Raw genomic sequence first — 56,154 nt, forward strand, 5'->3', positions numbered from 1 at the left:
TGCGCCTGTTGTGGGCATACTGCGAAGGATAACCGCCAGACGCAAAGCCAGTTTAAATGCGCTGCGTGTGGTTATGAGGCGAACGCCGATGTGAATGGCGCTCGCAATATTTTAGCGGCGGGACACGCCGTTTTAGCCTGTGGAGGCGCGGTGCAATCAGGCCGCCCGATGAAGCAGGAACCCGGTACTGCGCGAGCAGCTATCACCCAGTAATGGGGATCCCCCTCCTGTGACGCGAAGCGCTAAGGTGGGGGAGGATGTCAAGATCCGCATTGCCAAGCGTCTGCGCCTTGGGGGACGTGATCTTGGTCTGCTGCTAATCAACGTTCAGGCTGCCCGTATGCTCAAGGAGTTTGCCGACAACCGCGGCAAGGCAGCCGATCACATCATGCTGTTCAACCAGGACGGATACTGGCTGCGCAGCCCGGACCCATCCCGGGAGTGGGGCTTCATGCTCGAGCGCCCGGATCTGACTCTGAAGCAGACTTCTCCCCAGGCCTGGCAGGCGTTCTGGGACGCATCAAACGGCCAGATGGAGTCTGCCGACGGACTCTGGAGCTGGACCACCCTGTACCCGGCACAGAATCATGATCAGCTGATCTGGAAAGCCGCGTCCCTGGTGCCGCACAGCGAGCTGCAGGCCATTCGCACTCATATCTGGGGGATCATCTTGGCCGCCAGCGCCGTGCTGCTGCTGTTGTTTGGTGCCGGTGTGGCTGCACTGGTGCGCAGCAGGCACAAGGAGCAACTGGCCCAGCAGGAAGCGGCCAGGTTGGCACAGGTCAAAGGTGATTTCATCGCCAACATGAGCCACGAGATCCGCACCCCCATGAACGCCATCATGGGGCTGACCTACCTGCTCGAACAGGGAGGGCTCGAGGATGGTCAGCATGCCCTGGTGCGCAAAATCCACCAGGCCGGGCAGGCGCTGCTCGGGATCATCAACGACATCCTCGATTTCTCCAAGATTGAGTCGGGTCGGCTCAAGCTTGAGCGGGTGCCATTCAGTCTCGAAGAGGTGCTCGATCACGTGGCGGCCATCATGTCCACCTGCGTTGGCCAGAAGCACCTCAAACTGGTGGTGAGCAGTGCCCCCGAGCCGGTTTCCCATCTGATTGGGGACGCCCTGCGCCTCGAGCAGGTGCTGCTCAACCTGACCGGCAATGCCATCAAGTTTACCGAACGCGGCGAGGTGGAGGTCAAGGTTGTGCTGGAATCAGAGCAAGACGGCATGGCCACCTTGCTGTTTCGGGTGCGCGACACCGGGATCGGCATTCCCCCCGAGCAGCAGGCCAACATTTTCAATGCATTCTCCCAGGCAGACTCCTCCACCAGTCGCCGCTTCGGGGGCACCGGGCTTGGTCTGACCATCAGTCGCCGCCTGGTGAATCTGATGGGGGGGACATCGGCGTCACCAGCGAGCTTGGCAAGGGGAGCGAATTCTGGTTCCGCGTCCGGCTGGAGCAGGGGGAGCGGCCCGAGGCCTTGAACGAGCGCCTGCAGCACATCTCGCTGCTCATCGCCGACGACAATCAGGTGACCCGCGACGCCCTGTCGATGACGGTGGGTTCCCTCGGATGGCAGTCGCGGGTGGTGGAGTCCGGTGAGCAGGCGCTGCACCATCTGCTGCGCCAGGGGGAGCGTTTTGACGTGATCCTGCTCGACTGGATCATGCCGGGCATGGACGGGCTCGAGACCTGCCTGGCCATTCGCCGCGCCTTCGAGCAGCAGGAGCGTTCACCCATCATCATCATGGCGACCGCCTATTCCCAGGATGAACTGATGCACCGCCCCGGCTCGGATCAGGTGGATCTGGTGCTGCACAAACCGGTCACCGGCTCCAGTCTCTACAACGCGGTGGCACGTCTCATCCACGAGAAGCGCGAGCATGTGGAGCCCCTTGAGAGTGGCCAGCGCCGTCTGCGCCTGCCGGGCGTGCACATACTGCTGGTGGATGACAGCGACATCAACCTGGAGGTGGCGACCCGCTTGTTGCAACGGGAGGGGGCCGAGGTGATCACCGCCATCGATGGGGAGCGAGCCCTGGCCTGCCTGGCAGATCCGGCACGGCGCATCGATCTGGTACTCATGGATGTGCAGATGCCAGTGATGGATGGCTACGAGGCGACCCGTCGCCTGCGTCTGCTGCCGGGGCGGGAGGAGACTCCCGTGCTGGCACTCACCGCAGGGGTATTCAAGGATCAGCGGGAGGCGGCGCTGGCCTCTGGCATGAACGACTTCATCGCCAAGCCGCTCGATGTGGAGCAGCTTATCGCGACCTTGCTGCGTTATCTGCCGGACTGTGTCCTGCCGCTCACAGTGAGCGACGAGCCACTCCCCCATGAGCCGGTGGCCGGCATCGATATCGATACCGGACTGCGCAACTGGGGTGAAGCCTCGGTCTATCTTAAATACCTGCGGCGTTTTCGCGATGACTACATGACGGTTGGTACCGTGTTGCCGGACTATATCGCCCAGCACGAGACCGATGCGGCCGCGAGCCTGACCCACAAGCTCAAGGGGGGGGCGGGGAGCCTGTCACTCACCGATGTGGCGCGTATCAGTGCCGAGTTGAACGAGGCCATCGAGCAGGGTGGCGACACCAGCCAGCTTATCGCACCCTTCCTCGAGGCCCTGGAGCGTGCACAACACTCCATCGATACCTATGCCGGGCGCGGTCAGTTCCCCGCTGGCCCAGGGGGAAGCGCGGGAGGTCTGCCTGCACGCCCTGCATCAGGCCCTGGTGAGCGAGGATCTGGATCTGATTGAGCCGGCGCTGAGCCAGGCAAGGAGTCACCTTCCTTGTGAACTAGTGAGCGAGATAAGCGCAGCCCTGGAGCTGTTCGATATCCCGTTCGCCACCCGCAAGCTGGAGGATTATCTGGAGGATCGGGAGGAACCTGCGCCATGAGTCGACCGCGCGTGCTGATCATCGACGACGAGCCGAGCAACCTCGGGTTGCTGCGGCAAATCCTCAAGGAGGAATACAACCTCTTCTTTGCCAAAGGGGGAGAGGAGGGGTTGGCCGCCGTGGGGCGTCACGAACCGGCACTTATCATGCTGGACGTGCGCATGCCCGACATGGATGGTTACGAAGTGTGCCGCCGGCTCAAGGCCGATCCGGCTCACGCCGGGATCCCGGTGCTCTTTATCACCGCGAGCGACAACGCAGACAGCGAGAGCCAGGGGTTCGAGGCGGGCGGAGTGGATTATATCTACAAGCCGGTCTGTCCGAGCACGGTGCGTGCCCGGGTGCGCAATCATCTCTCCCTGGTGCGCCTCGATCAGCTCGAGTGCAGCTATCGCACCGCCATCGTCATGCTGAGCGAGGCGGGCCACTACAACGACACCGACACCGGGGTGCATATCTGGCGCATGGCCGCTTACGCCCGGGCCCTGGCTGATGCGGCGGGCTGGAGCCCGGAGCAGTCGGATCTGCTGGGGCTGGCAGCCCCCATGCACGACATGGGCAAGATTGGTATCCCTGACCACATCCTCAAGAAGCCCGGTCCCCTCACCGAGGAGGAGTGGATCATCATGCGAAGTCACCCGCGCATCGGTTACGAGATCCTGAGGCGATCCGATGCCCCCCATCTTTCGCATGGCGGCGGAGATTGCCCTGCACCACCACGAGAAATGGGACGGCTCCGGCTATCCCGCCGGCGAGACCGGCGAGGGGATCCCCGAGGCGTCGCGGATCGTGGCCATCGCCGACGTCTTTGACGCCCTGAGCGTACGTCGCCCCTACAAAGAGCCCTGGCCCCTGGACCGGGTGCTGGCCACCATGCGCGATGGCTCCGGCCAGCACTTCGATCCCCGGCTGCTCTCCCGTTTTCTCGAGATCATGCCGGAGATCTTGCGCCTCAAGGCGCAATGGGATGCCCGCGAGGAGCGGGGGGATTACCAGATGGGCTGTGTCAGATAGGGATTGCTGGCCCGTTCGTGACCAAAGGTGGAGCTCGGGCCATGGCCCGGAATAAAGACGATCTCATCCCCGAGCGGCAGCAGGGTCTCGGTGATCGACTTGATCAGCGCCCCGTGATCCCCGCGCGGGAAATCGGTGCGGCCTATGCTGCCGGCAAAGAGCACATCTCCCACCCAGGCGAGGCGTTCTGCCTGGCAGAGCAGCACGATGTGGCCCGGAGTGTGGCCCGGGCAGAAATAGACATCCAGCTCGCACCGGCCCAGCTGCACCTTGTCACCCAGTGCAAGCCAGCGATCGGGGGTGAAGGCTGGTGTGTGGGAGAAGCCGAACATCTGACTCTGCTGGGGCAGCATGTCGAGCCAGAAGGCATCCTCCTTGTGGGGGCCGGTAATGGCGACACCGGTTCTCTCGCGCAGCTCGGCGGCGGCGCCCACATGATCCAGATGGCCGTGGGTCAGCAGGATATGGGTGAGGGTCAGCCCCCGTTTGGCTATGGCGGCCAGCAGCTTGTCCGCCTCGCCGCCGGGATCGACGAGGGCAGCCTGGCGGGTCTCGTCACACCAGATAAGAGAACAATTCTGGGCGAACTGGGTGACCGGGATCACCTCGAACTTCAACATGTGGGACTCTCCTGAGGGGTCTGAAGGGGGGAGCGTTTGGCGAAGAAGGCGAGGCAGGCCTCCTTGGCACCACGAAACAGGATCCGCTCGCGCTTGTTGTCCAGCTGATAGCGGTACATGGGGTCATAGTAGCGAGTCAGCAGCAGTCTGATCCAGACCAGATGGGCGCGGGTGTCCCCGCTCTGGGCCTGTTCCCTGAGGGCGGCCTGCAACAGCCCATCGAGTTCGCGATAATCCTTGTCACCGAGTCGGCGCTTGAGCCTGGCCATGGCGTCGGTGAGGTAGCCGGCAAACAGCGGCCAGCCTGCATCTGGCCCATGGAACTCCAGATAGCGCAGCCAGAGATCCTGCACGTAATCGGTGCGGATCTGCTCGGCCCGTGCCTCCTGCGGCACCTCCACCACCACCAGGGGAGCCCGGCACATGGCCTCATAAAGGTTGAGTGGCAGGGCGCAGCGACCGATGAGACGGCTCTCGTCTTCCAGTACAAACTGTGACTCTCCCCGGTTGCGACGCTGAAGCAGCTCGATGGCAAGCCGATTTTCGAAGTCGATGTTGCCGGGTTGCCCACCCGGCAGTTGGCCAAACGACGACCCCCTGTGACGGGCGTGCCCTTCCAGATCCACCGCCTGGGTGATGTGCGCCAGCATGTGGGTCTTGCCGGAGCCGGTCATGCCGGTCAGCACGGTCCAGTCGCACTCTGCACTGGCCTTCGCCTGGGTGTCGATGAGAAAGTGGCGCAGCGCCTTGTAGCCGCCCGCGACCCGGGGGCGGGTGATGCCGGCCTCGGCCAGCCACTGCTGCACTGTCTGGGAGCGCAGGCCGCCGCGAAAACAGTAGAGCAGGGCGTCGGGTTGCTGGCGCAACCTGGCCAGCCAGCCTTCCATGCGCGCGTCGCGCACCGCGCCTCCCACCAGTTGATGGCCCAGGGCGATGGCTGCGGCCTGACCCTCCTGCTTGTAACAGGTACCGACCCGGGCACGCTCCTCGTCCGTCATCAGCGGCAGGCTGACGGCGGTGGGAAAGGCCCCTTCCTTGAACTCGACGGGGGCGCGCAGATCGATGAGTGGAACCTCATCCAGAAAGATCCGGGCGTAATCCGTGGCCAGTGGCAGGGTACTCATTGGACAACCTCGATGAACTGGTTGCCGGTGCGGGCCTGCAACTGGCCGATGGGAGAGAGGGTCAGCCCTGCCTGTGCGGCAATGGCAAGGAGCTCGGCTTCACTTTCTTTACCGACGGCTACCAGCAGGCCGCCGCTGGTCTGCGGGTCGCACAGGATGCTGCGGGTGCGATCATCCATGGCGCCCAGCTTGTCACCATAGGAGTCGAAGTTGCGCAGGGTACCGCCTGGTACGCAGCCCTCACTCAGGTAGTAATCCACCTCGTCCAGCAGCGGCAGCGCCTTGAAGTCCAGACGGGCACTGACGCCGGAACCTTCGCACATCTCCAGCAGGTGGCCTGCCAGTCCAAAACCGGTCACGTCGGTCATGGCGTGCACGCCGGGTAAGGCGGCGAAGCGCTGGCCAATCTTGTTGAGGGTACACATGGCATCCGGGGCCAGTTGCTCATGCTCGGGCTTGAGCTTGCCCTTCTTCTGGGCGGTGGTGAGGATGCCGATGCCAAGGGGTTTGGTAAGATAGAGCACATCACCCACCTGGGCGGTGTCATTCTGCTTGATGGCGTCGAGTGGCACGATACCGGTCACTGCGAGGCCGAAGATGGGCTCGGGGGCGTCGATGCTGTGACCGCCTGCCAGAGAAATGCCCGCCTCGTGACACACCTGGCGACCCCCGTCGATCACCTGCTGGGCCACTTCAGGTGCGAGTATGTTGACGGGCCAGCCGAGGATGGCTATGGCGACGATGGGTTTGCCGCCCATGGCGTAGATGTCGCTGATGGCGTTGGTGGCGGCGATGCGACCGAAGGTGAAGGGATCGTCGACGATGGGCATGAAGAAGTCGGTGGTAGAGACGATGCCCTGGCCGTTGCCGATGTCGACCACGGCGGCATCATCCTTGCTGCTGTTGCCGACCACCAGGGTGGGGTCGTCAAAGCCCGGGATCTGGCTCTTCAAGATGGTGTCGAGCACCTTGGGGGAGATTTTGCAGCCACAGCCAGCGCCGTGGCTGTATTGGGTCAGACGAATGGAAGACATGCTTTCCCCTTGTGTGGGCAGACTTGTGTGTGCCAATAACTGCTGCGGCGCCGTCAAATGTGCGCGCAAAAATAGGGTGGCCCTGGCGGCCTGTGAACACAGTGATGTCAGGCTGCCAGGCAGGGCGGGAGGAGGGCAAGGATGCGCCGGCGAAGCCCCGCCGAGGACCACAGGACGGGCCATTATGCCACAGACGGCCCTCTTGATTCGAACTGTAATTCACACAAAGCGCAGGGGATTGTCGGGTTCAAAAAGAGCCGTACTCTTCGCCTTGCTCAGGCTAGTCCCACTTTGAGCCGCCCCGACGGCGTGCCGGTCTTGCATCGGGGCAGCATGTGGCGACGGAAACTAGCCAGCTTGCTCCATCACTGGTTGGGGAGCCTTGCCTAGCCGGCGCAGTCGCCGTTGCAGCGGCCGCTCCAGCAGGGTGTAGCTCAGCGCCGAGAGCCCGATCAGCACGGCGAGCATCAACAGGGTGGCCAGCACCCCCAGCAAGGGGTTGGTCTGGGCGTACCACCACGCGGTGAGCCCCGGCGCCAGAGAGTGGACAAGCTCGCAGCCGGTGAGCAACACCAGGGCGTGGAGCAGGTAGATGGAGTAGGAGAGATCCCCCAGCCAGTTGGTGAAGCGGTTGTCCAGGAGGCGCAGCAGCGGGCTCTGGCGATCGCCCTGGCAGGCGGCAATCCAGATCAGCAACACGTAGGCGCTGATCAGCAGCAGGGTCAGCTGCGGCGTCATGGTGAACTGCATCAGCGCGAAGGGGAGCAAAAAGGCGAGCAGCAGCGGCAGATCCCGCTGCATCATGGGCCACTGGCGGGCAGCCTTCACCTTGGGCAGCAGCCAGAGGCCGAGCACGAATTCACTCACCCCGCGCCCGATGGCCAGCGCTCCGCTGGTGACATCCAGGGTACCCCGGCTGTGCACGATAAAGGCCAGCACCGTCAGGGCCAGCAAAGGGGCGAGGTTGCTCCAGCGGCTGCGGGTGACGGCGAGGGAAATGAGCAGTGGAAACAGCAGATAGCTAATCCACTCCACGCTGAGCGACCAGGCGGCGAAGTTCCAGGTCAATCCGTGATCGGTCACCACCTGCAGCAGCAACAGGCTGCTTGGCAGCGCCTCGGCCGGGGTAAAGGGTGAGCCGAACGGAGGCATTCCTTCCCACTCCCACATCTTGAACAGGGGACCGGCGTAGAAGCCAATCCCGTGGTGGGCCTTGTAGAGCTCCCAGCCTACCAGCAGCAGCAGGGTCACTAGGTAGAGGGGATACACCCGGGTGAGCCGCAGCCAGAGGAAGCGACCATAACTCACGGTGTGGGGCGAGCGGGTGAAAGCCTCCCCGTAGACGTGGGCCAGCACCAGCCCGCTCAAAATAAAGAAGAGATCGACCCAGAGGTAGCCGTTCTCGATGAGTTGGGTGTGGCCGGCGATCGACTCCATCCACTGGGGAAAGAGCAGCAAGCGGGCGTGGAACAGCACCACCATCAGGGCAGCGATGTCCCGCAGCGGCGTCAACAGCGGCAATGATTGATTCATGACGGGATCCTTGATGATGTTCAGCTTGGCCTGACATCAATTTTTGTTGTGGTGCCGCTCATCAACCCTGATGAGTCGGCTGCCCCGGCTTGGCGGCCACAGGCGGGATCACCCTACCTAAAAGAGAGTCATACGAGTGTGATTGCCGTCATGAATGGGCGTTTATCATCCTAAAACCAGCATGGGATAGGGACGCATCGAAAATAGAGAGGGGATCTAGACTAGGGAAGTCATCCCTCTGAGCGTCAGGAACATCCCCATGAAACTCTATGCCCACCCCTTTTCTTCCTACAGCCAGAAAGTGCTGATCGCTCTCTACGAGAATACCACCCTGTTCGAGTACCGGAATCTCGAAGAGCCGGAGGCGAGCGCCGAACTTGCCGCCCTCTGGCCACTCAAGCGCTTCCCGATGTTGCTGGATGATGGTCGCTGCATCCTCGAGAGCAGCACCATCGTCGCCCATCTGCAGGCGCACCATCCGGGCCCCGTCAGCCTGATCCCGCCTGGCGATGCGGGTCTGGAGGTGCATATGCTGGATCGCGTCTTCGACAACTATGTGATGACGCCGATGCAAAAAGTGGTGCTGGATGCAATGCGCCCGGCCGCTGATCGCGACCGCTATGGCGTAGTGGAGGCCCGCGAGCTGCTCAATCAGATCTACCCCTGGCTTGATCAGCGACTGGAAGGACGCCACTGGATTGCCGGCGCAGACTTTACGCTGGCCGATTGCGCCGCAGCCCCCTCGCTCTTCTACGCCGACTGGGCCCACGAGATCCCGGCTGGCTATGGCCGTCTGCGTGCCTATCGCGCCCGTCTGCTCAATCATCCCTCCATCGTGCGGGTGGTGGAGGAGGCGAGGCCATTTCGACACTACTTCCCGCTGGGCGCGCCGGCGCGTGATTGAGCGGGATGACTTGTGGTGGGCGAGTATTGTCGTCCCAGGCAATGTGCGAGGCGGACAGGGGCATGGCGTGATCCATTGCAGGGGAAAACAGCAATATTCATTCAAATGAGTGGGTATGCGTTTATGGCTGATATTTCCCCGAGGATTTTTGAATGTTGATGCGTAATATTTCATGCTTTTGCATAAAAAAATGCCGGGCATGTCTCTGCTGGTGGGTTGTGTAGTGAAAGAGAGATGAGAATCGGGTTAACGATGCGGCAACCTTTGATTGAAGATGGCAGTCGTCAGTCGAAGAGGAGGGATGGGGGCCGCAATCGCTGTTGGTGGCAAAGTCGGGGGGAGGTTGTCTCTTTGGCGCTGCATAAAAAAAGCCCGCTACGATCGCGGGCTTTTTGATGACTAGCAGAACCCAGTCCTGGCCCGGATCTGGAACCGGGGACAAGGGGGGCAGCGCTGGTCTGCTCGGCTTAGCGGGCGCGCACCACCAGCCCCTTGAGGTAGAAGCCTTCCGGATAGGCGGTACCGATGGGGTGATCAGATGCCTGGGAGAGCAGCTCCAGGATCTGGGCATCGCGACCGGCATCGAGGGCCGCATCGGCCACTATCTTCTGGAACAGGCTCTGCTCCATCAGGCCGGAGCAGGAGTAGGTCAAGAGCACGCCACCCGGCGCCAGCAGTTGGAACGCCAGCATGTTGATGTCCTTGTAGCCGCGGCAGGCGCCCAGCAGCTGGGCCTTGCTCTCGGCAAACTTGGGTGGGTCCAGCACGATGACATCGAACTTCTCGCCCTTCTCGCGATATTCGCGCAAGAGCTTGAAGACGTCGTGACGCACGAACTGGGTGTTGCTGGTATCGAGACCGTTCAGTTCGGCGTTCTGGCGGGCGATGTCCAGCGCATTCTGGGAGAGATCGACGTTGACTACCTCCTTGGCACCGCCCTGGAGGGCATAGACCCCGAAACCGCCGGTGTAGCAGAAGCAGTTGAGCACCCGCTTGCCTTCAGTGTATTTCGCTGCGGCAAGGCGGTTATCCCGCTGATCCAGATAGAAACCCGTCTTGTGACCGTTGCGAATATCGACCAGGATCTTGACGCCGCCGTTCTCCTCGATCACCACGGGGTCGGTCGGGGTCTCGCCATGAATGACGCCGGTGCGCTCCTTCAGCCCTTCCTTCTTGCGCACGGCCACGTCGGAGCGCTCATAGATGCTGCACTCGGGGTAGAGGGTACGCAGGGCTTGCGTTATCAGCTCACGCTGGAACTCGGCACCGGCGGAGAGGATCTGGCACACCAGGAAGTCGGCGTAGCGGTCGATGGTGAGGCCCGGCAGACCGTCGGATTCGGCGGCGCAGAGGCGATAGCCGGTGAGGCCCTGACGCTTGATGAGCCCGTCACGGGACTCCTGGGCGTATTTGAGGCGACGGATGAAGAAGTCGAGATCGACGCTCTCATCCTTGTCGAAGGTCCAGACCCGGGCACGGATCTGGGAGCTGCCGGACCAGGCACCACGGGCGAGCCATTTGCCGTCATGGGTGAAGATCTCGACGGTATCGCCGTCAACGGGGTTGCCCTGCACCCGCTCAATGCCCTTGGAGAAGATCCAGGGGTGGCGACGCAGCAGGGATTTTTCGCGGCCTTTGACGAGATAGATGGAAGCGCTCATGGGTAGTTGCCGATGGTAGAAAAGAAGGGGGCATATAGTAGGGGCTGTGAGGGTAGGCACGCAAGCCGCGTCTACCGGGATCCGTGCATCCACACGCGGTCAGGGTCGGACGGGCTGTTTAGCACGTCCCCAGCGCCTGGCCCAGACATGGCAGGCCATCTGGAGGATGGCCTGCCGGAGGGGGTCAGATCCGCAGGCCGGTGAGCGCCTGACCGAGTTCATTGGCGGTTCCCTTGAGGCCGGTGGTGCCGGCGACCGCCGCGCTGGCGGACTCCTCCACCCGGCTCGCCTCGTGGCGCACCTTGTCGAGGTTGCGAGTGATCTCCTCTGCCACCGAACTCTGCTCTTCGCTGGAGGTGGCGATCTGGGTGCTCATCTCCAGGACCGCATCGCTGTGGTTGCTGAGCCGCTCGATGTCCATGCCCACCTCGGTGATGAGCTGCTGGCTGTCGGCCGCGCGCCCCACCGTCTTCTCCATGATGTCGTTGAGCGCCCCGGTCCCGGCCTGGAGCTCCTCGATCATCTGCTGGATCTCTACCGTGGCCTGTTGGGTGCGGCTGGCGAGGGTGCGCACCTCGTCGGCCACCACCGCAAAGCCGCGTCCCTGTTCACCAGCCCGGGCGGCCTCGATGGCGGCGTTGAGGGCCAGCAGGTTGGTTTGCTGGGAGATGGCGTTGATGACGTTGACCACTTCGTTGATGCGATTGGCGTTGTGAGTCAACCGTTCGACCGCGCCCGAGGCATTGCCAATCTCGTCCGCCAGGGTGCGGATGGCGGTGATGGTGCGTGCCACCCGCTGTGCCCCGTGAGTCGCCTCGTCGCTGGACTGGCGGGTTTGCAGCAGGGTGTCATTGGCGTTGCGGGCCACTTCCCGGATGGCGGCGGACATCTGCTCCATGGCGGCGGCCAGGGAGTCCATGTGCTGTCGCTGGGCGCGGGCAAGCTGCTCGCCGTCGCTGGCATGCTCGCGAAATTCGTCGGCGGCCAGGGTAAGGGCATCGGCGGACTCTTCCACCAGTTGCACTATCTTGTGCTGGCGGTCGGTGAAGGTGTCGATACTGCCCGCCAGAATGGAGAACTCGTCCCGCACCGGAAAGAAGTTGAGCCGGAAGGTGAGATCGCCGTTCGCCACCGTCTGCAATGCCTTGTTGGTGGAGTAGAGGGCCCCCGAGACGAAGGTCATCAGATAGTGGGTGATGAGGGCCAGCAGTGCGGCCAGCACCGCGATGATGGTGAGCGTGGTGCCCTGACCATCCCAGAGGGCGTAGTGACTCGTATCCAGGGTACCGGAGACGACGCCCGCCTGACCTGCGCTGGCGCCATAGCGATAGATGTCTCCCTGCTGGCTAAGGCCGGTGGCGGCGCCAGGCGTGAGTACGAGATCCGCGGGCAGGGTAAGGGTCGGCTGCTGGCTCACCAGCTGGGCCGTGGTCTCGACCCGCCCTTTGAGCTGATCCACTCTGAGCTGCATCGCCTGATCATGGCCGTCGGCCAGCAGATACCAGGTGAGGAAGGCGATGAACACCAGGGGGCACCAGAAGGTGATGAGAAATTTCTCGCTGATCGTGAGGTGAATGAGATAACGGTCAACCCACCGAAACTTTACTTCTTTCATAATGGTATTGCGTCCTGCAAGGGGAAGAGAGTGTCGCGCTCATTATCGCCCCGGGGAAAAATTACTTAAGGGAAAGGTGTGATAAATGGGAGAGCAATCGTTTGTCGTGCGGGTGTGGGGTCAGGTTCAGGGAGTGGGGTTTCGCTACTTCACCCGGGAGCGGGCGCTGCAACTGGGGCTGCGGGGGCATGCCTACAACCTGGAAGATGGCTCGGTGGAAATCCTGATTGCCGGTCCCGAACAGAAGGTACAGATGATGCTGGGCTGGCTTGAGCACGGGCCCCGAACCGCCACCGTCACCCGAATGGAGTGCACCCAGGCGTTGCCACCCACCGGAACCGGTTTTCATACCAACTAGCCGGGAGGGTTCATGGGGGAGAGCTGGATTGCGCAGGCCAACCGGCTCGTTGGGCAATATCGGGGGGCGACCCTGGCACTGCGCGAGCACAAGGGGATGGAAGAGGTGCATGCCTACCGGATAGCGGCCCGCCGCCTGCTGGCGCTGCTCGCCCTGTGGCGACCCCTCATTCATGAGCCCGAGCTGGAGCGGCGATTGACCCGTGCTGTCGGCACGCTCTCCGCCCTGCGCGATGCCCAGGTCTATGCGCAGCATCATGGTGGCTCGCTTCGGCAGAACCGCTTGCCACGGGTCCCCCTGTTGACCGGCCCGTTGGCTGGCCCGACTGGAAGAGGTACCCGTCGGTGTCGATCTCTTGCCGCTGTTTCAGCTGCATCTGGCGCTGTCACTGTCGGATGCACTGGCTAAGACCTCCTCCCTTCCTGTGGGCATCAGGGCGAGACTTCGGTGCTGGCACCGGCTGCGTCTGGTGCTGAAACAGGCGCGCTACGGGATGGAGCTGCTGACGGCTCAGGGGGGAGGGGATCCGGCCTGGTTGTCCATGCTGGTGAGCTGGCAGGAGCGTCTTGGGCAATTGCAGGACAGACGCCAATGGCTCAGACGCCTTCGGGGCGAAACGGGGCGAGGTCAGCAACGGCGAGCCCTGAAAACAGAGATCCGCTGCCAACTACTGCAACTGGATTGCCATCAGGTGGAGCTGGTCGGCCTTCGCATGGCATTGCAGCAGAGCGGGCAGTAAGCACCCCACAAGATAAAAAAAGAGAGGCCATTGGCCTCTCTTTTCATTGGGACTGTCCGGGAAGGGGCGTATTACTTCACGCGCATGCCCGGCTGGGCACCTTCCTGGGGCTCGAGGATCCAGAGATCCTTGCCACCCGGACCTGCCGCCAGCACCATGCCTTCGGACATGCCAAAGCGCATCTTGCGCGGGGCCAGGTTGGCCACCATCACGGTCAGCTTGCCTTCCAGATCTTCCGGGTTGTAGGCGGACTTGATACCGGCAAAGACCTGACGGGTTTCGCCGCCGATATCCAGTTGCAACTTCAGCAGCTTCTCGGCTTCCGGCACCGCTTCGGCTTTCTTGATCAGCGCCACCCGCAGGTCAATCTTGGCAAAGTCGTCGTAGGTGATGGTCTCGCTGATGGGATCGTCCACCAGGGGGCCTGCCGGCTTCTTGCTCTGTTCCTTGGCGAGATCTTCCTTGGACGCTTCCACCATGGCATCCACCTTGGCGGACTCGATGCGGGAGAAGAGTGCCTTGAAGGGGGCGACGCCGTGGTCGACCAGAGGGGCGGTGATGCCATCCCAGGTCAGGGTTTCGCCAAGGAAGGCTTCGGCGCGCTCGGCCAGTTGCGGCATGACGGGCTTCAAGTAGGCCATCAGCACGCGGAACAGGTTGATGCCGACGGAGCAGACGGCTTGCAGCTCGGCATCCGCCCCTTCCTGCTTGGCGATGACCCAGGGAGCCTTGTCGTCCACATAGCGGTTGGCCTTGTCGGCCAGGGCCATGATCTCGCGGATGGCGCGGCTGAATTCGCGCGCTTCATAGGCTTCGGCGATGCTGGCGCTGGCGTTGGCAAACTCGGCGTAGAGTGCGGGTTCGGCGCAGGTGACGGCCAGCTTGCCGTCAAAACGCTTGGCGATAAAGCCGGCGTTGCGAGAGGCCAGGTTGACCAGCTTGTTGACCACATCGGCGTTGACGCGGGAGACGAAGTCTTCGAGGTTCAAGTCCAGATCGTCGATGCGGCTGTTGAGCTTGGCGGCGTAGTAGTAACGCAGGCACTCCGGATCCAGGTGCTGGAGATAGGTGGACGCCTTGATGAAGGTGCCCTTGGACTTGGACATCTTGGCGCCGTTGACGGTCACATAGCCGTGCACGTTGACCTTGGTCGGCTTGCGGAAGTTCGCGCCTTCCAGCATGGCCGGCCAGAACAGGCAGTGGAAGTAGGCGATGTCCTTGCCGATGAAGTGATAGAGCTCGGCGTCGGAGTCCGCTTTCCAGTAGCTGTCGAAGTCGATGTCGCCGCGCTTGTTGCACAGGTTCTTGAACGACGCCATGTAGCCGATGGGGGCGTCCAGCCAGACATAGAAGTATTTGCCGGGGGCACCGGGAATTTCGAAGCCGAAGTAGGGGGCGTCACGGGTGATGTCCCACTGCTGCAGGCCGCTTTCGAACCACTCTTGCATCTTGTTGGCCATCTCTTCCTGGATGGCGCCGGAGCCGCGTACCCAGTCGGCGAGCCAGGCTTCGAACTGGGGCAGGTCGAAGAAGTAGTGCTCTGAGTCCTTCATCACCGGGGTCGCACCGGAGACGGCGGATTTCGGATCAATCAGCTCGGTCGGGCTGTAGGTGGCGCCGCAAGCGTCGCAGTTGTCACCGTACTGATCGGGGGACTTGCACTTGGGGCAGGTGCCCTTGACGAAGCGATCCGGCAGGAACATGGATTTTTCCGGATCGAACAGTTGGGAGATGGTGCGGATCTTGATTTTGCCGGACTCTTTGAGGCGGCCATAGATCACGCCCGCCAGCTCGCGGTTCTCGTCGCTGTGGGTGGAGTGGTAGTTGTCGAAGCTGATGTTGAAACCGGCAAAATCCCCCTGGTGCTCCTGGGATACGGCGGCAATCATCTCTTCCGGCGAGATCCCCATCTGCTGGGCTTTGAGCATGATGGGCGTGCCGTGGGCATCGTCGGCACAGACGAAATGCACCTGATGGCCACGCATTCGCTGATAACGAACCCAGATATCGGCCTGGATGTGTTCCAGCATGTGGCCGAGATGGATGGAGCCGTTGGCATAGGGGAGGGCGCAGGTTACCAGCATTCTACGAGGATCAGTTGCCATAATACGTTCTTTATGTGCCTGTTGGGATGATACAGTGCCGTGCATGTTACCCGAATTGGGGGCGGCCTGCCTAGGGTTGTGGCCCCCGGTGCCCTGACTGGCGGCATCACGATGACGTCGGCAAGCCACTGATTTATGTGCGGTAACCGTTCACCTCAGCATAACGACAACATAATGGGGAGTTAATGGTGATTGATTCAGTAAAACAGATCCTGGCCGAATTTAAGCCGGCAGGATGGGGCAAGGATCTGGTCGCGGCCGGTTTTGTGCGTTCCGTCGAGCGGCACGAACAGACCCTGGCCATCACGCTGGTGCTGCCCTTTGCCGGCCAGTCCCTGTTTGAACAGATCAAAGAGGAGTTCGATGCCCGGCTGCGCAGCGCAACCGGTGCGACCCGCATCGACTGGACGGGGGAGATAGACGTGGCCAGCATGCCCCGCGCGCAGCAACTGGCGGCGGTACAGGGGATCCGCAATATCCTGGTGGTTGCCTCCGGCAAGGGAGGGGTGGGCAAGTCCACTACCGCGGTCAACCTGGCGCTGGCGCTGCAAAAAGAGGGGGCGCGGGTCGCCCTGCTGGATGCGGACATCTATGGCCCCTCCATCCCGACCATGACGGGGACCCTCAAGGAGCGCCCTGTCAGCTTTGATGGCAAGTTGATGGAGCCGGTGATGGCCTGCGGCATCAAGAGCAACAGCATCGGTTATCTGGTGGCTGAGCAGGATGCCACCATCTGGCGCGGTCCCATGGCGAGCAAGGCACTCGGGCAGATCCTACACGAGACCCGCTGGGGCGAGGTGGACTACCTGGTGGTGGACATGCCCCCGGGCACCGGCGATATCCAGCTGACGCTGGCCCAGCAGGTGCCCACCACGGCGGCGGTGATCGTCACGACGCCCCAGGATGTGGCGCTGGCAGATGCCCGCAAGGGGATTGCCATGTTCAACAAGGTCAATGTGCCTGTGCTTGGCATCGTCGAGAACATGAGTTACCACGTCTGCAGCGCCTGCGGGCATCACGAGCCGTTGTTCGGTACCGGCGGTGGCCAGAAGATGGCGGAGCAGTATCACGTGGCGCTGCTTGGTCAGTTGCCGCTGCATATCGACATTCGCCAGCACATGGATGAAGGCTGCCCCACCGTGTTCGGTGCGCCGGATGGCGAGCTGTCACAGACTTACCTGAAACTGGCTCGCCGGGTAGGGGCCGAGCTCTATTTCAGCGCAAAACCGATTGCGACCCCGCTCTACACGGTGGCGCTGGACGAATAATCGGCGTTCGGCCAAGAGGGACGGATTTGGGGTGGGCATGGCCACCCCTTTTTCATATAATGGATCGGTTTAAACAATCCCCAGTGCTCTTCTCTTTAGGTATTTTCAATGTCTGATACTCAACATTCCTGCGTGATCATCGGTATTGCTGGTGCATCCGCGTCCGGCAAGAGTCTTATCGCCCAAACCATCTATGAAGAGCTGGTGGCCGAGCTGGGAGCGGGTCAGATTGGTGTGATCACCGAGGATTGCTACTACCGTGATCAGACCCACCTGACCATGGAAGAGCGGGTCAAGACCAACTATGACCACCCCAATGCCCTGGATCACGATCTGCTGGTGCAGCATCTGACCCAGCTGACGCAAGGGGAGGCGGTCAACATTCCCCAGTACTCCTATACCGAGCACACGCGCATGAGCGAGGTCACCACCTTTGCACCGCGCCGTGTCATCATCCTCGAAGGGATACTGCTGTTGACCGACAGCCGCCTGCGCGAACTGATGGACGCCTCCATCTTCATGGATACCCCGCTCGACATCTGTTTGCTGCGCCGTCTGGTGCGCGATGTGCAGGAGCGCGGTCGTACCATGGACTCCGTGCTCAAGCAGTATCAGAAGACTGTGCGTCCCATGTTCATGCAGTTCATCGACCCGTCCAAGCAGTATGCCGACGTGATCGTGCCCCGTGGCGGCAAGAACCGCATCGCCATCGACATGCTCAAGGCGCGTATCCGCCATATGTTGATTGGTTGAGAGAAAACAAGCCGGGTGATGCCCGGCTTTTTTTAATGAATCTTTTGTCAGGAGAGTCGCAGAATGCGTCTTTGTGATACCGATATCGAACGGCACCTGGATGAAGGCAAGATCGTCATCGAGCCGCGGCCCGGTGTTGAGCGGATCAGCGGCGTCAGCGTCGATGTGCTGCTGGGCAACGAGTTTCGGGTGTTTCGCGATCATACCGCGCCTTATATCGACCTTGGCGGTACCAGTGCCGAGATGGCCGATGCCATCGAGCGGGTGATGAGCGAGGAGATCCACGTGCCGGACGGTGAAGCCTTCTATCTGCACCCGGGTCAGCTGGCGCTGGCGGTGACCTATGAATCGGTTACCTTGCCCGCCGATATCGTCGGCTGGCTGGATGGTCGCTCCTCCCTGGCGCGCCTCGGCCTCATGGTACACGTCACCGCCCACCGCATCGATCCGGGCTGGTCCGGTCGCATCGTGCTGGAGTTTTACAACGGCGGCAAGTTGCCTCTGGCCCTGCGTCCCAAGATGAAGATCGGTGCCCTGAACTTCGAGATGCTGTCAGGTACTGCGGCTCGCCCGTACAACAAACGGGAAAATGCCAAATACAAGAGTCAGCAAGGGGCTGTGGCCAGCCGGATCAACCAGGATTGACCCCCGCACCGTGCGGCTTGTCTATCGAGGAGGGTGCCAGGGCACCCTCTTTTATATCTGACAAAAGGAAACGGACGTGCCGAGCGGGTTGAAAGCGGCCTTTTTCGGGACATCGAGCTATGCTTAGGCTTTGATTGACGCCTATCCACAGCAATGGAATGGACTTAAATTAATCCTCGACAAGCCCCGTTCCTACAGGCCATAAGACATTTTCTGACGGAATGCCCTTTTTTTTTTTTGCTGAAATATTTCAACAACGGGTATGGCGCATCGAGCCTTCTGGCATAATCCGCCGCAACTCATAAACAGGTTCGTTTTTATGTTTGAAATGTTTAGTGGTTTGGGTTTGTGGTGGTCAATCGGTTTGGTATTGGCCGTTTTTTTTGTGCTGGCCTATGAATTCATCAACGGCTTTCACGATACCGCCAACGCGGTAGCAACGGTTATCTATACCAAGGCGATGCCGGCTCATATGGCGGTGGTGGCTTCCGGTCTGTTCAATTTCGCCGGTGTCATGCTGGGTGGATTGGGGGTGGCCTATGCCATCGTTCACCTGCTGCCCATCGATCTGCTGCTTGGCATGGACTCTACCCAGGGTCTGATCATGGTGTTCTCCCTGCTGTTCTCGGCCATCGTCTGGAACCTGGGAACCTGGTACTTCGGTATTCCGGCATCCAGCTCCCACACCCTGATCGGTTCCATCCTGGGGGTAGGCGGCGCCTATGCCCTGATCAGCCATCAACCCCTGAAAGAGGGTATCAACGTCGGCAAAGCCATCGACATCATGCTCTCTCTCATCATCTCTCCCACCGTGGGCTTCATCATTGCCGCCCTGCTGCTGTTCGCAATGAAGCGCGTATGGCTTGGCAGCAAGATCCACAAGACCCCGGAAGAGCGCCTGCTGGTGGACGGCAAGAAGCATCCACCGTTCTGGGCACGTGTCACTCTGATTTGTTCCGCAATGGGGGTGAGCTTCGTGCACGGCTCCAACGATGGTCAGAAAGGCATCGGTCTGGTGATGCTGGTGCTGATCTGCATGGCGCCTGCCTATTTTGCGCTGGACATGAACAGCCGCTCCTATGATCTGGACAGAACCCAGGATGCCAACCAGCGCATTATGGAGATCTACCAGCGTAACCAGGATCAGGTCTCCCATCTGGTGAACTTCAGTGTCCCTGCCAAAGCCCAGGAGGAGCTGATGAGCCACTGTGCGGCAGGGGAGGCCCTGCAGGCCATGGCGACCCTCGACAAGCGTCTGGGCCAAGTGCGCACCTACGAGGAGATGAATCTGGTGGATCGCCGCGAAGTGCGTCGCCTGCTGCTGTGCATCGACGACACTGCCCGCAAGGTCTCCAAATTGCCGCTGCCGGCCAAGGAGTTGACCGATCTTGCCAAATGGCGCAAGGATCTGACCGCCACGGCCGAATATGCGCCGACCTGGGTCATCGTGTCCATCGCGCTGGCGCTCGGTTGCGGCACCATGGTGGGCTGGCGTCGTATCGTCTACACGGTAGGGGAGAAGATTGGTTCCTCCGGCATGACCTACAGCCAGGGCATTGCAGCCCAGATCACGGCCGCCGCGTCCATCGGGATTGCGAGTCTGACCGGGATGCCGGTGTCCACCACCCACATTCTCTCCTCCGCGGTGGCGGGGACCATGGTGGCCAACAAGTCCGGCCTGCAGAGCCAGACCATCAAGACCATTCTGCTGGCCTGGGTGCTGACGTTGCCGCTCACCATGCTGCTCTCCGGCGGTCTCTTCCTGCTGAACAACCATCTCTTTGGCGGATAAGCGCGACAGTCATTGGAAATGAAACAAGGGCCTTCGGGCCCTTTTTTGTTGCCTGGTGAATGTCACGTCATGCGGCAATAGTTCAATGAGTAATAGCTATATGCCATCAGACAAGAAGTTGAATGACATTATCTATCACCTCTTTAGCTTCTCTACATCCCTCAACCACTCGTTGTGCACAGTGAGGGGAACCTGCCTGTGTGACGCCTTGTTACGAGCCGACCCTTGCACGTGAAGCTGAAGGGAGGGCGTTCAACGGGTCTATGATCCTCACCAGAAATGATGAGAGTGAAGAGTGCCACAGGTTGCCCTATGTCTGGCATTCCCGTTCAACCTGGGTTGTCTCAGCCACCACTGAACACACCGACTGTGCTACCAAAGGGGAACGCTGCCAGACTGTTTGCCAATGGCTTCATATGCTGTCAATGCACGGACCCTGTCGACAAAGCAGGGCATGTCGTGATGTTTTGACAGAGATGAATCCTCTGTCTGGTGTGTTATTCACGTCTTGCTTGGACTGAGTGTGTGTGGCCGCTGAACATCGTGAAAGCGGCGGATATCGAACGGGCAGGGAGGGAGAGCAAGGCGATGTCAGCCCCAATAAAGAGACAAAAAAAGAGCCACACGATGTGTGGCTCTTCATTCAGACTAACGAGTCTGCTCAGGGGCGACCGGCCGGGCTGGTTGCAACGTTGCTGGCAGCGGTGCTGCCACCGTGGCGACCGGAGGTCACGACTTCACTGCGTACCAGGGGAGCGTACTCCACGGGTTCACGGGGTGTCGGGGCAGGAGCTGCAGCCGGCGTTGCCATGGGGGCATAAGCCTTGCGGGCACGGGCCAATACACCGGCACCCTTGCTGACCTTCACTTCGGGGCTGGTTGCTGGCTCGGTTTGCACCACGGCAGCCGGCATCTCGACGACCTCCGCCTCGGCGGTGGCCGTCTCCTCAGCGATCACGACAGGTGCCGCTTCAGCAACCGGTGCAACCTCTTCTGGAATGGCCTCAACTTGTTGGGTCTGCTCGACAGCGTCGATCACGGCGACAGGTTCGTCATGAGAGGCGGTGTTGACGATAGGTTCGACCATCTCGGGTTCGACAACTGCCACTTCGGCGACGGGTTCAGCGTCTGCTTGCGCAGCCTGCTCAACTTCGTCAGTGGAGGGCGCATCCACAGCCTGGGCTGCCAGTGCTTGCTCTGCCGCTTCCTCAGCAACGGCTTCAGCCACCACGTGTTCGGTTAGTGCGGCGGAGGCCTGCAGGGCGGCAGCAACCGCTTCTGCGCTCGGAATGGTGATGACAGGCACAACCGGTTCTTCCACCTTCACCTGAGCCGCATCGGCCTGGGCCGCGGTAGTCAGCTGCACTTCACCTTGTGCTTCCTCTTCACGCTGGCCACGAGCCTCTTCGTTGATGCGCTTGCGACGTTGCCCTTCGATGCGCTGATTGCGCGGGGTACGGCGGGAACGACGCTGACCTTCGCCTTGCTCTTCTTGTTGCTCAGCAGCGGCGGCTTGCACGTCGGCGACATCGGTGATTTGCTCGTCAGTCGGCAGGGCAGGGGTGTCGGTCGCGGCGACATCGACACGGATCTGCTTGCGCAGTTGGCGACGTTCGCGGCGCTCGGCCACTTTTTGCTCTTTTTCCTGACGCGGTTCAGCGCTGGCGACCGCAGTATCAACGGTATCAACCGCTTCGACGCTCACCTCGGCACGGGGTTCGCGGGGGGCGCGAGGTTCACGAGCCGGACGCGGGGCACGAGGTTCGCGCTCCTGGCGGGGTTCGCGAGGCTCACGCTCCATGCGCTGTTCGGTGCGCACTTCGCCACGGGGTTCCCGTTCCTGGCGCGGTTCCCGCTCTTGACGAGGCTCACGCTCTTTGCGCGGGCGACGATTGCGATCACTGCTCTCGCGGCTGGCTGCGCCTTCACGCTTCTCGCCGGCCTCGGCATTGCGACTGCCGCGGTTGTCATCGCGACGGCCACGTTGACCACGGCTGCGGGATTCATCGCGCTGGTGACGGTGCCCGTCATCCTTGCGAGCTTCGCGCTGGGCGGCCGGTTTGTCGGCAGGCGCCTTCACCTCGGCCGGAGCAGCATCGGAGGAGGCACCGAACAGGCCGGAGAAGGCCTTGGCCAGCTTGCCAAAGAAGCCGACTTGTTCTGCAACCGGAGCGGGAGTCGCAACAGGAGCCGGGGCGGTGGGCGCAACCGGCTGGGGAGCCGGGGCAAACCCTTGCAGCAGCGGCTGTTCGCGCTCGACTACCTGAGCCTGGCGCGGCTGATAGACCGGCTTGGCAATCTCGGTTTTGAGCTCGTAGCTGGCCGCTTCCGGGATCTCGTTCTGACGGATGCGGGTCACTTCGTAGTGCGGGGTTTCCAGATGCTGGTTCGGAATGATGTAGACACGCACATCATTGCGCTGTTCCAGATTGGCGATGGAGGTACGCTTCTCGTTGAGCAGATAGGCGGCCACATCGACCGGCACCTGGGCATGAACCTGCTCGGTGTTGTCCTTCATGGCCTCTTCTTCGATGAGACGCAGGATGGACAGGGCGAGGGATTCGTTGTCACGGATGACCCCCTGACCCTGGCAACGGGGGCAGATATGGCTGCTGGACTCGTTGAGGGAGGGACGCAGACGCTGGCGAGACATCTCCAGCAGACCGAAACGGGAGATACGGCCCAGCTGGATACGGGCACGATCCTGATGCACCGCTTCACGCAGACGGTTTTCCACTTCGCGCTGATGGCGAACCGGGGTCATGTCGATGAAGTCGATGACAATCAGGCCACCCAGGTCACGCAGGCGCAGCTGGCGGGCAATCTCGTCTGCTGCTTCCAGGTTGGTCTGCAGGGCGGTCTCTTCGATATCGCCGCCCTTGGTGGCGCGGGAGGAGTTGATATCGATGGAGGTCAGTGCTTCGGTCGGGTCGATGACGATGCTGCCGCCGGAGGGCAGGCGCACTTCGCGCTGGAAGGCCGATTCGATCTGGCTCTCGATCTGGAAGTGGTTGAACAGGGCGACATCACCCTTGTACAGCTTCACGCGATTGAGGAAATCGGGGCGGACCAGCTCGATATGTGACTTGGCGCGCTCGAAGATGACCGGGTTGTCGATCAGGATCTCACCCACATCGCGACGCAGATAGTCACGGATGGCGCGCACGATGACGTTGCTCTCCTGGTGAATGAGCACCGGAGCGGAACGTTGTTGTGACGCCTTGTGGATGGAGTCCCAGTGATTGAGCAGAACGTTCAGATCCCACTCCAGCTCTTCCGGGGACTTGCCCACACCGGCGGTGCGCACGATGAGGCCCATGCCGTCCGGCACGGTCAGTCCGCTCAGGGCTTCCTTCAGCTCGGTCCGCTCGTCACCCTCGATGCGACGGGAGATGCCGCCGGCACGGGGGTTGTTCGGCATCAGCACCAAGTAGCTGCCAGCCAGACTGATGAAGGTGGTGAGGGCTGCACCCTTGGTACCACGCTCTTCCTTGTCGATCTGGACAATCACTTCCTGGCCTTCGCGGACCACTTCTTTGATGTTGGGACGACCCTGATAGGAGTAACCGGAGGGGAAGTAATTGCGGGCGATTTCCTTTAACGGCAAGAAACCGTGGCGTTCGGCGCCATAGTCAACAAAAGCAGCTTCGAGACTGGGTTCTACTCGGGTGATTTTGCCCTTGTAAATGTTCGCTTTTTTCTGCTCGTGTCCCGGACTTTCAATATCCAAATCGTAGAGCTGTTGTCCGTCAACCAGCGCTACGCGCAACTCCTCTTCCTGAGTCGCGTTGATTAGCATTCTTTTCATTGAGTTCTCATTATTTTGTCATTTTGATTCCTCCACTGGGTCCTGCCGGCGCCGGCCTCGGGTCTTCAGCATGCTGGGGCAACCTCCCGGTTGGGGTATGCATGAGGCGCAAACTAAGGGCACTCTGGTTCAGCCTTCTCGAGAGGGCGTGAATTAAGGATACCGATGTGGAGACAATTTACGTCGGCTCTGTTTGTGTTCTCCATGCGTTGTACCTCGCACCCGGGAACCGTCATGTTCTTGTATACACGGTGTTTCGGGATTGGGTGGCATACATTTTGGCCACTTAGTACAAGGCTTGAACACAATGACAAAACCTTGTTTATTATCCCATTTAAACCACTTTTATAGCAAGACGCCATTTTTTAACAAAGCATGGAGCCAAGGGCTGTCAGCGGTGTTAAAATCCGCGCCATGACACAGATACATCAACAAGTGCAGCTGCTCACCATCGAAGCTGAGCATGACGGGCAGCGCATCGACAATTTTCTCAAGACTCAGTTAAAGGGCGTCCCCAAGAGCCTGATTTATCGCATCCTTCGAAAAGGGGAGGTGCGGGTCAACAAGAAGCGCATCAAACCGGAATACAAGCTTTGTGCCGGTGACGAGGTGCGTGTGCCCCCCGTGCGTGTGGCAGAGAAGAATGAGTTGCCTTCTGCCAACCTCGGCAGCATCCAGCGTCTGGAGAGTCAGATCCTGTTTGAAGACGACGCCATGATAGTGCTCAACAAGCCGTCCGGCATGGCAGTTCACGGCGGCAGCGGCCTGAGTTTTGGCGTCATCGAAGGGCTGCGTGCCCTGCGCCCCGAAGCCCGTTTCCTCGAACTGGTGCACCGGCTGGATCGCGACACCTCCGGCGTACTGCTGGTTGCCAAGAAGCGCAGTGCCCTGCGCAGCCTGCACGAGCAGCTGCGGGTCAAGACCATGCGCAAGCAGTATCTGGCGCTGGTGCGTGGCCAGTGGCAACCCCACGTCAAGGTGGTCAATGCGCCACTTCGCAAAAATGATCTGCAATCCGGCGAGCGGGTGGTGCGGGTCAGCAGCGATGGCAAGCCCTCCGAGACCCGGTTCCGGATTGCCCGTCAGTTTGCCGAGGCCACCCTGGTCGAGTGCAGCCCCATCACTGGCCGTACTCACCAGATCCGTGTCCACACCCAGCACGCCGGCCATCCCATCGCCTGCGATGACAAATATGGTGAGGCCGGTTTTGATGAAAAGATGCGAGGGCAGGGGCTAAAGCGTCTGTTCCTGCACGCCTGGAAGCTCACCTTTACTCATCCGGTGGACGACCGGGAGATGCAGGTGGAAGCACCATTGTCACCGGAACTTGAGGCGTTTCTCGCCAAGCTGCCACGCTGACAGCCATGAAAAACGGGAGCCTTGGCTCCCGTTTTTCATGGCAGAGTTCTTGTTATGGCAGAGCCAAGCCGTGGCGACCCAGGAGATCAACCAAGCCTATCAGGGGAAGACCGACAAGGGCGTTGGGATCGCGCCCCTCCAGCGCCTTGAACAAGACGATGCCCATTCCCTCGCATTTGAAGCTGCCGGCACAATCCAGAGGACGTTCGGCCTCCACATAGCGACGGATGGCGGCTTCGTCGAGCGAGCGAAAATGCACGGTGAAAGGCTCGACGAGCTGCTCGGCATGGCCATTCGCAGCATTGATCACACAGAGCCCGGTGTAAAAGATGATGTGCTTGCCTTGTGCCTGCAGCAACTGCTCGACCGCCTTCTCCACCGTGCCGGGCTTGCCGAGGATCTGCCCGTCACAGACGCACACCTGATCTGAACCGATGATCAATCCTTGATCACGGTCAGCGGCAACGGCATTCGCCTTGGCAAACGCCAATCTGCTGACCAGGGCTTCTGCGGTCTCCCCGTGTCGCGCCGTCTCATCGACTTGAGGCGCAGCACAGTGGAATGGCTGACCGAGTTTTTCCAGCAAGGTTTTGCGGTAGGACGAAGTGGACGCGAGAATCAAGGAAGGCTGCATGTTTTGATGATATCCATTTATAAATCAATTGGTTGATTCTATCTGTGCAGATGGGGCCACGCAAACAGGAGATGTCTAGAGCGGGACTCGCCTAATTAGCGGGAAGCATGCATGCTGAGGGAACCACAGCGCAAACACAAGAGATCGGAATTGAGCGTGATGACACGATATGCGGCCTTGGTCATGGCACTGATCTCCTTCGCCAGCTGGGCAGGGACATGGCAACTTCGCCAGGGGGATGAGGGGGTGATGCTTTGGACTCAGCCACATCCTCCGACCTCTTTTCAGGCCTTACGTCTGGAGATGCGGGTGAATGCCGATCCTGGCGCGCTGATCACGGTGCTGCGCAACACGGCGCGCCATGAAGAGTGGTTGCCCCAGAGTCGTGAAGTCAGGGTGCTGGCCAGATCGGGTCCCGACGATGATCTGGTCTATACCCGCCTGGCATCTCCCTGGCCGGTGCAAGACAGGGAGCTCATCACCCGCTCCCATCTGAGTCGACGTATTGATTGCGGCCTGACTCTCGAGGTGTGGGCAGAGCCGAATGCCCTGCCATTGCATGCAGGGCTGTTCCGGATCCAGGAAAGCGCCGGACGGTGGGAGGCGCTACCCCAACGGGATGGCAGCACACTCGTTCGGCTCGAAACCTATACCAATCCGGGCAACAACTTGCCGGGCTGGCTGGTCAATCCCATTGCCATCAAGGCTGCCGTGGGCAGTTTCAAAGCCATACGCCGACTGATGGAAGCCGAGCCCAGAGTGGCTGCGACACCAGGCCTGCTGGGGAGCGACCCGCGCTGTTCTGCCACCTGATGAGACACCAAGGAGCACATCCGGTGGACAGACAGGGGTGGGGAACAGGATCCTGTGCCAGATCCTGCACGATATGGCATAATCGGCCACCGATGAGCACAAGTTCCTCTTGCAGGAGCCTGTGAAGGTAAAATCATCGGCGGTAAGGACTTTTTCCTTTGACTATCCCTTGTTGGACCTATAATATTCGCGCCCTATGCAAAAGGTGAAGTTGCCCGTTAAGGTTGATCCAGTCCGTAATGCCTTGAAGCTACTCGATTATGTCGGGATAGTGGAAAAGTCGCAGATGCCCAGGCTGGAGGAATCAACCGAAGGCTTGCGAAGTGATGTGGATGTCACACTGCACTTTGGCAAAGATGTCCAGAAGTTGACCGTTATGAAAGGCACTGCCCATGCCAAGGTCGACCTGGTTTGCCAGCGTTGTGGTGAGACGTTTGAACACCTTTGTGAAGCTAGTTTTATTTACACTCCGCTGTTCGAAAGAACAAACGAGGAAGAACTGCCGGAAGCTTATGAGCCCATTGAGTTGGACGAAAACGGCGAGATAGATCTTCATCAAATCCTGGAGGATGAACTCATCCTCTCGTTGCCTCAGGTAGCCATGCATCCGGTGGATGTGTGCCCCAGAGGAAACATGGAGATGACCTGGGGTGAAATCGAACCTGCTGATGAGCGGCCGAATCCCTTTGCAGTTCTTGAAGCGCTCAAACGTAAGTGAATTTTAGGAGTTAGCCTACCATGGCCGTACAACAGAACCGTAAAACCCGCGCCAAGCGTGGCATGCGTCGTTCCCACGATGCGCTGACCACCGCTGCCCTGACTGTTGATCAGACCAGTGGCGAAATTCATCGTCGTCACCACGTGACTGCCGATGGTTTCTACCGCGGTAAAAAGGTAATCGCTTAAGGATTGCCTTTGTCTACGCAAACTGTCGCGCTAGACATAATGGGGGGAGATATCGGCCCCTCGGAAACAGTGCCTGCCGCCGTGCAGGCACTGTCTCTTCTACCCCAGCTAAAACTTGTTCTGGTCGGTGATCAACACCAGACCGCCCCTCTTCTGCAGCAACATGGCCTGCTCAACCACCCTCGCGTTCGTCTCGTGCATGCCTCCCAGGTCGTGGGCATGGGCGAAAAGCCTATCGTGGCGCTGCGTACCCTGAAAGACTCCTCCATGCGCGTGACCCTGGATCTGGTCAAGAGCGGCGCTGCCGATGCCTGTGTCAGTGCAGGCAACACCGGTGCCTTGATGGCCATGGCCAAGTGCGTGCTCAAATCCTTGCCCGGTGTTGACCGGCCAGCCCTCATCAAGGCGCTGCCCACATTGAGTGGAAAGCGGACCGTGATGCTGGATCTGGGTGCGAACGTGAGCTGCGATGCCGACACCCTGTTGCAATTTGCCGTGATGGGCGCCGTAGTCGCAGAGAAGGTGGAGGGGATACCTTCACCCAGGGTGGCACTGCTCAACGTAGGGGAGGAGGAGATCAAGGGCAACGACCTGGTGCGCCACAGCGCCGAGTTGCTGCGCCAATGCTCCGCCCTGAATTTTGTCGGTTTCATTGAGGGGGACAGGATCTTCAGCGGCGAGTGCGACGTGATCGTCTGCGACGGTTTCGTGGGCAACGTGGCGCTCAAGACCGCGGAGGGGGTGGTGCGGATGATGGCCGAACTGGCCGGATATCCGCGCAAAAAACGCAGTTTTCTTGGTCGACTCGCCGGATTTATGTTCAAACGGCGTTTCTCTTACCTGAACCCCGACCAGTATAATGGCGCGAGTCTGTTAGGATTGCGCGGCATTGTGGTAAAAAGCCATGGGCGGGCCGAGCGCCGCGCTCTGTGTCATGCGATTCTGCTGGCCGCACAAGAAGCCAGACATCAACTTCCATTGCAAATTGCAGATCGCCTTGAATCTGTCTTTTCCGACAGGGATTTATAAAACTCTATGCATAGCAAAATTCTGGGTACTGGCAGTTATCTGCCGAGTTCGGTTCGTACCAACGCCGATCTTGAACAGATGGTTGAAACCAGTGACGAATGGATCGTGGAACGCACCGGGATCCGTGAACGCCGTATCGCCGGAGCCGACGAAACCGTCGCGACCCTTTCTCATCAGGCGGCCTTGCGTGCGCTTGATGCGGCAGGTCTGACTGCCGCCGATCTGGACATGATAGTGCTGGCCACCACCAGCGCAGAGAATGCCTTCCCAGCTGCTGCCTGTGAACTGCAGGGGCTGCTTGACGTACCGGGGATCCCGGCGTTTGACGTAGCCGCCGCCTGTGCCGGCTTTACATATGCTCTCGCCATCGCCGATCAGTTCGTCAAATCCGGCGCTGCTCGCCACGTGCTGGTTGTCGGTGCGGACGTGCTGTCACGTATGTGCGATCCCGAGGATCGCGGCACCATCATCCTGTTCGGGGATGGGGCAGGGGCCGTGGTCATCGGTGCCAGCGACACTCCTGGGATCCTCTCCACCCATCTGCATGCCGATGGCCGTTATGGCGAGCTGCTCAAACTGCCGCAGCCCCGTCGCGGCATGCCGGGTGCTGAGCTCGAAGCCTACATGTACATGAAGGGCAACGATGTCTTCAAGGTGGCGGTGACACGCCTTAGCGAGATCGTGACCGAAACCCTGGCTGCGGCCAACGTCGAGCCGAGCGAGCTGGACTGGCTGGTGCCCCATCAAGCCAACTTCCGCATCATCAATGCCACCGCCAAGAAACTCGGCATGGGGCTCGACAAGGTGATCCTGACCCTGGATCGTCATGGCAATACCTCCGCGGCCTCCGTGCCCATCGCCTTCGATGAAGGGGTGCGCGATGGTCGCATCAAACCCGGCCAGCTGGTCCTGCTGGAAGCCTTCGGCGGCGGTTTTGCCTGGGGCTCTGCGCTGGTTCGCCTCTGATACCGAGCGGTGCCCGGTCCTCGGGCGCCCGCTTACCGAATTCGTCTTACCTTAAAGGAATCAATGATGACCCGATTTGCCATTGCCTTCCCGGGACAAGGCTCCCAGAGCGTCGGCATGCTGGCCGAGCTGGCTGAGCAACACGCCGTGATTAAAGAGACCTTCGCCGAGGCGAGCCAGGTGCTGGGTTATGACCTGTTTGCCCTGGTGATGGCAGGCCCGGCCGAGGATCTCAACAAGACCTGGCGTACCCAGCCAGCGCTGTTGACCGCCTCCGTCGCGCTGTGGCGCCTGTGGCAACAACAAGGCGGGGCAACCCCTGCCGTGATGGCCGGCCACAGCCTGGGGGAATACTCCGCTCTGGTGTGCAGCGGCGCGCTGGCGTTTGCCGATGCCGTCAAACTGGTCGAGCTTCGTGGTCTGGCCATGCAGGAAGCCGTACCGGAAGGGACTGGCGCCATGGCTGCCATCATCGGTCTGGACAACGAGAGCATCGCTGCCAACTGTGAGAAAGCGGCCCAGGGGCAGGTGGTCTCTCCGGTCAACTTCAACTCTCCGGGCCAGGTGGTCATCGCCGGCCACAAAGAGGCGGTCGAACGTGCCAACGTGCTGATGAAAGAGTCAGGCGCCAAGCGTGCCCTGCCGCTGCCGGTCTCCGTGCCTTCCCACTGCGCCCTGATGAAACCGGCCGCAGAAAAGCTGGCCGCCGCCCTGGATGGGATCGAGATCAAGGTTCCCGCCATCGCCGTCATCAATAATGTCGACGTCTCTTGTGAGCAGGATCCTGCCGCCATCAAGCAAGCCCTGGTGCGTCAGCTGTTCAGCCCGGTTCGCTGGACTGAAACGGTAGAGCGCATGGCAAACGACGGTGTTACCCTCGAAATCGAGATGGGCCCGGGCAAGGTGTTGACCGGCCTGGCCAAGCGCATCGATGCGCGAGTGGAAGGTATTCACGCCAACGACGCCGCCTCGTTCGAGCAGGCGCTGGCTCAGATCAAGTAAACAGGAGCAAGTCATGAGTTTTACCGATAAGGTTGTGTTGGTCACTGGCGCCAGCCGTGGCATTGGTCGTGCGATTGCGGAGACGTTTGCTGCTCGTGGCGCCAAAGTCGTGGGGACCGCGACCAGCGAGAGCGGTGCCGAGGCGATCAGTGCTTACCTGGGTGAGCAAGGCTGCGGCATGGCACTGAACGTGACCAGTCAGGAATCCATCGAAACCGTCTTCGCCGCCATCAAGGCGCGTTTTGGCGACATCGACATCCTGATCAACAACGCCGGCATCACCCGCGACAACCTGCTGATGCGGATGAAGGATGACGAGTGGAACGAGATCATCGACACCAATCTCACCTCCCTGTACCGTCTGAGCAAGCCGGTATTGCGTGCCATGATGAAGAAGCGCAACGGTCGCATCATCAGCATCGGTTCCGTGGTCGGCACCATGGGCAACGCCGGTCAGGTCAACTATGCTGCTGCCAAGGCTGGTCTGGTTGGCTTTACCAAGTCGCTGGCCCGTGAAGTGGCATCTCGTGGCATCACGGTGAATGCGGTTGCTCCCGGTTTCATCGAGACCGACATGACCAAGGCGCTCAATGAAGAGCAGCGCGCCGGCATCATGAATCAGGTGCCTGCCGCCCGTTTGGGCGATCCGAAAGAAATTGCTGCCGCTGTGGTATTCTTGGCATCGGATGATGCCGCCTATATTACCGGCGAAACCCTGCATGTTAATGGCGGGATGTACATGGTGTAATCAATTTGTCGTGAGTTCTGTTCAAATTTGCGATAATACGCCGAAGTTTGGCGAATTTCGTGGTTTGACCAGCGGCAAGTCACTTGCAAACTCACGTCAATTGAATACACTACCCCAACCAGACGCAATAGCGTATTTTTAAAGGAAAATTCAGGTCATGAGCAACATCGAAGAACGCGTAAAGAAAATCATCATCGAACAACTGGGTGTTAAAGAAGAAGACGTGAAGAACGCTGCCTCCTTCGTCGACGACCTGGGCGCTGACTCTTTGGATACCGTTGAACTGGTAATGGCGCTGGAAGAAGAATTCGATACCGAAATTCCTGATGAAGAAGCCGAGAAGATCACCACTGTTCAAGCGGCTATCGACTACATCACCGCTAATCAGGAATAAGTTCCTGTTCTGAAAGAAGCGGCCCAAGGGCCGCTTCTTTTATGTTTACCCCTTTCAAAACACCTCTCGGAGACTACCTCAGTGTCAAAACGCAGAGTCGTGGTGACCGGCTTGGGGATGCTTTCCCCGGTAGGCAACACTGCCGAATCCAGCTGGCAAGCCCTGCTCAACGGGCAGAGCGGCATTTCCCTCATCGACCACTTTGATGCAAGCGAGTTCGCAACCCGTTTCGCAGGCCTGGTCAAGGATTTCGACCCCGAAGAGTTCGGCATCAACCGCAAAGAAGCCCGCAAGATGGATCTCTTCATCCAGTATGGCGTGGCGGCGGGTGTTCAGGCCCTGGAAGATTCCGGCCTGATCATCAACGAAGAGAACGCGGAGCGGGTAGGCGTTGCCATCGGCTCTGGTATCGGCGGTCTGGGTCTCATTGAGCAGAACCACAGCAGCCTCATCAATGGCGGCCCCCGCAAGCTGAGCCCTTTCTTCGTTCCGTCCACCATCATCAATATGGTGTCCGGTCATCTTTCCATCATGAAAGGCATGCAGGGCCCGAACATCGCCGTGACAACCGCCTGTACCACGGGTACCCATGCCATAGGCATGGCTGGCCGGATGATCGCCTATGGCGATGCGGACGTGATGGTCGCCGGTGGTGCCGAGAAAGCCTCCACCCCCATGGGCATGGGCGGCTTTGCCGCTGCCAAGGCGCTCTCCACCCGCAATGACGAACCACAGAAGGCGAGCCGCCCCTGGGACAAGGATCGCGACGGTTTCGTGCTGGGCGACGGTGCCGGCGTACTGGTGCTGGAAGAGTATGAACATGCCAAGGCTCGCCGCGCCAAGATCTATGCCGAGCTGGTCGGCTTTGGCATGAGCGGGGATGCCTATCACATGACGGCCCCTCCCTCGGACGGCGATGGTGGCGCACGCGCCATGAAGAACGCCATCAAGGATGCTGGCATCGCACCCGAGCAGATCGGTTACATCAATGCTCACGGTACCTCTACCCCCCTTGGGGATGTGGCAGAGCTGCGCGGCATGAAGAAGGTGTTTGGTGAACATGCCAGCGCCCTGATGGTCAGCTCCACCAAGTCCATGACAGGCCACCTGTTGGGTGCGGCTGGCGCCATCGAGGCGATCATCACCGTGCTCTCTCTGCGTGACCAGATGGTGCCTCCCACCATCAACCTGGACAACCCGGATGATGAGTGCGACCTGGATCTGGTGCCGCACGTTGCCAAGGCCGGCAGCTTCGAATATGCCCTCTCCAATTCCTTCGGTTTTGGCGGCACCAATGGCTCCCTGATCTTCAAACGCGTATAATTCGCTCTGGGCGAATGATAAGGCCCGATACGGCAGTATCGGGCCTTTTTTATCGGAGGGATCCCCTTGCTGATTAATGGAATACCCACAGAAACACTGTCAGCCAGGGATCGTGGGCTGGCATACGGTGATGGTCATTTCACCACCATGCTGGTGAGGGAAGGGAAGGTACTCTGGTGGCAGGACCATCTGGCCCGGCTGCAACATGCCAACGCCCGGCTTGGTTTTGGCGAGCACTCCTGGGACCTGCTTGCCGACGAAGCGGCGCAGCTGGCTTCTGGGCAGACACAGGCTGTCGTCAAGATAATGCTGACCCGGGGCGCCGGTGGGCGGGGATATGACGCCGCAGGCTGTGACACGCCCACTCGCATCGTCTCTCTGGCACCTTATCCTGAGCATTATCATGATTGGCAGCAAACCGGCATCAATGCCCTGGTATGCCAGCGGCAGCTTGGTGACAGTCCCATGCTCGCCGGTCTCAAGACGCTGGGGCGCCTCGAACAAGTGATGCTGAAGCGCGAACTTGCTGCGCGTGGCGGGGTCGAAGGTATAGTCTTGAACAGCCGGGGATTTCTGGTAGAAGGGGTCAGCGCCAATCTGTTTTGGCGTCGTGGCAGGACGGTGTTCACACCGGATCTCACCCGCGCCGGGATCGATGGCATCATGCGCAAGCGCGTGATGACGATGCTTAAACAGATGGGCATTGAACTGCGTGTCGTTGAGGCTCCATTGGAGTCACTCTGGCAGGCGGAAGAAGTCTGGCTGACCAATACCCTGATGGGGATTGTCCCGGTCACCCGCATCGGGGATATGCACTATCCCAGTCCGGTATTGATCCGCCGTTTACAGGAGCGCTTGGTCATTGAAGTTTAATCGGCTTTACACCCTGCTCGCAGGGGCGGCACTCTCTGTCGCCGTTGTCGGAGGGTACGTGTATCACAAGTGGCAACAGGTGGAGACGCTCACCAACAAGGGGCCAACACGCCTCTTTACCGTCGAAAAAGGCGCCCATGCGGCGCGCCTGATTGCCGAACTGGGGGAGGGGGAAACCAGCCCCTGGGCGGTGCGTCTCTGGTTGCGCGGTCATCCCGAACTGGTGGCCATCAAGTCCGGCACCTATGAAATCAAGGAAGGGGCGCCGCTCAAGGAGACTCTCTCTCTCTTTGCTTCCGGCAAGGAGTTTCACTTCAGCCTGACCTTTGTCGAAGGGTCCCGATTTGAGGATTGGCTGAAGCAACTTTCCAGCGCCCCCTATCTGGAGCGCCTGACTCTGGAGCAGAGCGAAACCGAGCTGGCTCAGGAGCTCGGCATCGAAAATGGCAAGCTGGAGGGGTGGTTCCTGCCGGAAACCTACGCCTATACCACTCATGCCAGCGATCTTTCGATCCTGCGCCGCGCCTATCAGGACATGAAAACGTTCCTAGAGGCTTCCTGGGAGAAGCGTCAGGCCAATCTGCCTTACAAGACTCCCTATGAAGCGCTCATCATGGCCTCCATCATCGAAAAAGAGACGGGCCAACCGGATGAACGGGCCCAGATTGCTTCTGTGTTCGTCAACCGTCTACGCCTTGGCATGAAGTTGCAGACCGACCCTACCGTCATCTATGGGGTGAAGGAGAGGTACGATGGCAACATTCGCCGTAGCGATCTGACCGACGTGAACCCCTACAACACCTATGTGATCGACGGTCTGCCTCCGACGCCCATCGCCATGCCGGGCAAGGCCTCCATCGAGGCGGCGCTCAACCCCAAATCGACCGACTATCTCTACTTCGTTGCCAAGGGGGGCGGTGCCCACTACTTCTCCAAGACCCTCGATGAACACAATCGGGCGGTGCGTGAATACATATTGAAGAAACCCTAATGTCTAAATTTATCGTGATTGAAGGATTGGAAGGGGCAGGGAAGAGTTCTGCGGTGCGCTATGTGACCGACTATCTGCAAGCCCACGGAGTTGCGCGGATCGAGTGCACCCGGGAGCCGGGCGGCACGCCGCTGGCGGAACGCATGCGGGCCATCGTCAAGGAAGTGCACGACGAGCGCCTGACCGTCGAGGCCGAGCTGCTGTTGATGTACGCCTCCCGGGTACAACTGGTGGAGACCCGGATCAAGCCTGCCCTGGCAGACGGCATCTGGGTAGTGGGCGATCGCCACGATCTCTCCTCCCAGGCCTATCAGGGGGGTGGCCGCGGCATCGATGCGAACCTCATCGGCGCCATCAAACGGGCGGTCCTCGGGGATTTCAAGCCGGATCTGACGCTCTATCTGGACATCGATCCTGCCATCGGCCTGCAGCGGGCCCGCCATCGCGGCGAGCTGGACAGGATTGAGCTGGAGCAGATCGGCTTCTTTGAACGTACCCGCCAGCGTTACCTCGAGTTGGCGGCCGCCGATGATTCCATCCAGGTCATCGATGCCGGGTTGCCCCCGGCGCAAGTCAAAGCCGCCATCGAGGCAGCCCTTGAGCATTATCTGGCAAGCGAGGGGCTATGTATCCCTGGCTGATCCCGGATTGGCATGCCTTGAGCGAGACGTCCCGGGCCGGACGGCTCGGCCACGCCTGGTTGCTGCTAGGCGATCCCGGCCTTGGCAAGGAGCAGCTTGCAGAGCGACTGGCGCGACTGCACCTGTGTCAGCATCCACAACGAGGTGAGCCCTGCGGTCAGTGCCACTCCTGCCAGCTTTTTGAGAAGGGGCATCACCCGGATCTTGGCACCCTGGGGCCAGAGGGCAAGACCATAGGTGTCGAAGCCATCCGGGAGATTTGCAGCCGCCTCCAGAGCACGTCCCAGCTCGGTCGCGGCAAGGTGGTGATCATTCAGGAGGCGGAGCGCATGACGGAGTCTGCCGCCAATGCTTTGCTGAAGACGCTGGAAGAGCCGGCTGGCGACAGTCTGTTGCTGCTCATCGCATCCCGGGTATCTCGCCTGCTCCCCACCATCTTGAGCCGTTGTCACAAGCATGTCTGCCAGCTCCCCTCTGAGGGGGAGACCCTTGCCTGGCTCGCCGAGCAGGGCCATCAGGCGACCCAGGCCCAGGTGCGGATCTGCCAGGGTGCGCCGCTGCGGGTGCTGAGCTATATCGAAGCACAGCAAGATGATGCCAGACGGGCATTGCTCGACGGATTTGTCTCGCTGGCATCGGCCCCCACCCGTGCGGCGAATGTCTGCGCCCAGTTGGCCGAGGATAATCAGGTCCGGCTGCACTGGTTGCAGCTCTTCTTGTGCGATGCCCTCAAGCTTCAGGCTGGCTGCGGCCATCATCAACTGGCGATGCCGGATCTTGCATCACTCAGCCAGCAACTGGCTGAGAGACACTCCAGCGAACGGCTCCTGGAAGCTGAACAGCAGCTGGTTGTGCTGAAGGAGGCTTGTCAGCCAGGGCAGCTTTCCAATCCCACCATCCATTTGATGAACTGGCTCAATCGCTGGTTATAAACAAGGTTGTCTATGTTACTCGTTGATTCCCATTGCCATCTCGATCGCTTGAGTTATGGCTCCAAGCAGACCGACATGGCCGATGTACTGGCCAAGGCGGCGCAGCAGAGCGTGGGATATTTTCTCTGCGTGAGTGTGACTCAGGCCCAGTTCCCGACCATGATGGAGGCCATCGCCCCCCATCCCCAGGTGTTTGCCTCCTGCGGTGTTCACCCGCTCAATCAGGATCCCGGGGTGGATGCTGCCTTGCTGCTGACTCAGGCGGCCGATGAGAAAGTGGTGGCCATCGGCGAAACCGGGCTCGACTACTTCTATTCACCGGAAAACAAGGATGTACAGCAAGCCTCTTTCCGCGAACATATCCGGGTAGCCCGGGCACTGAACAAACCGCTCATCATCCACACCCGGGATGCCCAGGAAGACACGCTGCGGATCATACGAGAGGAGGGGGCCGAACAGGTGGGCGGAGTGCTGCACTGCTTCACCGAGTCCCTCGAAATGGCCGAGGCCGCGATGGCCATGGGGTTCTATATTTCCATCTCGGGAATAGCCACTTTCAAGAACGCCTCAGCCCTGCAGGCAGTGGTCAAGGCGTTGCCCCTGGAGCGACTGATGGTTGAAACCGACTCTCCCTATCTGGCACCGGTTCCGCACCGGGGGAGGGAGAACGAGCCGGCCTTTGTTCGCGACGTTGCCCAATTTATCGCGGATCTTCGCCAGATTCCGCTCGCCGAATTGGCGGAGGCCACCAGCCACAATTTCTTCGAATTGTTCAAGTTGGCAAAGCGATAACAGACAACGCCCCGCATAGCGGGGTGTTTTACTATGACAATCTGCACTATCACGACCCATCCAAAAACAATAATGTCAAGTTGTTATCTCTCACTTTGTGTGGTTGATGCTGATGAGATCAAATCGCCAGTTCCTGATAAAACGGAGCAGGGATGACAGAGTGCTTGAGGAATAAATGAGTGAGCTGAAATGGGTTAAAGCACTCTTCATAAGTATCGATAATATTCATTATCGATACTTGATAGATCTGAATGATCCTGTAAGATCCACCGAAACTCCGCTTTAAATCATAGAGTTAAGTGAACTACCCAAGCCTTCAAAACCCAGTTCAGCAATCCTTGCAAAGCGTCTTCGATCCTCAGCTGAACAGCCGGGCAAGACGCTTCCTGCGCAGCGCTAAAGCCGACTCCACCCTCAATGCCTATCAGGCAGATACCCGTATCTTTGTCTCCTGGTGCCAACTCCATGGGCTGGATCCCTTGCAGACAACACATCACGACATCATGAATTTTCTGGCGGATCAGGCCGACGGCATCCTGGCCAACTGGGTCTGGCTGGACAAGGAAGAAGGAAAGGGGGAACTTCGCAACGGGGAACCTCGCAAACCGGCCACCCTGGTAAGACGGCTTGCCGGCATTCGTTATGCCTTCAAGCAGAAGGGGATCCACCCCATGCCGACAGAGCATGCGGAGATAAAGGAGATGATGCGGGGCATAGTACGGCTCGGTGATAACCGCAAACGCAAAACGGGGGCGCTGACCCTGAAACCATTGGCCTGCGTATTGGACGAGATAGACACCAGCAACCTGGCTGGGCTTCGAGATTACACCCTGTTGCTCCTGATGTTCAGTGGCGCCTTGCGTCGATCGGAAGCGGCCAGGATCGAGGTGAATGACGTGCAGTTTGTGGGGCAGGGGATACGCCTTTGTCTCAAACCAAGCAAACATCAGCTCCATGAATCGGAGATAGCACTCATTCCAGGAACCCGGTATTGCCCGGTCTCTGCACTGCAACAATGGCTGAAAAAAAGCCGGATTGCTGAGGGCCCCCTGTTTCGTCGAATGAATCGCTGGGGACAGCTGATGACAGATCCCCTGGGGCCGCAAGGTATCAACTTGATGATCAAGCGGCGAACCGGCCAGGCCATCGACGATCTCCACGTCAGTGGCCACAGTTTGCGGCGGGGGTTCATCACCTCGGCGGTGACGGCGGGCAAGCCGATGAACAAGATCATCGAGGTGACCCGACACAAGGACATGCGCACCTTGCAGGAATATTTCGACGATGCCCACAAGTTCTCCGATCACGCCCTGGATGGGTTGTTATAGAGAACCGCGCCTCTCCATTTTTTATGTTAAATGATATCCTGTTGATCTGGTGATATATTCATGTCGTCCTCCACAGACATCATAACGGTGGGAGAGTCGTAATCCGATTTACTTTCGTAGAAGATGCCAATGAAAAATGAGAGATAACATTCACGATGTAGACATGTCGGAAGGTCACGATAGCCAGGAATTGAAGAAAAGCGCTGCGCAAGAGAATGCCGAACGGCAGCGCCAGCACGTGAAGCGCAAGCAGGAAACCCACAGCCGGTTGCAATGCTGGATAAGCAATCGTCATGCAGAGCGGTTGGCCATGCTGGGGCAACAACTGGAAGACAGTCAGGCCTCCATCATCGAGCAGGCGATCGATCTGCTCTATCAGAACGAACTGCAACAAACGACCAACGCGCAGCAGAGCGATATCCCCGAGTCGGCAGACATACTCGAATAGACGATGGTATCGAACCGGCGTGATTGAAAAAGGAAGACAAAAAAAGCCAGGTACGAATTCCTTGTACCTGGCATAGGGGAATTGGCTCCTTGCAGAGCCGTGCGCTAACTGGTATGCGGATAGCCTAAGCTTAGACAAGGCTCTAGGCATTTCAAGAACCGGATAAAAGTTCAACCAGAGTGGGGTTTTTTCAGACTCGAACAGGCGCTGTTTTTGCTCGAGCGACCCCACTCTCACGCATTGAACAGGTTGTTGTCCCGTACCAGCTCCCGGGGCAGGGCATTCTTGATGCGACTCCCCACCCATTTCCCCATGCCGAGCGGGTGCCCCTGGTAACGAACGATCACTTCCCCACTCCCGGCATCCTGCTCTGGCCAGACATCTCGTCCCATCATGAATTCACGGGCATTGGCGGCATCCAGCTCGACGCATCCCTTGCTCGCCTCATGGCCGTAAGCCAGAGCCCATTCATGGGTCAATCGATATCCCTTCTTGAAGGTTTCAGCCAGCTTGATGCCGATGCGATCGAAACGCAGCTTCCCCTGTACCTGCTCGAAAGCGTGAGGGAAGAGCCAGATCTCGTCATTGCGGCCAAACAGTTGGCCATGGGGCACGATGCCAAAATTCCCTTCAATCTCCCGCAACATGGGGCCGGCCTCTTTCTCTGGCAGCGGTGAGAAGGGGAACTTGCCGAGCTTGCCCGGTTTGAACATGGTGTTGGGCACGGAGTGATGCTTGCGCAACCGGGCGACGAAAAAGCCCTCACTGTCGAAGATCTGGGGCCACACATGCAGGTATCCCTCCGGCGTACAGGCTTTCTCCGCCCCCGGAAAGAGATCGGCCAACGAGTCAAAGCTGAAGGCATCGCCGAACTTCTCTTGCAGTGACTGACAGACGGCCTGATTCTCTTGCAGGCTCAGGGTGCAGGTGGAGTAGACCAGAACGCCGCCGGGTTTGAGGGCGTGAAAAGCGCTCTCCAGCAGGCCACGCTGCACCGCGGCAATCTCGTCGATGCTCTCGAGACTCCAGTTGCGCAGCGCGTCTTCATCTTTTCGCACCGTCCCCTCGCCGGAGCAGGGGGCGTCGAGCAGGATGGCGTCGAAGGTTTCAGGCAGCCATTGGCCAAAGACCTTGGCATCGAAATGGGTCATGCCGACGTTGGTCACACCGCAGCGCTGGATATTGGCGCTCAGCACTTTCAACCTGCTGCTGGAAAACTCGTTGGCGATCAGCATGCCGCGGTTTTCCATCAGCGCCGCGATCTGGGTAGTCTTGGAGCCAGGGGCGGCGGCCGCGTCCAGCAACATGCCATCCCCTCGGGTTTGCTCACTGGCAAAGAGCGCCATCACCGGCAACATGGAGCTCGCTTCCTGGATATAGAAGAGGCCGCACAAATGCTCGGCCGTGTTGCCAAGGGGAACGCTCTCATCGCTGCGGGTGAGCCAGAAGCCGGCTGCACACCAGGGCACGGGATCCAGCTGCCAACCAAGCGGCGCCATGCGGGCGACAAACTCGGATACCGTGATCTTGAGGGTGTTGACCCGGATGCTGCGCCGCAGCGGCTGCCGGCAACTCGCCACGAATGCCTCCATGGAGAGATGGGATGGCATGAACTCCGCAATGTGACGCAGGAAGTGATCGGGGAGGTAGGTGTTGTCGTGCACGGCGCAATCTCGCTGACCCAAAATGAGGGGCGACATCTTACCACAGTGCGTGGCCCTTCTTGATGGGGGAGTCCATGAGGCCATAAAAAAACCGGCACAAGGCCGGTTTTTGACGAGCAGGGAAATAACTCAGGGCAAGATGCGGGGACTCCACTCCAGCCACTCTTTTTCCGCCTTGGCATGAAGCGGATAACGATGGCCCGCCTTGACGGTCGCGCCCATCTCCCGCTCCGGCGTATTGAAGGCAATCCCGCCCGCCAGCAGGCTTTGCACCGTTTCGACCTCGATGGTGCCACCGGTCAGCCCGATATCGGCCTTGACCCCGGAGACATTCCAGAAACGGCTGTTGGCGCGTATCAGATGGGCGTACTGTCCATCCACATTCACATCGATCAGCACCTCACTGCCATCCCGGGCAAGCGTCACGCCGGTGACACTGCCCACCACCATCTTGCGAAACAGCAGGGGGCTGCCCACGCTGATGCCATCGACGGAGGGGCTCTTGAGGGTCAGGGCAAGACCGGCGGGGCCACTCTGGCTCAAGGGGAAGGTCTCCTTGCCAGCCCCCCGGCCCGGTGTCGCCTCCACAAAGGCCCCCTTGATCAGGGTATCGAGGTGGGCAACCCCCCCCAGCCCGACCTTGGCCTGCACCAGGGCATAGCGCGCCCCGGATTGCAGGAAGCGCGCGGCATATTGCTCATTCAGCTCGGCCTTGAAGCTTACCTGGCCCAGGGTCGGATCCAGTTCCACCTGCTCCACTTTGCCGATGTCCACTCCGCGATAGCGGATGGGGCTGCCGACCCCGAGACCCGGGTTGTGATCCGCCGTGAGGGTGAGGGTGCGCACCTGGGAGCTTGCCTGCTCCTTGCTGTCAAAGAGCTGATGACTGCTGCGACCTGTCCCCAGCTTGTCGAATTCGATGGCACCACGCAGCAGGGTGGCGAGGTTCCCCATCTTGACCTGCACGCCATCGAGCCGGATCTTGCCGTCGATGGCGGCCTTCTTCCAGAACTGGGGTTGCTGCTTGAGCAAAGGAGCATAGATGGCATCGATCTCCAGGGTGATGGCCACACCGCGATCATCGGCATCCAGCGCCTTGACCTTGCCCGCTTCCAGTCCCAGGTAGAGGACGGGGGAGCCCACACCGATACCATCAGCCTGAGCGGCACGCAGCGTCCAGCTGACCGCTTTGGCATGGCGGCTCCCAAGCAGGGCCAGCTCCTGGCTGGGGTAGAGGCGGTCAATCCTGTCACCCTTCGCAGCCTGTACCAGCTTGATGCCCCCCGCCAACCAGGCACTGGCCGGGCTGGTCTCCACCTTGATACCGCTGAGATCCGCCTCCACCTGCAAGGGGGCGGCGCGATAGAAGCGAGCCCGTTGCAGCAGATGGCGATAACGCTCGTTCACCAGCAACTCGACACTGGCATTGCCGCCGGCATCCAGGGTCAGTGCCCCGAGCTGACCTATCTGCAACCCCTTGAACCAGAGCGGAGCCCCTTCGCTCAAACCGGCGAGATCCTCTGCCTGCAGGGTCAGCTTGATGCCGCCGCGCTGTGCCTGGCTCTCCAGGGTCATGGTGTTGACCCGTTTACCGGGTTCATAGTCCAGACGAATGGCGGGCCCGGCCAGCAGGCGATCCGCATGCTTGATCCCGGCAGGGGAGAGAGAGACCGTCTCCCACACCAGACGACTCTTGCCGGTCACCCGGAACGCCTGCTCGGGGTTGATGAGGGCCGTCACGCTCCGCCCCTGTTCGGTGAGGCGAATGGGGTCGACTCGTCCAATCTCGATGCCCTCATAGAGGATGGGCATCCCTTCCTTGATGGGCAGAGTCCCCGCCAGGATGGTGATGCGCTCACCCCGGGCGGCCTCGGCCAGCCCCTTGTAGAGGATGAAGTTGACCCCCTTTTGCTCCACGGGAGAATCCTTGGGGGAGTCAAACGCAATGCCACCGCTCAGGATGGAGGTGAGGCTGCCCGCCTCCACGCTGACGCCAGCCAGGCTGAAGGAGCCCTTGATGCCGCTGATGTTCCAGAAGCGGGTATCCGCCTTGACGAGGTGCTCGAAGCGCGGCTCGATCACCAGATCCAGGATCACGTTCTGGTTCTCTTCCCCAAGACGGGTGTTGATGACACTGCCCACCTCCAGCCCGCGGAAATAGATCTTGGCGCCGATGCCCACCGACCCCAGAGAATCGGCTGTCAGGTGCAAGGTGCGCCCCTGGGCCTGATAACCGGGGGGAGGGCCATCCAGGGCATCGAACTCATCCTCCAGCGGGTTGTTCTCCCGTCCGGGTTGCAGGTTGATGTAGTTGCCGGACACCAGGGTGTCCAGGCCGGAGATCTCGGTCAGTGACGCCTTCGGACTCACCAGCCAGAAGTCGGAGCCCTTGCGTATGAGGGAGCGGGCACGGCTGTCCACCTTGGCCAGCACCGCAATCTTGCGACCATCCTGTGCCAGTTCCAGCTCCTGGACCACGCCGATGGCGACCCCCTGATAGCGCAACTGGGTCTTGCCCGGCAAGATACCGTTGCCCTGGGCAAAGTTGATGCGAATGAGTTGACCACTGCTCGTCCACTGCTGGTAGAGAAAGCCTCCCGCCAGCAAGAGGGCGATGAAGGGCAGCAACCAGACCGGTGATAACCAGCGGTGCTTCTCAATGACGGGCTCAGCCCCGACCATACCGACTCCTTACATTGGCTGTGATGCACAGCGCGTTCGACACAAAAAACATTAACGGGCCGCCTTGTCCCACAACAGGCGGGTATCGAGCATCCTGGCCGACATCATGGTGAGCACCACCACGCCGGCGAACGCCGTCGCCCCGGGGCCGGCACGCACGTTGAGCAGCACGCCGCGATCCACCAGGGCCACCATCAGCGAGATGACGAACAGGTCCAGCATGGACCAGCGTCCGATGAAATCGATGATGCGGTACATGACGAGCTGGCGTTTGCGGCGCACCGGCTTGCTGCGCTGCAACTGCCAGCAGATCCAGCCAAGACCCAGGATCTTGCCGATGGGCACGATGATGCTCGCGGTCAGTACTATGGTGGCGATGCCGGACATCTTGCTGCGATAGAGCGCCATGATACCGCTGAAAATGGTATCGGACTGCAATAATCCCTTGTTGTAGAAGTGGGTGATGGGCAGCAGGTTCGCAGGCAACAACATGAAGGTGGCCAGCGCCAACAGGCCCCATGACCAGGCGAGGGAATGGGGGATGCGCATCTGCAAGGGGGTGTGACAACGAGGGCAGCTCATGCCGTGTTGATGGCGCACCAGCAACCCGCAGGTATGGCAGCGGCAAAGCCCCAGTTCACGGGCGCTGATCGGGGACATGGTCCGGCTCCCGGGAGGCATGTTGCAGCGGAATCCGCTCCCAGTAAGGGGCAGGATCAAAGAGGATCAGCAGCGTCATGTTGAGCAGCATCAGACAACCCAGGCTCAGCAGACCGCCTCCCAGGCGCACGTCGGCGATGTCGATAAGTTTGAACAGGGCGACCAGCAGGCTGACGATGTACACCTCCAGCATGGCCCAGTGGCGAAATACCTCGACCGCTTTGAGGGTCCACGCCAGCAGATGCCAGCGCTTGGCCAGGCCGGAGGCGAGGGCAAAGATCCCGAGCAGCAGCCCTGTCGGCGCCAGCACGGCGCACCAGAGCACCAGTGTTGCCACCCAGAGCTCGCTCTCGGCATACAGCATCATAATTCCCTTGATCAGGTTGGCGTCCGAGTTCACACCCGCCAGACGAAGATAGATCAAAGGCTCAAAAAACGCGGAAGGCAGCAACAGGAATCCGGTGATGGTCAGCGCCATCAACTGGGAAGGGCGAAAGGCATAACGCCCATACAGATGCTGATGACAGCGGGGGCAATGGGCGTGACGGCGCAGCGGCAGCAACTTGCGTTCGATCAGCAAGTCACAGGCCGGACAGACAATCACCGAGTGCGGATCCGACATACGATTCAACCTGTTGAAGGAATTGATGAAATTTACCTTAAAACGCCTGCCCTGTCTTGCCGCGCTGCACACCCCCCTTTGAAAAGACGTGTTTTCCGCTGTGAACTGGCCGCCGCCAGCCAAGCAGGGGCTGGCGATGCATGCCGACATACTGAGGGTATTTGCAATACTGTATATATGTACATATACTTGCAATCACAATCATCAGGAGGGCGCCGCGATGGCCGTTGAGATCAAGTATGTTGTGGTACGTGGGGGAGTGGAGAAGATGACCTTTGCCAGCAAGAAAGAGGCGGATGCCTATGACAAACTGCTGGACACCGCCGATGAGCTGATGACACTGCTGGCGGGCGCGCCGGTCGCGCTTGCACCGGAACAGCAGGAGAGTCTGGCCTTTTATCTGGCCGAGCAGCGGGATCAGTTGCAGCAGGTATTGCGCGGTGGAAAAGGGCAGGGGAATCCCCCCAAAGAAGACAAGCTGGATACTGAACTGCCAAAGGGGAAGCCCCTGAAGAGCGTGGCTTGAGACGAAAGGGCGGGGAAGGGGATGTGAGGCAGAAGCCGAGCTCTCATTCATGAAAAGTGCAACTTAAGTCATTATCGCGACTATTTTCCCCGATAATTTTCCAACCACACCGCATATTCATTGAATATGCCGATTGCTCGTCATCATGGGGTATCACAGCAAGATGCCTCAGGTCGTTGCCCCCAAGGCGCACTGCAAGCCCTGATGCCGATAACCCCATTTATCGGCATCAGGGGGTTGCGGCCCCGTTCAAAACATTCAACTGACATCACACACCATCATGACTCATCCAGCACTTCCACCCGCCATGCCACTGTTCGATAGCGTGGACCACCTTGAGGCGGGCAATCCCCAGGTCAACCAGTACCTCGCCACCCTGAGTCTTGGCAAGGTCCCCGACGCGGGGATCGTCTATGAGCTGGCCGTCGACTGGCTGCTGGAGCAGCGCCACAGCGAAAACAACTACAAGACCTATCGCAGTGAGCTGACCACTTTTTTGCACTGGTGCTTTTGCGAGGTGGCCATCAGCCCCAGGGATCTCACCAGGCGCATCATGATGCGCTATCTCGACTATTGCCAGGCGCCACCGTCCGGACTGATTGCCTATCGCAACGTCGCCCAGTTCGTGCTCGACAAGGAGTGGGGGGAACGGTTGCCAAACCCCCTGTGGCGTCCGTTTCTTGGCAAGCGGGAACTGGGCCGGGAGCTGCCGTATCGACTGAGTGAGCAGGCGATGAAGACAAAACTCGCCATTTTGTCCGCCTTCTTCCAGTTTCTCATCCAGGAGGAGTACATGGATCGCAATCCGGCTCTCCTGCTGCAGCGGGTTAAACGTGCGGGCCCCCAGGAGGCTGGTGAAGACGCGCAATCCTTCACCGAGCTGCAATGGTCCTATGTGATGCAAGCCGCCGAACAGCTCGCTGCCGAATGCCCGGCCCAACATGAGCGCAGCCGCTTTCTCATCTGTCTGATGTATGCCTGTTATCTGCGGATTTCCGAGGTGGCGGCCAGGCCGGGTTTCAGCCCCGTCATGGGCCAGTTTCGACGTGACGCCAAAACGGGCGTCTGGGGTTATGACATTCCCCGCAGCAAAGGCGGTAAACGTCGCACCGTGGCCGTTTCTCAGGCTCTGCTCGAAGCCCTGGCTCGCTATCGTACCTTTCTTGGCCTTTCGCCACTGCCGGCCCCGGGAGAGCAGACCCCGCTGTTCGTACGCCACAAGGCGGCGGCCCATGGCCGCGAACAAGGCGAACTCAATGCCAATCTGGGTATCCGCCAGCTACGAGACCTGGTAATGGCGGTATTTGAACAGGCCGCAAGCCTCGCCGAACAAGACGGTTTTGATCAGGATGCCGCTGAAATGCGAACCCTGACGCCGCACTCCATTCGCCACACCGGTATCACCCATGACATCAATCTGCACGGCCGGCCTTTATCCCACGTACAAGCCGATGCGGGGCACGACAGCATCGACACCACCTCCAAGTACCTGCACACCGGCAACCGGGAACGTCACGAGAGTGCCAGCCGCAAGCCGCTGGACCACTTGCTCGACCAGAACCGAACATATGATTGATAACCAGTGGTGAACAATAAAACTGCACTCATAACCAAGACGCGGGACCTAAAGACAATCCTTGATTGACCATGCCCTGGGACTCATAAATTCGACACTGCGCATAATTCATGATTACGTTTAAAGGGCCGATTCCGTCCCCGCTGACGATGTTGTCAGTTTCGGACGAGAATGAACGGATGCAACGTAATATCACAAAAAACTTTATATTTCGGTGGTTTGAGTGCGGTTTAAGTGAAGAAGAAACAGCAAAACTTTGTTTTGTTTCTGTGATGGAGGTCACGTTATGGGATGGTGGTAAAAAGATCCCAGACGTATGCAAACGAGTCATGAGGATGGCAGTTGGACGGGAGCTGCCAACCATCTTTACCCGGTACTGGGATGGCTGGCGAATGAATGGCCATCACCTGATAACCCCTGCTGGCACCTACCTATCGCGCCAGCGTCTGGAAATCATCGAATCCTATGGGTCTGAAGACTTGAAGGCGCTGAAAGACAATGCCGCGCTAAGGCGTTTGCCTACCTCTGAACGCTGATAGCCTCAAAAGCCGGTTTAGCAGGAGGAGGGGGGCCCCGCCTCTGGTCTAGATGGGCATGTTCCGCCGCCTACCGCATGGCGTCCCCATCGCCAGCAGTGGGCGGCTTGTAGGGGCTGGCGCCCCTGTTCACTGGTGCGGAGACTCAATGCCAGGCAGGGTTTGCCTTATAGAGTTTATTAGCGAAACTACGTAACGCCCCCATATCAAACCATTCTTGGGGACAGCAGGCTAAGCCTGAATTTGGCAGAATTAGAAGACGTTCAAGCAACTGCAAAAGAAAGAGATAGGAATACTCAACTTTGGACGTTTTAACCAACTTGAAATAACTCTCCTCAATGAGGTGAATCCCTTGGCGGCCACTCAGCGCATCCTTGAACACCTCCCAAGCACGATCAGCCGCTGGCAACTGAGCTTTTAAGTCCACTTTTTCAAGCAACGGCAAATCAACCTGCTTGTGAGCATCGCCAAGTTGTTGAGCAGGTAATGAAGGTAATTGGCCGGCATTTCTGTAAACAGAAATCAAATATCGTACTTGTTCAAGGCAACCATCCGGCACCCTGACCATCGTCGTTTTTTCTCCCTTCGGACGTCCGGCACCTGGACGAGCACCACCACGAATTGGATCAGGCATTTCCGTATCTCCATTTGATTTCCGTTTACATTATTCATTATAGCAGATGAATGATTTACGTATACGAATTTCAATTGTTTTGGATAAAAAAAGAACTGGCCACGGCTTGGGATTAGGCGGGGTTGACGGGGTATCATCTGGCCTCGCTTCGCTCGGGCGCCCTTCGGGCGCAGGACGATGAAAGAGGGTCGCCCCCTATGGATAGAAGCTATTCCTTTGGACAAAACAAGGGAGGAAAGGGGAAGAGATCAGGTCAGCTTTGCCAGGATGAATCCCGCCATAAAGCCAAGCATCAGGCCGACGAGAAAGGCGGCATTGCCCGGCTTAACTGACGGGGTTAGGGGAAGTGGGGTAGGGGAAGAGGAAGGGCCACGGGGCCGTCTGAAGAGCTTGGGATTGTAGATATAGTCCTTTTTGTTCTTGTTCATCACTGGGCTCCTGCCGTGTGGAAAACACACTACAGCATAACCCGACCATGATAATCCACCGTTGATTTGAGGCCGTAACGACGCAACCAATATTGCCGACGAATGACGGGGCCGAGTTCGGGGTGAGAACGTGCCGTGGCGTAGCTGACAAGGCCCCAGCGCAGCAGGACAGAAGCAAGAGGAACGTTCTGGGATCGAGCAACACGGTCAGCACACTTCATCATGACGTAGCGCGGGATAAGGGATGGATTGGTGATCGGGAATCGGATTTGAGGCGCATCCGGTGAAGGGGCTTTAGCCTGGTCTTTTGCACCATACCACTGATGGATGTACTTGGCGGGGAGGATGGTATAGCAGGCCCGCATATCAACGAAACGAGGTTCTGTGATGCGCTCACAGTCGGGGGTGGCATCAATGGCTGACGGGTGCAAATAGGCCTCTTTGTACTCGCCATTACCAAGCCGGATACGGCACTTAATCAGCCCCTTTGAATCTCGTATCGGAAAATCAAACAACTCTTTGCCATCGTCAAATTCCTGGGCGGTGTCATAGGCCTTGTAGAGCCAGCGGCCCCAAGCGTATTTGGTGCCACAGGGGGATCCCGTGGTCTTGCTCTTGCCCTTGAAGTAGCTGGCAACGTGAACACGGGGAACTCGGAGCACAAACCGGATGAAGAGACGGGCGAACCAGATCAGCGGGTAGACAAGGAAACCCTTGGCCCCCATGGAAGCGCTAAACATGGTGTCGGTGCTGTAGCACCAGCAGACAGTGCGGCAAAGGGCATTGACGATCTGTTTGTCGATAGACTCGATATCCTGGACACCGAGGAAAGCATTCCAGCCGCGCTTTCGAACAAGCCGGAGCCACTTGATAAGCTGGGCACGATCCGGATTGTTCCAGTCACGGGTGTTCATGAAGAAGGCAGTTTCGTCTAGGGCGAGACAGCCATTTTTGGATTCGTCATAGAGCTGTTCTTCGGCAGACCAAAGGGCGGTTTTCTTGGGGCGCTCATAGGCATAGCCGAGGTTTTCAAGGTCGGACGAACGGGGCTCTTCGGGAAGCCGGATGATAGGGATCTGTTTACCGATTTCATTGAGGGGCATATGCTCGGGATAAACATCAATGTTAGTGGCAACAGGACGGCCCTCATTAAGATAACCGACAATAATATTGACCATGTTAACGGTCTTACCCGCGCCAACAGGCCCCGTGACGAAATAAGGTGCTTTCATTGAACCGCCTTATTTTCCATCAAACGCAGAACGGGCAAGCGACAACTGCCAAATAAAGAGCCATTGGGCCGCCTTAGCAACGCCAATTGCCGATATACATGCAGCCGTATTGGAAGGGAGGAGCCCCAAGCCAAACAAAATGTAAGCATTGGCAGAAGGGGAAGATGAAATACCACCTAACAAGCCATTAATTGCAGAAGTGAACGTAACAACCATTGTTGTCATAGCAAGAATCAAAGCAGCTACGGCGGCCTTGCGAGAAAAGAAGGAAACTATTTTCGCAAAGAGCTCGCCAACCTTCTCGATAAGAAATGCAATTAAAAGTTTCATTATCTACCTCCAACAACAGAAGTCATAGTTCGAGACCAAATGCCGAATATATAAACAGCAGTCAGCATATTCAAAAACCAGAATATAAGCGGGTGGGCAACTTCATTATAGGTGCGACAAAAAGCGCCATCGTCATCCGCTTGAGCAGAACCGGCTTTAATAGTGAAAGTGAAGGGGTAAGGCTGACAATTACCCGTAGGCAATGTCCAATCAAAGATATCAGGGATAGAAGAAGGTGGATTAGCAGTCGGCGAATCAGAAATCATATCTTCCAATTCAGTTTTTTCATCATTGAGTTGATCAAGTGCCGTTGTAGCTGGGGCAAGTGCCGCTTTAGCTGCCTCAAGTGCAGCAGCATCCGCCTTAGCCTCAGCAGCCTCTTGTTTCTTCATCAACTCCTCAAGCTGGGCTTGCGTAACTGGCGCTTGAGCAGCCTGATTGGCGGCATCAACAAGGGCTTCAGGGGTAACACCAGCCTGTAACTGACCAGCTAGAGCAGCGATTTCGGCAAGTTTTTCAGGAGTCACATAATGAGCGGCATTAGGGTTAGTAGACTGAAGTAACCCTTGTGCATACAAATCAAGAAGCTCTTGGTCTGACTGAGTAACGCCCGGGATATAAGGAACAGTATCAGGAAAAATTTGAGGATAGGGATAAGGCCAGGGGTCAGGAACCATGAAAGCTTGAGAAGCCTTATCTTTGTCCTTTAGCATTTCAGTTACAATGGAATCATAAATAGCGTCATCGCTAACGGATATGGAGCCATTAACGTCTTTAGATTGGGCTGTAAAATAAGCCCTAACAGGATTTTGATAACAATAGGTGGGTTGGGATGCGGCACAATAATAAATATCATATGAGGTAGTGCTACCCACAACAGGGGGATTAGGTCCGTTAACGTGATTGACTTGCTTAACAATATCGCCATAAACGGCATAAGAATAACAGCTAGTTAAGCTAACATTGAAAGCATTGCCGCGATTTGAGGAACATTGCCCTTTATAAGAAACGTTAGGCTGAGTGACTTGATTGGTGAGCTCATCTATTGCCCAGCCAGCGGCAAGCATTGTAGCGGCCCAGCCAGCGTACCAAGCATTGCGCTTCAAAAGACCCTTAAGCCCTCCAGTCTCCCCCATGCCTGCTTTAAAGCGAGTCATATAAGTAGCTTTGGGAACATCAATTTTTTTAATCTGATAAGGGTCATTGGCAGCAAAGCCACGAATAGTTGTGCTGACAGTTATGGCGGTATTAGTGGCAGCGGTAACGGCATTGACACGAATTACTTCAGCCTGTTTGATGACTGACGACATGGAAAAAGCAGCCACGCCGCCGCTGAAGGTCAATAAGGCTGTAAAGAGTATGATGAACGGGCGCATATATCCCCCATAAAAAAGGGGGGCAGAGCCCCCCGACAGTACAGGGGCAAAGCCCCGAGGTTGATCAGCCTTGTGCACCCTTGCGGGCGAAGGTCTGGAGCAGACCGAAGCCGATGGACAGGGACAGAACAACAGCCATGATGGCGAAGCCAGCCGCAGAAGCGGTACCAGCGTCAGCGATGACGGCAGTCTTCACGGCGGTGACGGCAGTCTCATCGATTGCAGCAGAAGCGAAACCAGAGACCAGGGCAGAGCCAGCAACCAGAACGGGAGCGGCGTACTTACGAGCCATGTTGCGAATTTTCATAGTCAGTTTCCTTTTGATTACAGTTTCACTTATCAAACGTTTGATAAGCGTTTACCACTATCAAGACCCGCGAGAGGCCTTTTCAAAAATCTGGCGGGTGTGTCGAAACACCGTGCCAGAACCGTAGCCAACGAGCCAAACAAGCAGCCCGCCAGCGATATACAGTGCGATTACTGGGTCCATCAGCGTTGATTCCCCCCGTTGAAGCCAAAGGCGAACAGCAGCAGATAGGACGCAGCCACCATCAGTTGGGAGTAGTCAACGTCCATGGCTTACGCCTTTGCCTGGACGCTGGCAGGAAGATCCACGAGGCGGAAACCGTTGTAGGAGCGGTGACGGTTGTTGTCATCACCGAACGAACCGGAGCGGTACTCGACCATGAATTCGGTCGGGCCTTTGCCGACGATGGTCTTGAGGGATGCGTGATATCCGGCAGTGACCTGCTCTTCAGTGATGGCCACGTCGATGATCTGACTGGGGTCAGTACAGAGCAGTTTGACCTGGCCAGTAGTGACCTTGCGGCCATCGCGGTCCTTGGTGGAGGTGGTGATATCGGTGGCCGACAAGATTTGGGCGATGATTTTCATTTTCTTACCTCGATTCGTTGCGTTGTGTAGTTGGTGGTTGAGTGCTTCGGGCAGTTATTGACACGGGTCCAAGGGGACAGGAGGCGCGACTGGACAGGAGTCGCCAGCGCTGCGCGCTGCCCACTCCTGCCAGTCGGCCCAGTCCAGGGCGAGGAGCTGGGAATTATCAAGGTCTTCCAAGAGCTTCTGCCGCCCCTCCTGATACAACTCGTCAGCCATGTGGAGGTATTCGCCTGTCTCAGTGGCCGTGATGAAGTAATCGCGAACGGCTTCAAGGATTTTCTTCTTCTGGGCTTCCCACGCTTCCAGGCTCTTGATCTGGTAACGCTTGAGGCGGGTAGCGATGTGGATCTGGTTGAACAGAAGGCCATCAATGGTGGCGCGGGCCTTGTCGCCATACTGGGTAATGCGCCCCTCGGGGCTGATGAGGAGTTCGAAATCCTCGGCGTTCTGGTGGTATGGACGACCCACGTTGCCAGCATTGAGGCGAGTGAAAGCGCGGGGAGTGGAGTAAGCAGGGCGAAGGGCCTGCTGGTCACGGGGGCAGAAGATACCGCCCATGGCAATGCAGAACTCGCCCCAGTCGCCGGCATCAGCAGAGCGCCGGCAGGCTTCAAGGAGCAACCAATCAGCTTGGCAGAGGGATTCAAATCCGGGCATATCGTAATCCTGTGTAGACATGCGGCGCAGCTCACGCCATGCGGTGACAGTGGGGCCGCCTATCTGCTGGAACTGGCGGATGTTATTGGCTCCCTTCCAGGCAAGGACACGCTGGACGGTTTGAAGGGCAGCCGTACCCGTTTCGTAATCCTCACCAACTGCGAAGCCATCGACGTTTTTGGCGATGTACTTGGAGCAGTAGCCGACAGCAGAGCCACGCTTGAGAGATAACGGTTTGCAGGTAAAGCGATGTTTGCGGGCACCCGGCTCATCAGGGGAGTCTTTGAAGCACTCACGGCGGCAGATGGTGCGGAACTCATTGGCCTGCTTGTAAGGGACGAAGATGATGGCGTGCCAGTGGGGGGTGCCATCAGCATGAGGCTCAGCGAATCGAAATCCGTAAACAGAAATCGGCTCTTTGGGGTTGATGTCGGTGCCCTTGTCAGCACAACGGCGACCAATGTTGCGCCATACGCCGTTGAGATAGGATTGCCCATCCTTGACGGTAGGACGACCAGCATCCAACCAGTTGGGATTAGGTTTGCCGCCACTGGTGGGATGGAAACGGGAAGGGCAGGTTAAGGTGAGGAAGAGGGCGGCATGGCGCTCTTGCTTGGCAACCTGCTCAAACCCCTTGAGACGGGCCATCAGCTCGGCGCGTTGAACCTCAGGATTCGAGACGGAGGCGTCTATGGCATCAGTGAGAGGACATCCATGAAGACCATCAGCAAGACTGACAGCAGCAAGACCTGAAAGAGTGGTTCTATTCTTGCGAGTACGGTGTACCCGGCGAGAGACAAGATAATCGGGTGAATAGGGCTGTCCGTTTTTATGAACAATTCCAGAAAGTCGTGAGGCGTCAAAGAGACGGCGAGCAGCAACACGACGTATAAGCCGAACCAAATGAACAGGATCAACCCAACGATTGAGCCAATGGCACGGGCGAGGAGCATCGGGATTTTCGAAGTCATAGTCGAAATCGGGGTCTCGAAAATCGTATCCAACGAGTAAGGCGTGAGCAGCGCGAAACGCCGGGTATTCCTCTTCATCTCCATCGAAATAGTCCCTCCGAAGGATCATCACGTGCTTGGCCAAGCGCTCAGCAAATGCCTCAAACCCTTCATCGTCAGAGGTGAGGGAGAGGGTACCGCAGTCGCCGGACACGTTCATGAGGTCGTAAAGCTCTTTGATACGCTGGTTCGCGGTGAGCAAATCGGCGTACTCAAGGGCTTGACTGTAGGCAGAACGGAACCAGGGCAGGAGGTAGTGATTGCGCACGGTCATGTCATGACGGTACTGGCAGTGCTCGGGGGCATTGATGTCGCCATACTTGAGTAAGGCGGTGTCATCGAGGTAGGCGAACGAACCTACCTGAATATGATGGGTCTCTTTGTCGGCGTAGTGGGCCTTGAGGTCTAAGGGGAGGGCGGCTGCTTGGTCTTCCGCCCACTGCTGCCGGAGCATCGCCAGATACGGCTCAGAAGAGCGTAATTGGTAGAGGTAACTTTCATGAGCAGACAAACCAAGGTGAGAAAGATCCCTGGAATGACGAAGACCCAGAGAAGGATGTAAGAGAGCATCGACGGCAGATCGTCCATTGATGACATTACGTCCATTGTGGAGGTCCTTTTGAGCGGAGTAGGAGGGGAAGCGGATCATTTTTCGCCTCCAATACCACAGTTGATAGACACCGAAACAGCACCTGAAAGGCCAGGCATACAGCAAAGCCAATCACCAACAGCAGGGGAATAAACTGCTGAAGACTGACATCCTTCAGGAGAATCGAAGTCAGTTTTGCCACAGAGTGGGCATTGAAAGGATGGAATGATGCCGATAACCCCATTTATCGGCGATGAATCGAGGTCAGGATCAACGAAAACACAACCATCAACGTGCCCACCAATCCATCCACAATAACGGCACTCATAAGGGTCAAGTTCGATGTCACCATCCAGGATGCAGAAGTCAGAACAGACCTCACAGCCTTCTCCGCCGCAGGTCTGGCAGACGTGGTAAACAGGGGGTTCTTGCTGTAGGGTCTGGCGTTCCATGCTGGCACACTCGTTCAAGTGATTACTTGAGTGCAATAAAGCTGAAGCCAATCAAGTAAGCAAGTGAGCCATATAGCGCTTAATTACATATAATCCGGTTGCAACAGCTCGTTGAGAGGAACAAGAAAATGGACTCAAAAACGCTATTAGACGCATACATGAGAGCGAAAAACCTTACTCAGTACAAAGATGCCGCAGAAGCACTAGGTTTTTCGTCACAGTACATATCTCAAATCATGAAAGGAAACTTGCAAGTAACTGACGAGACAGCAATTTTCATAGCTAAAGAAATAGGAATAGACCCCGCAGAAGTGATGATTTCACTTCACGCGGTAAGAGCGAAGTCAGATGAAGCAAAAAAGGAATGGTACGACATTCTAAAAAAGTATTGCGGGGCCTCCGCAGCCGCTCTGGTACTGGGCTGGACGATGATGGCGGCCCCTCAAAATGAGCCTAATCTAACCGCGCATAATGTATATTATGTTAAATGAAATATCTTGGTATTCTGTCACCCTCAACCGAACTGTGTATAATGGTGGCAATTGATCCTATCCCCGACCGGATGTCTTAAGTGGCTGAATTAACATCAGAACAATTAAAACCCGCTTTCTCGATTGAGCAGTTCCCCACACTTGGCGAACTCGACCCCATTCCGTTTGCCGCCCTGCAACCCAGAGCGATTTCGGGTATAAAACGGCTGGCCAGTTTTGATGGTGACTGCCCGGTCATGATCCTCAACGGTTTCCCCGGTGCAGATTACGAGAATGTCTGCCAGACCCTGATCGCCTCTTCGAATGGCAAGGATGGCGACCTGTTCGATCTCTGTTATACCGAGAATCTCAACAACCCTTTCAAGCCCATCTGGCTGCGCCTGCAACCGGGCTCGGGTTTCGAGTTCTGCGAAATGGTCGGTGAGCTGCTCAAGCTGATGAGCCACCATCTCGACGCCGAGCGGCTGGTCACCCGGATCATCCGCAAACAGAACAACGACCCCAAGATCGTGGATTTCCTCTCCGATCTGGCCGCCCATGTCGCCCAGGGCCTCGAGTTCCAGCACCCGGTGCTAATCAACCTGCTGATCCATCATGAGGATCAGCAAGCCCCTGTCGTCTACGGCCGTGACCTGAACTGGGATACCTTGTTCGGCTCCATCAACTATCAGACGGAACAAGGCTCCGTTTACGCCAACCAGCACCTTTTGGAACCTGGTCTGCTGCGGG

At 58.7% G+C, this 56,154-nt stretch carries 55 protein-coding genes and 1 pseudogene (1 of these 56 only partly in view); 34 read left to right on the top strand and 22 right to left on the bottom strand.

Translation table 11 applies throughout. From position 1 onward, the window contains the following. From AB5Y54_RS07575 to AB5Y54_RS07590, 4 genes and pseudogenes are all read left to right on the top strand, one after another. Positions 1-213 (top strand): zinc ribbon domain-containing protein (locus AB5Y54_RS07575; protein ID WP_368153423.1); only part of this gene is annotated, 213 nt, incomplete at its 5' end. Between the two features lie 52 nt (positions 214-265). After that, a pseudogene (locus tag AB5Y54_RS07580) lies at positions 266-2,911 on the top strand (response regulator); the annotation flags it as partial. After that, positions 2,908-3,723: a two-component system response regulator gene (locus AB5Y54_RS07585; protein ID WP_254052380.1), complete on the top strand. Its 816-nt coding sequence runs from the start codon at positions 2,908-2,910 to the stop codon at positions 3,721-3,723. The pseudogene AB5Y54_RS07580 and the gene AB5Y54_RS07585, both read left to right, overlap by 4 nt. Next, a complete protein-coding gene (locus tag AB5Y54_RS07590) occupies positions 3,620-3,925 on the top strand; it encodes an HD-GYP domain-containing protein (RefSeq protein WP_258040117.1) in 306 nt (101 codons plus the stop codon). The genes AB5Y54_RS07585 and AB5Y54_RS07590 overlap by 104 nt, the downstream gene beginning before the upstream one ends. On the opposite strand, the gene AB5Y54_RS07595 is transcribed toward AB5Y54_RS07590, so the two are convergent. From AB5Y54_RS07595 to AB5Y54_RS07610, 4 genes are all read right to left on the bottom strand, one after another. Further along, positions 3,901-4,545: an MBL fold metallo-hydrolase gene (locus AB5Y54_RS07595; protein WP_052815082.1), complete on the bottom strand. Its 645-nt coding sequence runs from the start codon at positions 4,543-4,545 to the stop codon at positions 3,901-3,903. The genes AB5Y54_RS07590 and AB5Y54_RS07595 overlap by 25 nt on opposite strands. Continuing rightward, entirely contained in the window at positions 4,539-5,669 is a 1,131-nt protein-coding gene (mnmH, locus tag AB5Y54_RS07600) for a tRNA 2-selenouridine(34) synthase MnmH (RefSeq protein ID WP_052815083.1), read from the bottom strand. Before mnmH ends, AB5Y54_RS07595 begins: the two co-directional genes overlap by 7 nt. Next, positions 5,666-6,703 carry a selenide, water dikinase SelD gene (selD, locus tag AB5Y54_RS07605; protein ID WP_052815084.1) on the bottom strand — a complete coding sequence of 346 codons (1,038 nt, stop codon included), beginning with the start codon at positions 6,701-6,703 and terminating at the stop codon, positions 5,666-5,668. Before selD ends, mnmH begins: the two co-directional genes overlap by 4 nt. Before the next feature lie 348 nt (positions 6,704-7,051). Further along, a complete protein-coding gene (locus AB5Y54_RS07610; protein WP_109112460.1) occupies positions 7,052-8,236 on the bottom strand; it encodes an acyltransferase in 1,185 nt (394 codons plus the stop codon). A 259-nt stretch (positions 8,237-8,495) separates the two neighbouring features. On the opposite strand from AB5Y54_RS07610, the gene AB5Y54_RS07615 reads away from it, so the two are divergent. Then, positions 8,496-9,140, top strand: a complete 645-nt coding sequence (locus AB5Y54_RS07615; RefSeq protein WP_052815086.1) for a glutathione S-transferase family protein — start codon at positions 8,496-8,498, stop codon at positions 9,138-9,140. A 467-nt stretch (positions 9,141-9,607) separates the two neighbouring features. Here the strand turns inward: AB5Y54_RS07615 and AB5Y54_RS07620 are convergent, their stop codons facing one another. Both AB5Y54_RS07620 and AB5Y54_RS07625 read right to left on the bottom strand, forming a co-directional pair. Continuing rightward, complete coding sequence (locus AB5Y54_RS07620; protein ID WP_039039155.1) at positions 9,608-10,801, bottom strand: class I SAM-dependent methyltransferase; 1,194 nt, start codon at positions 10,799-10,801, stop codon at positions 9,608-9,610. A 184-nt stretch (positions 10,802-10,985) separates the two neighbouring features. Next, positions 10,986-12,416, bottom strand: coding sequence for a methyl-accepting chemotaxis protein (locus AB5Y54_RS07625; protein WP_103243130.1), 1,431 nt, complete (start codon positions 12,414-12,416; stop codon positions 10,986-10,988). An 85-nt stretch (positions 12,417-12,501) separates the two neighbouring features. Between AB5Y54_RS07625 and AB5Y54_RS07630 the strand changes: the two genes are divergently transcribed. From AB5Y54_RS07630 to AB5Y54_RS07640, 3 genes are all read left to right on the top strand, one after another. Further along, the gene (locus AB5Y54_RS07630) at positions 12,502-12,774 is read left to right on the top strand and encodes an acylphosphatase (protein ID WP_010674727.1); all 273 of its coding nucleotides are present in this window, start codon (positions 12,502-12,504) and stop codon (positions 12,772-12,774) included. 12 nt (positions 12,775-12,786) lie between these two features. After that, positions 12,787-13,182 (top strand): CHAD domain-containing protein, encoded by a 396-nt coding sequence (locus tag AB5Y54_RS07635; protein ID WP_053288198.1) that lies wholly within the window; start codon positions 12,787-12,789, stop codon positions 13,180-13,182. A 61-nt stretch (positions 13,183-13,243) separates the two neighbouring features. Next, positions 13,244-13,513, top strand: coding sequence for a hypothetical protein (locus tag AB5Y54_RS07640; RefSeq protein ID WP_234716512.1), 270 nt, complete (start codon positions 13,244-13,246; stop codon positions 13,511-13,513). Between the two features lie 71 nt (positions 13,514-13,584). On the opposite strand, the gene metG is transcribed toward AB5Y54_RS07640, so the two are convergent. Further along, positions 13,585-15,618 (bottom strand): methionine--tRNA ligase, encoded by a 2,034-nt coding sequence (gene metG / locus AB5Y54_RS07645; RefSeq protein ID WP_109112459.1) that lies wholly within the window; start codon positions 15,616-15,618, stop codon positions 13,585-13,587. Positions 15,619-15,803: 185 nt separating this feature from the next. Between metG and apbC the strand changes: the two genes are divergently transcribed. From apbC to AB5Y54_RS07665, 4 genes are all read left to right on the top strand, one after another. Next, complete coding sequence (gene apbC / locus AB5Y54_RS07650; RefSeq protein ID WP_109112458.1) at positions 15,804-16,886, top strand: iron-sulfur cluster carrier protein ApbC; 1,083 nt, start codon at positions 15,804-15,806, stop codon at positions 16,884-16,886. Between the two features lie 108 nt (positions 16,887-16,994). Continuing rightward, a complete protein-coding gene (gene udk, locus AB5Y54_RS07655; RefSeq protein WP_042017635.1) occupies positions 16,995-17,639 on the top strand; it encodes a uridine kinase in 645 nt (214 codons plus the stop codon). Between the two features lie 63 nt (positions 17,640-17,702). After that, on the top strand, positions 17,703-18,284 hold the full coding sequence (gene dcd, locus AB5Y54_RS07660) for a dCTP deaminase (protein ID WP_010674732.1): 582 nt from the start codon (positions 17,703-17,705) through the stop codon (positions 18,282-18,284). Between the two features lie 319 nt (positions 18,285-18,603). Further along, a complete protein-coding gene (locus tag AB5Y54_RS07665) occupies positions 18,604-20,076 on the top strand; it encodes an inorganic phosphate transporter (protein ID WP_029314527.1) in 1,473 nt (490 codons plus the stop codon). Between the two features lie 661 nt (positions 20,077-20,737). On the opposite strand, the gene rne is transcribed toward AB5Y54_RS07665, so the two are convergent. Continuing rightward, positions 20,738-23,884, bottom strand: coding sequence for a ribonuclease E (gene rne, locus AB5Y54_RS07670; protein WP_119197658.1), 3,147 nt, complete (start codon positions 23,882-23,884; stop codon positions 20,738-20,740). A 414-nt stretch (positions 23,885-24,298) separates the two neighbouring features. On the opposite strand from rne, the gene rluC reads away from it, so the two are divergent. Beyond that, positions 24,299-25,243, top strand: coding sequence for a 23S rRNA pseudouridine(955/2504/2580) synthase RluC (gene rluC / locus AB5Y54_RS07675; protein ID WP_201893979.1), 945 nt, complete (start codon positions 24,299-24,301; stop codon positions 25,241-25,243). Positions 25,244-25,295: 52 nt separating this feature from the next. On the opposite strand, the gene AB5Y54_RS07680 is transcribed toward rluC, so the two are convergent. Then, positions 25,296-25,877 (bottom strand): nucleoside triphosphate pyrophosphatase, encoded by a 582-nt coding sequence (locus AB5Y54_RS07680; RefSeq protein WP_109112865.1) that lies wholly within the window; start codon positions 25,875-25,877, stop codon positions 25,296-25,298. A 183-nt stretch (positions 25,878-26,060) separates the two neighbouring features. On the opposite strand from AB5Y54_RS07680, the gene AB5Y54_RS07685 reads away from it, so the two are divergent. The 16 genes from AB5Y54_RS07685 (at position 26,061) to AB5Y54_RS07760 (ending at position 39,063) form a co-directional block, all read left to right on the top strand. Beyond that, the gene (locus AB5Y54_RS07685) at positions 26,061-26,690 is read left to right on the top strand and encodes an START domain-containing protein (RefSeq protein WP_323883728.1); all 630 of its coding nucleotides are present in this window, start codon (positions 26,061-26,063) and stop codon (positions 26,688-26,690) included. Between the two features lie 196 nt (positions 26,691-26,886). Continuing rightward, positions 26,887-27,408: a 23S rRNA accumulation protein YceD gene (gene yceD, locus AB5Y54_RS07690; RefSeq protein WP_029314532.1), complete on the top strand. Its 522-nt coding sequence runs from the start codon at positions 26,887-26,889 to the stop codon at positions 27,406-27,408. Between the two features lie 20 nt (positions 27,409-27,428). Beyond that, positions 27,429-27,596 carry a 50S ribosomal protein L32 gene (gene rpmF, locus AB5Y54_RS07695; RefSeq protein WP_005300935.1) on the top strand — a complete coding sequence of 56 codons (168 nt, stop codon included), beginning with the start codon at positions 27,429-27,431 and terminating at the stop codon, positions 27,594-27,596. A gap of 9 nt (positions 27,597-27,605) precedes the next feature. After that, positions 27,606-28,625 (top strand): phosphate acyltransferase PlsX, encoded by a 1,020-nt coding sequence (gene plsX, locus AB5Y54_RS07700; protein WP_045524864.1) that lies wholly within the window; start codon positions 27,606-27,608, stop codon positions 28,623-28,625. A gap of 6 nt (positions 28,626-28,631) precedes the next feature. After that, on the top strand, positions 28,632-29,591 hold the full coding sequence (locus AB5Y54_RS07705; RefSeq protein WP_010674740.1) for a beta-ketoacyl-ACP synthase III: 960 nt from the start codon (positions 28,632-28,634) through the stop codon (positions 29,589-29,591). Between the two features lie 66 nt (positions 29,592-29,657). After that, complete coding sequence (gene fabD / locus AB5Y54_RS07710; protein ID WP_042017641.1) at positions 29,658-30,593, top strand: ACP S-malonyltransferase; 936 nt, start codon at positions 29,658-29,660, stop codon at positions 30,591-30,593. Positions 30,594-30,606: 13 nt separating this feature from the next. Continuing rightward, complete coding sequence (gene fabG / locus AB5Y54_RS07715) at positions 30,607-31,341, top strand: 3-oxoacyl-ACP reductase FabG (protein ID WP_039041169.1); 735 nt, start codon at positions 30,607-30,609, stop codon at positions 31,339-31,341. Positions 31,342-31,498: 157 nt separating this feature from the next. Then, positions 31,499-31,735: an acyl carrier protein gene (gene acpP / locus AB5Y54_RS07720; protein ID WP_005300909.1), complete on the top strand. Its 237-nt coding sequence runs from the start codon at positions 31,499-31,501 to the stop codon at positions 31,733-31,735. 81 nt (positions 31,736-31,816) lie between these two features. Then, positions 31,817-33,058 carry a beta-ketoacyl-ACP synthase II gene (gene fabF, locus AB5Y54_RS07725; RefSeq protein WP_109112824.1) on the top strand — a complete coding sequence of 414 codons (1,242 nt, stop codon included), beginning with the start codon at positions 31,817-31,819 and terminating at the stop codon, positions 33,056-33,058. Between the two features lie 66 nt (positions 33,059-33,124). Continuing rightward, positions 33,125-33,931: an aminodeoxychorismate lyase gene (pabC, locus tag AB5Y54_RS07730; RefSeq protein WP_161957741.1), complete on the top strand. Its 807-nt coding sequence runs from the start codon at positions 33,125-33,127 to the stop codon at positions 33,929-33,931. Continuing rightward, a complete protein-coding gene (gene mltG, locus AB5Y54_RS07735; protein ID WP_109112825.1) occupies positions 33,921-34,922 on the top strand; it encodes an endolytic transglycosylase MltG in 1,002 nt (333 codons plus the stop codon). Before pabC ends, mltG begins: the two co-directional genes overlap by 11 nt. Further along, a complete protein-coding gene (tmk, locus tag AB5Y54_RS07740; protein WP_042017643.1) occupies positions 34,922-35,563 on the top strand; it encodes a dTMP kinase in 642 nt (213 codons plus the stop codon). Before mltG ends, tmk begins: the two co-directional genes overlap by 1 nt. Then, positions 35,548-36,495, top strand: coding sequence for a DNA polymerase III subunit delta' (holB, locus tag AB5Y54_RS07745; protein WP_043152706.1), 948 nt, complete (start codon positions 35,548-35,550; stop codon positions 36,493-36,495). The genes tmk and holB overlap by 16 nt, the downstream gene beginning before the upstream one ends. Positions 36,496-36,507: 12 nt before the next feature. Further along, positions 36,508-37,287 (top strand): TatD family hydrolase, encoded by a 780-nt coding sequence (locus AB5Y54_RS07750; protein WP_043152708.1) that lies wholly within the window; start codon positions 36,508-36,510, stop codon positions 37,285-37,287. A gap of 299 nt (positions 37,288-37,586) precedes the next feature. After that, positions 37,587-38,615 (top strand): tyrosine-type recombinase/integrase, encoded by a 1,029-nt coding sequence (locus AB5Y54_RS07755; RefSeq protein ID WP_143237541.1) that lies wholly within the window; start codon positions 37,587-37,589, stop codon positions 38,613-38,615. A 163-nt stretch (positions 38,616-38,778) separates the two neighbouring features. Continuing rightward, entirely contained in the window at positions 38,779-39,063 is a 285-nt protein-coding gene (locus AB5Y54_RS07760; RefSeq protein ID WP_319872766.1) for a RepB family protein, read from the top strand. A 233-nt stretch (positions 39,064-39,296) separates the two neighbouring features. Here the strand turns inward: AB5Y54_RS07760 and rsmF are convergent, their stop codons facing one another. The 4 genes from rsmF to AB5Y54_RS07780 all read right to left on the bottom strand — a co-directional run bounded on the left by rsmF (position 39,297) and on the right by AB5Y54_RS07780 (position 44,691). After that, on the bottom strand, positions 39,297-40,727 hold the full coding sequence (gene rsmF, locus AB5Y54_RS07765; RefSeq protein ID WP_368153442.1) for a 16S rRNA (cytosine(1407)-C(5))-methyltransferase RsmF: 1,431 nt from the start codon (positions 40,725-40,727) through the stop codon (positions 39,297-39,299). A gap of 129 nt (positions 40,728-40,856) precedes the next feature. Beyond that, positions 40,857-43,409, bottom strand: a complete 2,553-nt coding sequence (locus AB5Y54_RS07770; protein WP_368153427.1) for an MlaD family protein — start codon at positions 43,407-43,409, stop codon at positions 40,857-40,859. 51 nt (positions 43,410-43,460) lie between these two features. Next, positions 43,461-44,069 (bottom strand): paraquat-inducible protein A, encoded by a 609-nt coding sequence (locus tag AB5Y54_RS07775; RefSeq protein ID WP_010674753.1) that lies wholly within the window; start codon positions 44,067-44,069, stop codon positions 43,461-43,463. After that, complete coding sequence (locus tag AB5Y54_RS07780; RefSeq protein ID WP_010674754.1) at positions 44,047-44,691, bottom strand: paraquat-inducible protein A; 645 nt, start codon at positions 44,689-44,691, stop codon at positions 44,047-44,049. Before AB5Y54_RS07780 ends, AB5Y54_RS07775 begins: the two co-directional genes overlap by 23 nt. A gap of 220 nt (positions 44,692-44,911) precedes the next feature. Here AB5Y54_RS07780 and AB5Y54_RS07785 point away from each other — a divergent pair, with 220 nt between their 5' ends. The 3 genes from AB5Y54_RS07785 to AB5Y54_RS07795 all read left to right on the top strand — a co-directional run bounded on the left by AB5Y54_RS07785 (position 44,912) and on the right by AB5Y54_RS07795 (position 47,329). Continuing rightward, complete coding sequence (locus tag AB5Y54_RS07785) at positions 44,912-45,217, top strand: YebG family protein (RefSeq protein WP_039041159.1); 306 nt, start codon at positions 44,912-44,914, stop codon at positions 45,215-45,217. Positions 45,218-45,497: 280 nt separating this feature from the next. Continuing rightward, positions 45,498-46,793, top strand: a complete 1,296-nt coding sequence (locus AB5Y54_RS07790; RefSeq protein ID WP_045524874.1) for a site-specific integrase — start codon at positions 45,498-45,500, stop codon at positions 46,791-46,793. Positions 46,794-46,972: 179 nt separating this feature from the next. Then, on the top strand, positions 46,973-47,329 hold the full coding sequence (locus tag AB5Y54_RS07795) for a DUF3653 domain-containing protein (protein WP_214003231.1): 357 nt from the start codon (positions 46,973-46,975) through the stop codon (positions 47,327-47,329). Positions 47,330-47,474: 145 nt separating this feature from the next. On the opposite strand, the gene AB5Y54_RS07800 is transcribed toward AB5Y54_RS07795, so the two are convergent. The 9 genes from AB5Y54_RS07800 to AB5Y54_RS07840 form a co-directional block, all read right to left on the bottom strand. After that, positions 47,475-47,963, bottom strand: coding sequence for a hypothetical protein (locus AB5Y54_RS07800; protein WP_368153429.1), 489 nt, complete (start codon positions 47,961-47,963; stop codon positions 47,475-47,477). A gap of 248 nt (positions 47,964-48,211) precedes the next feature. Beyond that, positions 48,212-48,391: a hypothetical protein gene (locus AB5Y54_RS07805; protein ID WP_214003229.1), complete on the bottom strand. Its 180-nt coding sequence runs from the start codon at positions 48,389-48,391 to the stop codon at positions 48,212-48,214. A gap of 29 nt (positions 48,392-48,420) precedes the next feature. Beyond that, a complete protein-coding gene (locus AB5Y54_RS07810; RefSeq protein WP_368153430.1) occupies positions 48,421-49,623 on the bottom strand; it encodes a zonular occludens toxin domain-containing protein in 1,203 nt (400 codons plus the stop codon). 9 nt (positions 49,624-49,632) lie between these two features. Then, positions 49,633-49,953: a hypothetical protein gene (locus AB5Y54_RS07815; RefSeq protein WP_368153432.1), complete on the bottom strand. Its 321-nt coding sequence runs from the start codon at positions 49,951-49,953 to the stop codon at positions 49,633-49,635. Beyond that, a complete protein-coding gene (locus tag AB5Y54_RS07820) occupies positions 49,953-51,329 on the bottom strand; it encodes a hypothetical protein (RefSeq protein ID WP_368153433.1) in 1,377 nt (458 codons plus the stop codon). Before AB5Y54_RS07820 ends, AB5Y54_RS07815 begins: the two co-directional genes overlap by 1 nt. Positions 51,330-51,393: 64 nt before the next feature. Beyond that, complete coding sequence (locus tag AB5Y54_RS07825) at positions 51,394-51,636, bottom strand: hypothetical protein (RefSeq protein WP_368153434.1); 243 nt, start codon at positions 51,634-51,636, stop codon at positions 51,394-51,396. Between the two features lie 272 nt (positions 51,637-51,908). Then, positions 51,909-52,223 carry a hypothetical protein gene (locus AB5Y54_RS07830; protein ID WP_281706132.1) on the bottom strand — a complete coding sequence of 105 codons (315 nt, stop codon included), beginning with the start codon at positions 52,221-52,223 and terminating at the stop codon, positions 51,909-51,911. A 54-nt stretch (positions 52,224-52,277) separates the two neighbouring features. After that, entirely contained in the window at positions 52,278-54,542 is a 2,265-nt protein-coding gene (locus AB5Y54_RS07835) for a replication endonuclease (RefSeq protein ID WP_368153435.1), read from the bottom strand. Next, complete coding sequence (locus AB5Y54_RS07840) at positions 54,539-54,934, bottom strand: hypothetical protein (RefSeq protein ID WP_368153436.1); 396 nt, start codon at positions 54,932-54,934, stop codon at positions 54,539-54,541. The genes AB5Y54_RS07835 and AB5Y54_RS07840 overlap by 4 nt, the downstream gene beginning before the upstream one ends. 128 nt (positions 54,935-55,062) lie before the next feature. Between AB5Y54_RS07840 and AB5Y54_RS07845 the strand changes: the two genes are divergently transcribed. Continuing rightward, a complete protein-coding gene (locus tag AB5Y54_RS07845; RefSeq protein WP_368153437.1) occupies positions 55,063-55,425 on the top strand; it encodes a DUF3693 domain-containing protein in 363 nt (120 codons plus the stop codon). 80 nt (positions 55,426-55,505) lie between these two features. Continuing rightward, on the top strand, positions 55,506-56,154 hold the beginning of the coding sequence (locus AB5Y54_RS07850; protein ID WP_041211430.1) for a Lon protease family protein. It continues 1,331 nt past the right edge of the window; 649 of the gene's 1,980 nt are visible here — the first part of the coding sequence; the start codon lies at positions 55,506-55,508; its stop codon lies off the right edge, out of view.

This window comes from Aeromonas sp. s9 (assembly GCF_040907765.1).
Classification (GTDB): Bacteria; Pseudomonadota; Gammaproteobacteria; order Enterobacterales; family Aeromonadaceae; genus Aeromonas; species Aeromonas caviae.

What these genes read in the sequence shown, in the direction of transcription:
- AB5Y54_RS07615 (WP_052815086.1), top strand. Translation starts at nt 8,496, where the DNA reads ATGAAACTCTATGCCCACCCCTTTTCTTCCTACAGCCAGAAAGTGCTG.
- fabG (WP_039041169.1), top strand. Translation starts at nt 30,607, where the DNA reads ATGAGTTTTACCGATAAGGTTGTGTTGGTCACTGGCGCCAGCCGTGGC.
- fabD (WP_042017641.1), top strand. Translation starts at nt 29,658, where the DNA reads ATGACCCGATTTGCCATTGCCTTCCCGGGACAAGGCTCCCAGAGCGTC.
- rpmF (WP_005300935.1), top strand. Translation starts at nt 27,429, where the DNA reads ATGGCCGTACAACAGAACCGTAAAACCCGCGCCAAGCGTGGCATGCGT.
- AB5Y54_RS07775 (WP_010674753.1), bottom strand. Translation starts at nt 44,069, where the DNA reads ATGTCCCCGATCAGCGCCCGTGAACTGGGGCTTTGCCGCTGCCATACC.
- AB5Y54_RS07820 (WP_368153433.1), bottom strand. Translation starts at nt 51,329, where the DNA reads ATGCGCCCGTTCATCATACTCTTTACAGCCTTATTGACCTTCAGCGGC.
- AB5Y54_RS07705 (WP_010674740.1), top strand. Translation starts at nt 28,632, where the DNA reads ATGCATAGCAAAATTCTGGGTACTGGCAGTTATCTGCCGAGTTCGGTT.
- AB5Y54_RS07790 (WP_045524874.1), top strand. Translation starts at nt 45,498, where the DNA reads ATGACTCATCCAGCACTTCCACCCGCCATGCCACTGTTCGATAGCGTG.
- apbC (WP_109112458.1), top strand. Translation starts at nt 15,804, where the DNA reads ATGGTGATTGATTCAGTAAAACAGATCCTGGCCGAATTTAAGCCGGCA.
- mnmH (WP_052815083.1), bottom strand. Translation starts at nt 5,669, where the DNA reads ATGAGTACCCTGCCACTGGCCACGGATTACGCCCGGATCTTTCTGGAT.
- acpP (WP_005300909.1), top strand. Translation starts at nt 31,499, where the DNA reads ATGAGCAACATCGAAGAACGCGTAAAGAAAATCATCATCGAACAACTG.
- AB5Y54_RS07845 (WP_368153437.1), top strand. Translation starts at nt 55,063, where the DNA reads ATGGACTCAAAAACGCTATTAGACGCATACATGAGAGCGAAAAACCTT.
- tmk (WP_042017643.1), top strand. Translation starts at nt 34,922, where the DNA reads ATGTCTAAATTTATCGTGATTGAAGGATTGGAAGGGGCAGGGAAGAGT.
- rluC (WP_201893979.1), top strand. Translation starts at nt 24,299, where the DNA reads ATGACACAGATACATCAACAAGTGCAGCTGCTCACCATCGAAGCTGAG.
- metG (WP_109112459.1), bottom strand. Translation starts at nt 15,618, where the DNA reads ATGGCAACTGATCCTCGTAGAATGCTGGTAACCTGCGCCCTCCCCTAT.
- yceD (WP_029314532.1), top strand. Translation starts at nt 26,887, where the DNA reads ATGCAAAAGGTGAAGTTGCCCGTTAAGGTTGATCCAGTCCGTAATGCC.
- AB5Y54_RS07785 (WP_039041159.1), top strand. Translation starts at nt 44,912, where the DNA reads ATGGCCGTTGAGATCAAGTATGTTGTGGTACGTGGGGGAGTGGAGAAG.
- AB5Y54_RS07825 (WP_368153434.1), bottom strand. Translation starts at nt 51,636, where the DNA reads ATGAAAATTCGCAACATGGCTCGTAAGTACGCCGCTCCCGTTCTGGTT.
- AB5Y54_RS07795 (WP_214003231.1), top strand. Translation starts at nt 46,973, where the DNA reads ATGCAACGTAATATCACAAAAAACTTTATATTTCGGTGGTTTGAGTGC.
- AB5Y54_RS07595 (WP_052815082.1), bottom strand. Translation starts at nt 4,545, where the DNA reads ATGTTGAAGTTCGAGGTGATCCCGGTCACCCAGTTCGCCCAGAATTGT.
- AB5Y54_RS07625 (WP_103243130.1), bottom strand. Translation starts at nt 12,416, where the DNA reads ATGAAAGAAGTAAAGTTTCGGTGGGTTGACCGTTATCTCATTCACCTC.
- AB5Y54_RS07800 (WP_368153429.1), bottom strand. Translation starts at nt 47,963, where the DNA reads ATGCCTGATCCAATTCGTGGTGGTGCTCGTCCAGGTGCCGGACGTCCG.
- AB5Y54_RS07665 (WP_029314527.1), top strand. Translation starts at nt 18,604, where the DNA reads ATGTTTGAAATGTTTAGTGGTTTGGGTTTGTGGTGGTCAATCGGTTTG.
- AB5Y54_RS07815 (WP_368153432.1), bottom strand. Translation starts at nt 49,953, where the DNA reads ATGAAACTTTTAATTGCATTTCTTATCGAGAAGGTTGGCGAGCTCTTT.
- AB5Y54_RS07585 (WP_254052380.1), top strand. Translation starts at nt 2,908, where the DNA reads ATGAGTCGACCGCGCGTGCTGATCATCGACGACGAGCCGAGCAACCTC.
- AB5Y54_RS07780 (WP_010674754.1), bottom strand. Translation starts at nt 44,691, where the DNA reads ATGTCGGATCCGCACTCGGTGATTGTCTGTCCGGCCTGTGACTTGCTG.
- AB5Y54_RS07830 (WP_281706132.1), bottom strand. Translation starts at nt 52,223, where the DNA reads ATGAAAATCATCGCCCAAATCTTGTCGGCCACCGATATCACCACCTCC.
- AB5Y54_RS07685 (WP_323883728.1), top strand. Translation starts at nt 26,061, where the DNA reads ATGGCACTGATCTCCTTCGCCAGCTGGGCAGGGACATGGCAACTTCGC.
- rne (WP_119197658.1), bottom strand. Translation starts at nt 23,884, where the DNA reads ATGAAAAGAATGCTAATCAACGCGACTCAGGAAGAGGAGTTGCGCGTA.
- AB5Y54_RS07805 (WP_214003229.1), bottom strand. Translation starts at nt 48,391, where the DNA reads ATGAACAAGAACAAAAAGGACTATATCTACAATCCCAAGCTCTTCAGA.
- AB5Y54_RS07840 (WP_368153436.1), bottom strand. Translation starts at nt 54,934, where the DNA reads ATGGAACGCCAGACCCTACAGCAAGAACCCCCTGTTTACCACGTCTGC.
- dcd (WP_010674732.1), top strand. Translation starts at nt 17,703, where the DNA reads ATGCGTCTTTGTGATACCGATATCGAACGGCACCTGGATGAAGGCAAG.
- AB5Y54_RS07635 (WP_053288198.1), top strand. Translation starts at nt 12,787, where the DNA reads ATGGGGGAGAGCTGGATTGCGCAGGCCAACCGGCTCGTTGGGCAATAT.
- AB5Y54_RS07620 (WP_039039155.1), bottom strand. Translation starts at nt 10,801, where the DNA reads ATGAGCGCTTCCATCTATCTCGTCAAAGGCCGCGAAAAATCCCTGCTG.
- AB5Y54_RS07770 (WP_368153427.1), bottom strand. Translation starts at nt 43,409, where the DNA reads ATGGTCGGGGCTGAGCCCGTCATTGAGAAGCACCGCTGGTTATCACCG.
- AB5Y54_RS07610 (WP_109112460.1), bottom strand. Translation starts at nt 8,236, where the DNA reads ATGAATCAATCATTGCCGCTGTTGACGCCGCTGCGGGACATCGCTGCC.
- AB5Y54_RS07835 (WP_368153435.1), bottom strand. Translation starts at nt 54,542, where the DNA reads ATGATCCGCTTCCCCTCCTACTCCGCTCAAAAGGACCTCCACAATGGA.
- AB5Y54_RS07760 (WP_319872766.1), top strand. Translation starts at nt 38,779, where the DNA reads ATGTCGGAAGGTCACGATAGCCAGGAATTGAAGAAAAGCGCTGCGCAA.
- AB5Y54_RS07630 (WP_010674727.1), top strand. Translation starts at nt 12,502, where the DNA reads ATGGGAGAGCAATCGTTTGTCGTGCGGGTGTGGGGTCAGGTTCAGGGA.
- holB (WP_043152706.1), top strand. Translation starts at nt 35,548, where the DNA reads ATGTATCCCTGGCTGATCCCGGATTGGCATGCCTTGAGCGAGACGTCC.
- udk (WP_042017635.1), top strand. Translation starts at nt 16,995, where the DNA reads ATGTCTGATACTCAACATTCCTGCGTGATCATCGGTATTGCTGGTGCA.
- AB5Y54_RS07810 (WP_368153430.1), bottom strand. Translation starts at nt 49,623, where the DNA reads ATGAAAGCACCTTATTTCGTCACGGGGCCTGTTGGCGCGGGTAAGACC.
- selD (WP_052815084.1), bottom strand. Translation starts at nt 6,703, where the DNA reads ATGTCTTCCATTCGTCTGACCCAATACAGCCACGGCGCTGGCTGTGGC.
- AB5Y54_RS07680 (WP_109112865.1), bottom strand. Translation starts at nt 25,877, where the DNA reads ATGCAGCCTTCCTTGATTCTCGCGTCCACTTCGTCCTACCGCAAAACC.
- AB5Y54_RS07750 (WP_043152708.1), top strand. Translation starts at nt 36,508, where the DNA reads ATGTTACTCGTTGATTCCCATTGCCATCTCGATCGCTTGAGTTATGGC.